This is a genomic window from Pseudomonas sp. ARP3, assembly GCF_001029595.1.
Classification (GTDB): Bacteria; Pseudomonadota; Gammaproteobacteria; order Pseudomonadales; family Pseudomonadaceae; genus Aquipseudomonas; species Aquipseudomonas rhodesiae.
The window spans coordinates 341535-399205 of the sequence record NZ_LEKF01000001.1; the positions used below are offsets into that span (position 1 = coordinate 341535).

At 62.4% G+C, this 57671-nt stretch carries 48 protein-coding genes (1 of these 48 only partly in view); 26 read left to right on the plus strand and 22 right to left on the minus strand.

All coding sequences use genetic code 11. The features are described from left to right. On the plus strand, positions 1-1233 hold the 3' end of the coding sequence (locus ABX75_RS01530; protein ID WP_047881337.1) for a dermonecrotic toxin domain-containing protein. The gene continues 4044 nt to the left of window position 1, outside the view; the window shows 1233 of its 5277 coding nt (coding positions 4045-5277); the start codon falls outside the window, past its left edge; it ends in the stop codon at positions 1231-1233. Here ABX75_RS01530 and ABX75_RS01535 read toward each other — a convergent pair. The 3 genes from ABX75_RS01535 to ABX75_RS01545 form a co-directional block, all read right to left on the minus strand. Further along, positions 1223-1849, minus strand: coding sequence for a LysE family translocator (locus ABX75_RS01535; RefSeq protein WP_034138799.1), 627 nt, complete (start codon positions 1847-1849; stop codon positions 1223-1225). The two genes, ABX75_RS01530 and ABX75_RS01535, sit on opposite strands and share 11 nt — an antisense overlap. A gap of 64 nt (positions 1850-1913) precedes the next feature. After that, a complete protein-coding gene (locus ABX75_RS01540; protein ID WP_371263967.1) occupies positions 1914-3176 on the minus strand; it encodes an NCS2 family permease in 1263 nt (420 codons plus the stop codon). A gap of 263 nt (positions 3177-3439) precedes the next feature. Further along, positions 3440-3874, minus strand: coding sequence for a MarR family winged helix-turn-helix transcriptional regulator (locus ABX75_RS01545; protein WP_047881338.1), 435 nt, complete (start codon positions 3872-3874; stop codon positions 3440-3442). 81 nt (positions 3875-3955) lie between these two features. On the opposite strand from ABX75_RS01545, the gene ABX75_RS01550 reads away from it, so the two are divergent. Beyond that, the gene (locus ABX75_RS01550) at positions 3956-5122 is read left to right on the plus strand and encodes a PLP-dependent aminotransferase family protein (RefSeq protein WP_047881339.1); all 1167 of its coding nucleotides are present in this window, start codon (positions 3956-3958) and stop codon (positions 5120-5122) included. Positions 5123-5132: 10 nt separating this feature from the next. After that, positions 5133-5735: a glutathione S-transferase family protein gene (locus tag ABX75_RS01555; protein WP_034099363.1), complete on the plus strand. Its 603-nt coding sequence runs from the start codon at positions 5133-5135 to the stop codon at positions 5733-5735. 9 nt (positions 5736-5744) lie between these two features. Here the strand turns inward: ABX75_RS01555 and ABX75_RS01560 are convergent, their stop codons facing one another. Continuing rightward, positions 5745-6641, minus strand: coding sequence for a LysR family transcriptional regulator (locus ABX75_RS01560; protein WP_047881340.1), 897 nt, complete (start codon positions 6639-6641; stop codon positions 5745-5747). Positions 6642-6755: 114 nt separating this feature from the next. On the opposite strand from ABX75_RS01560, the gene ABX75_RS01565 reads away from it, so the two are divergent. From ABX75_RS01565 to ABX75_RS01575, 3 genes are read left to right on the plus strand one after another with little or no spacing between them, the layout of a single operon-like run. Next, positions 6756-8048, plus strand: coding sequence for a CitMHS family transporter (locus tag ABX75_RS01565; protein WP_034099360.1), 1293 nt, complete (start codon positions 6756-6758; stop codon positions 8046-8048). A 1-nt stretch (position 8049) separates the two neighbouring features. Then, positions 8050-9375, plus strand: a complete 1326-nt coding sequence (locus ABX75_RS01570) for an acyclic terpene utilization AtuA family protein (protein WP_047881341.1) — start codon at positions 8050-8052, stop codon at positions 9373-9375. After that, positions 9372-9698, plus strand: a complete 327-nt coding sequence (locus tag ABX75_RS01575; protein WP_034099357.1) for a hypothetical protein — start codon at positions 9372-9374, stop codon at positions 9696-9698. Before ABX75_RS01570 ends, ABX75_RS01575 begins: the two co-directional genes overlap by 4 nt. Positions 9699-9703: 5 nt before the next feature. On the opposite strand, the gene ABX75_RS01580 is transcribed toward ABX75_RS01575, so the two are convergent. Both ABX75_RS01580 and folE read right to left on the minus strand, forming a co-directional pair. Beyond that, positions 9704-10075, minus strand: coding sequence for a glutathione S-transferase N-terminal domain-containing protein (locus ABX75_RS01580; RefSeq protein ID WP_034114659.1), 372 nt, complete (start codon positions 10073-10075; stop codon positions 9704-9706). Positions 10076-10177: 102 nt separating this feature from the next. Beyond that, complete coding sequence (folE, locus tag ABX75_RS01585) at positions 10178-10723, minus strand: GTP cyclohydrolase I FolE (RefSeq protein ID WP_003175229.1); 546 nt, start codon at positions 10721-10723, stop codon at positions 10178-10180. Positions 10724-10988: 265 nt separating this feature from the next. Here folE and ABX75_RS01590 point away from each other — a divergent pair, with 265 nt between their 5' ends. After that, positions 10989-11633, plus strand: a complete 645-nt coding sequence (locus ABX75_RS01590; RefSeq protein ID WP_232925125.1) for a zeta toxin family protein — start codon at positions 10989-10991, stop codon at positions 11631-11633. Then, complete coding sequence (locus ABX75_RS01595; RefSeq protein WP_040268968.1) at positions 11630-11815, plus strand: hypothetical protein; 186 nt, start codon at positions 11630-11632, stop codon at positions 11813-11815. Before ABX75_RS01590 ends, ABX75_RS01595 begins: the two co-directional genes overlap by 4 nt. Before the next feature lie 57 nt (positions 11816-11872). Here ABX75_RS01595 and ABX75_RS01600 read toward each other — a convergent pair whose 3' ends face one another. The 3 genes from ABX75_RS01600 to ABX75_RS01610 form a co-directional block, all read right to left on the minus strand. Continuing rightward, entirely contained in the window at positions 11873-12430 is a 558-nt protein-coding gene (locus tag ABX75_RS01600; protein ID WP_034114655.1) for a Smr/MutS family protein, read from the minus strand. Positions 12431-12504: 74 nt separating this feature from the next. Next, positions 12505-12825, minus strand: coding sequence for a hypothetical protein (locus ABX75_RS01605; protein ID WP_034099345.1), 321 nt, complete (start codon positions 12823-12825; stop codon positions 12505-12507). A gap of 136 nt (positions 12826-12961) precedes the next feature. Next, positions 12962-13552, minus strand: a complete 591-nt coding sequence (locus tag ABX75_RS01610) for a cysteine hydrolase family protein (protein WP_034099343.1) — start codon at positions 13550-13552, stop codon at positions 12962-12964. A 239-nt stretch (positions 13553-13791) separates the two neighbouring features. Between ABX75_RS01610 and prmB the strand changes: the two genes are divergently transcribed. Then, positions 13792-14700 (plus strand): 50S ribosomal protein L3 N(5)-glutamine methyltransferase, encoded by a 909-nt coding sequence (gene prmB / locus ABX75_RS01615; protein WP_047881342.1) that lies wholly within the window; start codon positions 13792-13794, stop codon positions 14698-14700. A 64-nt stretch (positions 14701-14764) separates the two neighbouring features. Here the strand turns inward: prmB and ABX75_RS01620 are convergent, their stop codons facing one another. Both ABX75_RS01620 and ABX75_RS01625 read right to left on the minus strand, forming a co-directional pair. Beyond that, positions 14765-15571, minus strand: coding sequence for a hypothetical protein (locus ABX75_RS01620; RefSeq protein ID WP_034099339.1), 807 nt, complete (start codon positions 15569-15571; stop codon positions 14765-14767). A 99-nt stretch (positions 15572-15670) separates the two neighbouring features. Then, a complete protein-coding gene (locus tag ABX75_RS01625; protein WP_047881343.1) occupies positions 15671-16633 on the minus strand; it encodes an alpha/beta hydrolase in 963 nt (320 codons plus the stop codon). A gap of 142 nt (positions 16634-16775) precedes the next feature. Between ABX75_RS01625 and aroC the strand changes: the two genes are divergently transcribed. The 4 genes from aroC (at position 16776) to ABX75_RS01645 (ending at position 20093) form a co-directional block, all read left to right on the plus strand. Continuing rightward, positions 16776-17867 carry a chorismate synthase gene (aroC, locus tag ABX75_RS01630; RefSeq protein ID WP_047881344.1) on the plus strand — a complete coding sequence of 364 codons (1092 nt, stop codon included), beginning with the start codon at positions 16776-16778 and terminating at the stop codon, positions 17865-17867. A gap of 85 nt (positions 17868-17952) precedes the next feature. After that, complete coding sequence (locus tag ABX75_RS01635) at positions 17953-19110, plus strand: MFS transporter (protein ID WP_034099335.1); 1158 nt, start codon at positions 17953-17955, stop codon at positions 19108-19110. Then, positions 19107-19613, plus strand: coding sequence for an acireductone dioxygenase (locus ABX75_RS01640; protein WP_047881345.1), 507 nt, complete (start codon positions 19107-19109; stop codon positions 19611-19613). Before ABX75_RS01635 ends, ABX75_RS01640 begins: the two co-directional genes overlap by 4 nt. 210 nt (positions 19614-19823) lie before the next feature. Then, the gene (locus tag ABX75_RS01645) at positions 19824-20093 is read left to right on the plus strand and encodes a response regulator transcription factor (protein ID WP_034099331.1); all 270 of its coding nucleotides are present in this window, start codon (positions 19824-19826) and stop codon (positions 20091-20093) included. A 60-nt stretch (positions 20094-20153) separates the two neighbouring features. Here ABX75_RS01645 and ABX75_RS01650 read toward each other — a convergent pair whose 3' ends face one another. Then, positions 20154-20432 (minus strand): DUF3509 domain-containing protein, encoded by a 279-nt coding sequence (locus tag ABX75_RS01650; protein ID WP_003172952.1) that lies wholly within the window; start codon positions 20430-20432, stop codon positions 20154-20156. 395 nt (positions 20433-20827) lie between these two features. On the opposite strand from ABX75_RS01650, the gene ABX75_RS01655 reads away from it, so the two are divergent. The 5 genes from ABX75_RS01655 to ABX75_RS01675 all read left to right on the plus strand — a co-directional run bounded on the left by ABX75_RS01655 (position 20828) and on the right by ABX75_RS01675 (position 26467). Then, complete coding sequence (locus tag ABX75_RS01655; protein ID WP_047881346.1) at positions 20828-22654, plus strand: long-chain-acyl-CoA synthetase; 1827 nt, start codon at positions 20828-20830, stop codon at positions 22652-22654. 111 nt (positions 22655-22765) lie between these two features. Beyond that, a complete protein-coding gene (locus tag ABX75_RS01660; RefSeq protein WP_034099327.1) occupies positions 22766-23278 on the plus strand; it encodes an ankyrin repeat domain-containing protein in 513 nt (170 codons plus the stop codon). Between the two features lie 41 nt (positions 23279-23319). Next, positions 23320-23850, plus strand: a complete 531-nt coding sequence (locus ABX75_RS01665; protein ID WP_034099325.1) for a hypothetical protein — start codon at positions 23320-23322, stop codon at positions 23848-23850. Positions 23851-23917: 67 nt separating this feature from the next. Continuing rightward, positions 23918-24109, plus strand: a complete 192-nt coding sequence (locus tag ABX75_RS01670) for a PLDc N-terminal domain-containing protein (protein ID WP_003172956.1) — start codon at positions 23918-23920, stop codon at positions 24107-24109. A 270-nt stretch (positions 24110-24379) separates the two neighbouring features. Further along, on the plus strand, positions 24380-26467 hold the full coding sequence (locus tag ABX75_RS01675; RefSeq protein WP_040268962.1) for an LTA synthase family protein: 2088 nt from the start codon (positions 24380-24382) through the stop codon (positions 26465-26467). A 55-nt stretch (positions 26468-26522) separates the two neighbouring features. Here ABX75_RS01675 and ABX75_RS28170 read toward each other — a convergent pair whose 3' ends face one another. Continuing rightward, entirely contained in the window at positions 26523-26675 is a 153-nt protein-coding gene (locus ABX75_RS28170; protein ID WP_003192767.1) for a DUF3309 family protein, read from the minus strand. 329 nt (positions 26676-27004) lie between these two features. Here ABX75_RS28170 and ABX75_RS01685 point away from each other — a divergent pair, with 329 nt between their 5' ends. Together ABX75_RS01685 and csrA are read left to right on the plus strand one after the other, a co-directional pair. Continuing rightward, the gene (locus ABX75_RS01685) at positions 27005-27820 is read left to right on the plus strand and encodes an SDR family oxidoreductase (protein ID WP_034138785.1); all 816 of its coding nucleotides are present in this window, start codon (positions 27005-27007) and stop codon (positions 27818-27820) included. A gap of 318 nt (positions 27821-28138) precedes the next feature. Further along, on the plus strand, positions 28139-28342 hold the full coding sequence (csrA, locus tag ABX75_RS01690) for a carbon storage regulator CsrA (RefSeq protein ID WP_034099321.1): 204 nt from the start codon (positions 28139-28141) through the stop codon (positions 28340-28342). Between the two features lie 10 nt (positions 28343-28352). On the opposite strand, the gene ABX75_RS01695 is transcribed toward csrA, so the two are convergent. From ABX75_RS01695 to mnmC, 5 genes are all read right to left on the minus strand, one after another. Then, positions 28353-28580 carry a YheU family protein gene (locus tag ABX75_RS01695; RefSeq protein ID WP_003192759.1) on the minus strand — a complete coding sequence of 76 codons (228 nt, stop codon included), beginning with the start codon at positions 28578-28580 and terminating at the stop codon, positions 28353-28355. A 59-nt stretch (positions 28581-28639) separates the two neighbouring features. Beyond that, the gene (locus ABX75_RS01700; protein WP_034099320.1) at positions 28640-29824 is read right to left on the minus strand and encodes an osmoprotectant NAGGN system M42 family peptidase; all 1185 of its coding nucleotides are present in this window, start codon (positions 29822-29824) and stop codon (positions 28640-28642) included. 103 nt (positions 29825-29927) lie between these two features. Beyond that, complete coding sequence (ngg, locus tag ABX75_RS01705; protein WP_047881347.1) at positions 29928-31676, minus strand: N-acetylglutaminylglutamine synthetase; 1749 nt, start codon at positions 31674-31676, stop codon at positions 29928-29930. A 3-nt stretch (positions 31677-31679) separates the two neighbouring features. Next, on the minus strand, positions 31680-33452 hold the full coding sequence (locus ABX75_RS01710) for an N-acetylglutaminylglutamine amidotransferase (RefSeq protein WP_034099317.1): 1773 nt from the start codon (positions 33450-33452) through the stop codon (positions 31680-31682). A 188-nt stretch (positions 33453-33640) separates the two neighbouring features. Beyond that, positions 33641-35629 carry a bifunctional tRNA (5-methylaminomethyl-2-thiouridine)(34)-methyltransferase MnmD/FAD-dependent 5-carboxymethylaminomethyl-2-thiouridine(34) oxidoreductase MnmC gene (gene mnmC / locus ABX75_RS01715; protein ID WP_034099315.1) on the minus strand — a complete coding sequence of 663 codons (1989 nt, stop codon included), beginning with the start codon at positions 35627-35629 and terminating at the stop codon, positions 33641-33643. A 152-nt stretch (positions 35630-35781) separates the two neighbouring features. Between mnmC and pap the strand changes: the two genes are divergently transcribed. From pap to ABX75_RS01730, 3 genes are all read left to right on the plus strand, one after another. Next, positions 35782-37296, plus strand: coding sequence for a polyphosphate:AMP phosphotransferase (pap, locus tag ABX75_RS01720; protein WP_034099313.1), 1515 nt, complete (start codon positions 35782-35784; stop codon positions 37294-37296). Positions 37297-37766: 470 nt separating this feature from the next. Further along, on the plus strand, positions 37767-38951 hold the full coding sequence (locus ABX75_RS01725) for a thiolase family protein (RefSeq protein WP_034114632.1): 1185 nt from the start codon (positions 37767-37769) through the stop codon (positions 38949-38951). Between the two features lie 111 nt (positions 38952-39062). Further along, the gene (locus tag ABX75_RS01730; protein WP_047881348.1) at positions 39063-40019 is read left to right on the plus strand and encodes a DMT family transporter; all 957 of its coding nucleotides are present in this window, start codon (positions 39063-39065) and stop codon (positions 40017-40019) included. Here ABX75_RS01730 and ABX75_RS01735 read toward each other — a convergent pair. Continuing rightward, on the minus strand, positions 40016-41404 hold the full coding sequence (locus tag ABX75_RS01735; RefSeq protein ID WP_047881349.1) for a class II fumarate hydratase: 1389 nt from the start codon (positions 41402-41404) through the stop codon (positions 40016-40018). The genes ABX75_RS01730 and ABX75_RS01735 overlap by 4 nt on opposite strands. A 194-nt stretch (positions 41405-41598) precedes the next feature. Here ABX75_RS01735 and ABX75_RS01740 point away from each other — a divergent pair, with 194 nt between their 5' ends. The 3 genes from ABX75_RS01740 to ABX75_RS01750 all read left to right on the plus strand — a co-directional run bounded on the left by ABX75_RS01740 (position 41599) and on the right by ABX75_RS01750 (position 45406). Continuing rightward, entirely contained in the window at positions 41599-42114 is a 516-nt protein-coding gene (locus tag ABX75_RS01740) for a DUF2059 domain-containing protein (protein WP_032885944.1), read from the plus strand. 6 nt (positions 42115-42120) lie between these two features. Beyond that, complete coding sequence (locus ABX75_RS01745; protein WP_034099304.1) at positions 42121-42417, plus strand: BolA family transcriptional regulator; 297 nt, start codon at positions 42121-42123, stop codon at positions 42415-42417. Positions 42418-42532: 115 nt separating this feature from the next. After that, complete coding sequence (locus ABX75_RS01750) at positions 42533-45406, plus strand: RHS repeat-associated core domain-containing protein (RefSeq protein ID WP_047881350.1); 2874 nt, start codon at positions 42533-42535, stop codon at positions 45404-45406. A gap of 51 nt (positions 45407-45457) precedes the next feature. Here the strand turns inward: ABX75_RS01750 and ABX75_RS01755 are convergent, their stop codons facing one another. The 3 genes from ABX75_RS01755 to ABX75_RS01765 are packed head-to-tail and all read right to left on the minus strand — an operon-like array spanning position 45458 to position 57516. Next, on the minus strand, positions 45458-49942 hold the full coding sequence (locus tag ABX75_RS01755) for a SpvB/TcaC N-terminal domain-containing protein (protein WP_047881351.1): 4485 nt from the start codon (positions 49940-49942) through the stop codon (positions 45458-45460). Then, positions 49939-54780, minus strand: a complete 4842-nt coding sequence (locus ABX75_RS01760; protein WP_047881352.1) for a neuraminidase-like domain-containing protein — start codon at positions 54778-54780, stop codon at positions 49939-49941. The genes ABX75_RS01755 and ABX75_RS01760 overlap by 4 nt, the downstream gene beginning before the upstream one ends. A gap of 33 nt (positions 54781-54813) precedes the next feature. After that, on the minus strand, positions 54814-57516 hold the full coding sequence (locus ABX75_RS01765) for a Tc toxin subunit A (protein WP_047881353.1): 2703 nt from the start codon (positions 57514-57516) through the stop codon (positions 54814-54816). Between the last annotated feature and the right edge of the window lie 155 nt (positions 57517-57671).

Here is a 57671-nt window from a genome sequence, read left to right on the forward strand (position 1 = left end):
GGCCCCAGCTCTGGGGTGCTCAGTCCATGGCGGTCTGACACGCCGGTCGCCTGGTCGCCACCTGCGCGCGGCGCTACCGAAACCGCCGTGCGTCAATCGCCGGGCTCTCAGGTGGAGTGGCGCGATTGGCATGCCAATATCGTTGCGCAGTTGCCGGAAGCGCCGTCCGGGCATGGGGTGTTTCTGGTGCCGATGCAGCCTGAAGTCGCGTTGCCCCATCTGCCGTTCAGGTCGGTTTCTTCTTCACCGTCGTTGCAGGAGCGTAACTACTACGTAGTCAGGATCGACGGCCACTACTACCGGTTGCTGCCCCAGGGCAGCAACGCGCCCCTCGACCAGATTATTTTCCTGACGAAAGACAACCCACTTTTCTCTCGGGCTGTCGACGATATCGAGCGTTGGCTCAACAGCCAGCTCCACGAGCAACCGATTCCGGCGACCCTGAACGCCGAAAAGCGTTGGCAACTACATCGCCCGTTGTTCGACCGCCCGCTGGAGCAATCCGTGGCCCAGGTGTTTCCCGGCATGACCCTGGCCAGCCGACGTTTCGCCGGCCAGCGCTTGATCGAACTGGCGGACACCGGCCGCACGGCGTCGGCCACGCACCTGTTGAACGTGCGCGCAACCCTGGACGGCTGGATTGCGGCCGGGGGCCAGACCGACGACCTGTTCAAACTCCTACGCCCGGCCGAACCCTCGGGCAAACACGCCTTTTTCATTGGGTTCGAAGGCAAGGCGCCTGGCTTCTCGCGCGTGGATTTCCAGCCGCCCACCCCCTTGGCGGCGTCACTCAAGGCGCCTGTTTCCGCGTCGCTCGGTGTGTTGCAGAAGAAGCAGGCAAAGGATGTGCTCTTGCGGGAGCGAGGCCAGGCGCAGCAGGCCGCAATCAGACAAGTGTTGGAGGCACAAGGCTTTGTGCTCAGGTCGATGAAGAAAACCCATGGCGGGCGGGAGCATTTCGTGTGGGTGTGTACCCATGAGCGCTCCGACAACGTGTATTACCTGTCGACCCAATGGCTTGAATCAGGCAGCGTTGCAGCCGTTCCCAGGTTGTCGAAGGAATCGGTCGCCAAACAGCTGACCCTTCATCCGACGTCAGAGGCGCATCGTCTGGTCAACGATGCAATGGGCAGCGAGCGCTTGGTGACGATGGTGGGGGGCATTCAGTGGCCGGTCAAAGGCAACCTTCCCCCCACCGTGTATTTCATCAAGCCTCAGCTTACTAGCCCTTGAGCAGGGAGACCGCGCCGGCACCGCCAAACAGCCCGGCGCTGAAGCGGTTGAACCAGCTCTGGCCCTTGCCGGTGCGCAGGTAGCGCGCCGCGCCATGGGCGCCGAGGCCGTAGGCCAGCTTGCAGAGCAAGTCGAGCACGGTCCAGGTGGCGATCATGATCAGCAATTGCGGCAGGAACGCCTGCTGGCTGCTAAGAAACTGCGGCAGGAAGGCGGCGAAAAACAGGATGTCCTTGGGGTTGCTGGCGCCCAGCACAAAGGCTCGCCCGAACAACGCGCGAAAACGCGGCACCGGCACCGCGTCCGGCACCACCGCGCCTTGGGACGGCAGGCGCGATTGCTGCCAGCTTTGCCAGGCCAGGTAGAACAGGTACAGCGCGCCGACGATTTTCAATGCGCTGAACAATTGCTCGGACGCCAGCAGCAGCGCCCCCAGACCCAGCGCCGAGGCACTGAGCAGGCAGATCGAGGCGAACACCCCGCCCAGAAACGCCGGATACGAGCGGCGCAGGCCGTAGTTGAGGCTGTTGCTGATCATCAGCAGTGACAGCGGGCCTGGAATCAGGATCACGATCAAGGCAGCGCCGCTGAACAGCAGCCAGGTTTCCACGCTCATTACATTCCTCCCTTCATGCAAAAGCCCCACCCGAAGGTGAGGCGGTTATCGCCGTTTGCCTGGGTCACAGGAAAACGAATTTGGCGATGAAAATCGCGCACAGCACCCACAGGCTGATGGATATCTCACGGTATTTGCCGGTGCCGGCCTTGAGTGCCACATACGTGATAAAACCCAGGGCGATGCCGTCAGCCACAGAAAACGTCAGCGGCATCATGATCGCCGTGACAATCGCCGGGATGCTGTCGGTGGCTTCGTCCCAGTTGATATGGGCCATGCTTGCCATCATCAGCATCGCGACATAGATCAGCGCGCCGGCCGTGGCGTAGGCCGGAATCATGCCGGCCAGTGGCGCAAAAAACATCGCCGCCACAAACAGCACGCCCACGGTCACGGCGGTCAATCCGGTGCGCCCACCGGCGGCCACGCCGGCAGCGCTTTCCACGTAACTGGTCACCGGCGGCACACCGACCATGGCCCCAAACACGCTGGAGGCGCTGTCGGCCTTGAGGGCGCGGGACAGGTTATCGATCTTGCCGTCGGCATTCACCAGCCCGGCCCGTTGCGCGACGCCCATCAAGGTGCCCGCGGTGTCGAACATGTGCACAAACAGAAAGGCGAACACCACGCTGATCATGCTGACGTTGAATACGCCTTTGACGTCCATCGCCATCCAGGTCGGCGCCAGGCTCGGCGGGGTGGACAGGATGCCGTTGTAATGCACCAGGCCCAGGCCCCAGCCGGCCAGGGTCACGGCAATGATGCTGATCAGAATCGCGCCGAACACGCGGTGGTAGCTGAGGATCGCAATCAGCAAAAAGCACACCGCCGCCAGCAGCGGTGCCGGCTCGTGCAGCGACCCGAGCTTGATCAGGGTGGCCGGGCTGTCGACGATGATGCCGGCGGTTTTCAGGCCGATCACCCCAAGAAACAGACCGACACCGGCGCCCATGGCATGCCGCAGGCTGACCGGGATGCTGTTGAGCAGCCACTCGCGGATGCGCGACAGCGTCAGTAGCATAAACAGCACCCCGGAGATAAACACCGCACCCAGGGCGGTTTCCCAGTGATAGCCCATGGTGCCGACCACGGTGTAGGTGAAAAACGCATTCAGGCCCATGCCCGGCGCCAGGCCCACCGGCCAGTTGGCGTACAGGCCCATCAGCAGGCAACCGAGGGCGGCGGCGATGCAGGTGGCGACAAAGGCCGCACCGTGATCGATGCCGGCATCGGCCATGATGTTGGGGTTAACGAAAATGATGTAGGCCATGGTGATAAAGGTGGTGAGGCCGGCGATCAGCTCGGTCTTCACTGTGGTGCCATGCATGCGCAGTTTGAACAGGCGTTCCAGCCAACCGCCTTGGGAGGAGGGTGACAGGTCCAGCGTAGGGGCTTCGGATTTGCGGCTATCCACAGCGAGTACTCCTCAAGCATTTTATTGTTATGGCCAGCGCAGGGCGCTGTGAGGTTACCGGCGGGTTTTGTTGACTAGTAGGTCAGGAACTCGCACGAAGCGAATTATGCTTTTGTATACAAAGAAAGCAAATAATGTTTTCCATTTTGTGTGCGAAAGGGATGAAAGGCAAACCTCTAGTTTTTCGCGCTCAGCGCCATATTCACCGCCAGCCAGCCTTTCACCGCCTCTTCACCGGCTTCACTGAAGGCGCGCTGCAGCAACTTCACCTGCTCGCGGCGCAGGGATTGTTCGAACCGCCGACCTTCTTCGCTGAGCTCCAGCAAGCGTTTGCGCTTATCGGTCTGCGACGCCACGCTGTTCACCAAGTGCATCTCCTGCAATTGGCGCAACGGCATGTTCAGCGCCTGCTTGCTCACCCCCAGCAATGCCAGCAACTGCGTCACGCTCAGGGCCGGGTAGCGGGCGATAAAAAACACAATGCGCTGATGGACCCGGCTCAGGCCGCGACGTTCGAGCATTTCATCGGCCTTGGCGGTGAACGCCTGGTAGCCGAAGAAAAATGCTTCCATGGCTTGCTGCTGGCTGTTTGGGTTTTTAAGGTCAATCATGTTGACGTATCCAGGTGAGCTGTCGTAATTTCGGTCAACCAGTTTGACGTATTTCCCACAGTCTTCGCCAGCGGTGACCTTATGGCCTTCTCCGAACGTGTTACGCGCCTTAAAAGCTCCTTGATCCGTGAAATCCTCGCCGCGGCGCAGCGCCCGGAAGTGATGTCGTTCGCCGGCGGGCTGCCGGCCGAAAGCATGCTGCCGGCGTTGAACTGGGATGACATGCCATTGAACATCGGCCAATACGGCATGAGCGAAGGCGAGCCGCAGTTGCGGGAATTGCTGGCGGCCGAGGCGCGCTCCCTGGGCGTGCCGTGCCAGGCCAGCCAGGTGCTGGTGGTCAGCGGGTCCCAGCAGACCCTGGACCTGGCGGCCAAGCTGTATATCGATCAAGGCACGCCCATCCTGCTCGAAGGCCCGACCTACCTGGCCGCGTTGCAGATCTTCCAGCTGTTCGGCGCCGATTGCCTCACTGTGCCCCTGGAGGACGACGGCCCCGACCTGGCTGCGTTGCGCGCCAAGCTCGAGCGTCATCGCCCGGCGTTCATCTACTTGATCCCCACCTTCCAGAACCCGTCGGCGGTGCGCTATAGCGAGGCCAAGCGCGATGCTGTCGCCGCGTTGCTCGACGAATTCGGCGTGACCCTGATCGAAGACGAACCCTACCGCGAACTGACCTTCGACGGCGCCAGCGCGCGGCCCATCGTCAGCCGCCTGCACAAGGCCAGTTGGATCTACACCGGCACCGTGTCCAAAACCCTGCTGCCGGGCCTGCGCGTCGGTTACCTGATTGCCAGCCCCGACCTGTTCCCGCACCTGCTCAAGCTTAAGCAATCGGCGGATCTGCACACCAATCGCGTGGGCCAGTGGCAGGCGATGCAGTGGATCGGCACGCCGAATTATCAGCAGCACCTGGCTGAACTGCGCCGTTTTTACCGCGAGCGCCGCGATGGGTTTCAGGCCGCACTGGAACGGCATTTCAGCGAACTCGCTGACTGGCAGGTGCCCCAGGGCGGATTATTCTTCTGGCTGACCTTGAAACAGCCGCTCGATACCCGCACTTTGTTGGCGCCCGCGCTCGCTCAGAACGTCGCCTTTATGCCCGGCGAACCGTTCTTTTCCGAGCCGGACCAGCACCTGGGCTCACTGCGGCTCAATTTCAGCCATATCGACCCGTCCCGCCTGGACGAAGGTCTGATGCGTCTGGCCGCCGTGATCCGTCAAGCACAGCACGCGCAAGCGGCATAAGGGGAACCCCATGTACAAGGTTTATGGCGATTACCGCTCGGGCAACTGCTACAAAGTCAAACTGATGCTCAACCTGCTGGGTATCCCGTATGAATGGGTGAATGTCGACATCCTCAACGGCGACACCCAGACCGCCGAATTCCTGGCCAAGAACCCCAACGGCAAAATCCCGGTGCTGGAACTGGAAGACGGCACCTGCCTGTGGGAATCCAACGCGATCCTCAACTTCCTCGCCGACGGCAGTGAGTTTCTGCCCACCGAGCCGCGCTTGCGCACCCAGGTGCTGCAATGGCAGTTCTTCGAGCAGTACAGCCACGAGCCTTACATCGCCGTGGCGCGGTTTATCCAGTACTACCTGAACATGCCGGAAGATCGCTTGGAGGAATACAAAACCACCCATAAGGGCGGCTACAAGGCGCTGCGGGTGATGGAACGCCAACTGCAAGCCACGCCATATCTGGTGGGCGAGCAGTATTCGATTGCCGATATCGCGCTGTATGCCTACACCCATGTGGCCCACGAAGGCGGCTTCGATCTGGCGCCGTACCCGGCGGTGCAGGCCTGGCTGGCACGGGTAGCCAGTCATCCCAAGCATGTGGCGATGCTGGACTGATCACTCCATTCAGTTCGATGAAGTGTCAGATAACTCATCGCTCAGCAGGTCGAAACAGCGCTGCGCCGCCGGGCTCAGCGTTGTGCCGCTGCGACTGATCAGGCCGATCTCCCGGCTTACCCCGGGATGATCGATGGCGATCCGCTGTAACCCCTCCAAACTGTCCGCCGCCGATTCCGGCAACACACTGATCCCCAACCCTTGACGCACCAAGGCCAGCACCGTCGACATGTAGTTAGCCTCCATGCCGGCCGTCATGCTCAGCCGCGTCTGGTCGAACAGCGCGTCCACCTGCTCGCGCACACTGCTGTCGCGGCCGGTGAGGATGATCGGCTGGTCCGCCAGTTGCTCCAGGGACAAGCGTGGCAAAGCCGCGAAGGGATGAGCCAGCGGCACAAACGCACACAGGCGGTCATTGAGCACCGGCACGAAATCCAGGCCATGGCTTAAGCGCGCCCGCACGCCGATGCCAAAGTCCACGTCGCCGGCGCGCACCTGGGCATGAATGCGATGGGCCACCACGTCGTGCAGGCGCACATCGATCCCGGCAAAGCGTTCGCGGAACAGACGCAGTGCCGGGGGCAGGCTACCGGCGCACACCGAGGGCAGGGCGGCAATGGTGACCACGCCCCGGCGCAACGCGGCGAGGTCGCGCGAGCCGGTGACAATGTTATCCAGGTCCAGCAGCAGTTTTTCCATAGGGCCGTGCGCTTCCTGGCCGGCTGGGGTGAGGCTGACGTGGCGCGGGCTGCGGTCGAGCAGGGCGATGCCCAGCCACTCTTCCAATTGCTGCACTTGCACAGTGAGCGCCGACGGCGAGAGGTTCAATTCGCTGGCGGCCTTGGTAAAGCTGCCGGTGCGCGCGACGGTGAGAAACGCTTGGATATGCTGGATCGAATTTTTCATCGTTTTGTTTTTCCGAACATGCCGGGCTGAATATTCCAATTTACAAAGACTACCGCGCTTCCAATACTCCGTGGAAAACAATAACCGGCCAGCAAAGGCCGCTCTGGAGTCCCCATGCTCGCTACCCTGGGTGTCATTACCATCCTGTGCCTGCTCATTGCCGTCATGAGCAAACGCCTCTCGCCACTGGTGGCCCTGATCGCCTTGCCGATCATCGCCGCGCTGCTCGGCGGGTTCGGCCTGCAAACCAGTGCCTTCATCATCACCGGAATCAAGAACGTCGCGCCTGTTGTGGGGATGTTTGTGTTTGCCATCCTGTTTTTCGGGATCATGACCGACGCAGGCATGCTCGACCCCATCATTGACCGCATCCTGCGCACGGTGGGCACGCGCCCTACACGGATTGTCGTCGGCACCGCGACCCTGGCGCTGCTGGTGCACCTGGACGGCTCCGGTGCGGTGACCTTCCTGGTGACGGTGCCGGCGATGTTGCCGCTCTACACGCGGCTGGGCATCGACAAACGCATCCTCGCGTGTGTGTGCGCCATGGCCGCCGGGGTCAACTTTTTGCCGTGGACCGGCCCGGTACTGCGCTCTTCGGCCGCGCTGCATGTGCCGGTGGCGGACCTGTTCCAACCGCTGATTCCCGTGCAGATCGTGGGGCTGATCTTTGTGTTCGCCTGCGCCTGGTGGCTGGGCCGGCGCGAAGAAAAACGTCTGGGCCTGGGCGCCGGTTCTACGGTAGACGCCGTGCCGCAACGCGTACTCAGCGAGGACGACCTCAAGCTGCGGCGCCCACGGCTGTTCTGGCTCAACCTGATCCTGACCGTGCTGGTGATGGTGGTGATGATTGCCGGTTGGGTCGACCCGGTGGTGATGTTCATGCTCGGCACCGTCGTGGCGCTGTGCATCAATTACCCGAACGTGGACGCCCAGCGTGCGCGCATCGACGCCCATGCGAAAACCGCCTTGACCATGGCCAGTATCCTGCTCGCCGCCGGGGTGTTCACCGGCATCATGCAGGGCACCGGCATGCTCAAGGCCATCGCCGAAGTGGCGGTGGCGCAGATTCCGGCGGGCCACGGCAAGCTAATCCCGGCGGTGGTGGGCTTTATATCCATGCCCCTGAGCATGCTGTTCGACCCCGATTCCTACTATTTCGGCGTGATGCCGGTGATCGCCGAAGTCGGCAAGGCCCTCGGCGTGGACCCCCTGCAAGTGGCCCAGGCCTCGCTGCTGGGCGTGCACACCACCGGTTTCCCGGTCAGCCCGCTGACCCCGGCGACCTTCCTATTGGTGGGCCTGTGCAAGATCGAACTGGCCGATCACCAGCGCTTCACCATTCCGTTTCTGTTTGCCGCGTCAGTGTTGATGACCCTGACCGCGTTGCTTTTGGGAGTGATCTGACATGAACACCTTGCGCATCGGTTCCGGCGCCGGCTATTCCGGCGACCGCATCGAACCGGCCGTGGAATTGGCCGAGCACGGCGACTTGGATTACCTGGTTTTCGAATGCCTGGCCGAACGCACCATCGCCCTGGCCCAACAAGCGCGCATCAGCGATCCCAAGGGTGGCTACGACCCGCTGCTGGGCGAGCGCATGCGCCGTGTGCTGCCGTTTGTCGGCGCGCAGCCGGGGCGCCGGCGTTTGCGGGTGATCACCAATATGGGCGCGGCCAACCCGCTGTCGGCGGCCGAACACGTACGGTGCATCGCCGATGAACTGGGCCTGGACCTCAAGGTCGTGGCGGTGGTCGGCGATGACGTATTGCCGCTGCTACGCCCCGAGCAGGTGCTGGACAACGGCCAAACCCTTGCCTCACTCGGGGCGCGAGTGATCTCGGCGAACGCCTATCTGGGCGTCGACGGCATCCTTGAGGCCCTGCGCGCCGAGGCCGATGTGGTGATCACCGGGCGCGTGGCCGACCCGTCGTTGTTCCTTGCGCCGCAGATGTTTGAATTCGGCTGGGCCGCGGACGATTGGCCGCGCCTGGGCCGGGGCACCCTGGTGGGGCACTTGCTCGAATGTGCAGGACAGGTCAGCGGCGGCTATTTCGCCGATCCGGGGTTCAAGGACGTGGAGGATTTGGCGCGGCTCGGCTTCCCTTTGGCCGAGATCGATGCCGAGGGCAGCGCGGTGATCACCAAGGTTGCGGGTTCCGGTGGGCGGGTCAGCCGCGCCACTTGCACCGAGCAATTGATCTATGAGGTGCATGACCCGGCGGCCTATCTCACCCCCGACGTGACCGCGGACTTTTCCCAGGTGAGCTTTGTCGACGAGGGTGTGGATCGCGTTCGGGCCCAAGGCGCCGATGGCCGTGGGCGCCCGTCGCAGTTGAAGGTCAGCGTGGGCTATCTGGATGGCTGGATCGGGGAAGGGCAGATGTCCTACGGCGGCCCCGGCGCTGTCGCACGGGCGCAGTTGGCGCGGGATGTGGTGCTCAAGCGTCTTGAATTGATGGGAGTGAAGATGCAGGACGTACGCGCCGAACTGATCGGTATCGACTCGCTGCACGGTCCGCGCAATAGCGTGGAGCCCTGGGAAGTGCGCCTGCGCGTCGCCGCCCGCTGTGAAGAGCGTAGCGACGCGGTGCGCATCGGCAACGAGGTGGAAACCCTGTACACCAACGGCCCGTCCGGCGGCGGCGGTGCCAGCAAAAGCCTACGCCAGGTGGTGGCGGTAGCGTCGTTGCTGCTGCCCCGTGATGCGGTCAACCCGAGGATTCAGGCATGAAACTGCACACACTGGCCCATTCCCGTACTGGCGATAAGGGCGATACGTCGAATATCTCGATCATTGCTTACCGCGCCGAGGATTACCCAAGGCTGTGCGAACAGCTCACCGCCGAACGGGTCGCCGAGTTTTTCGCCGGGTTGCTCGGCCCGGGCGCGGCACCGGTGCGGCGCTATGAACTGCCCCATGTGCACGCGCTGAACTTCGTGCTGCCGGGGATACTGCGCGGCGGCGTAACCCGCTCGCTGGCCCTGGATGCCCATGGCAAGTGTCTAGGCTCGGCGCTGCTGGATCTGGAGCTCACCCCGGCAAAAGGGCGATAAGTCTGTCAGACGGCGGCGAAGCGTTTATCCAGGTAATCGATGATCACCTTGGAGTCGTACATCCAGGTGGTCTGGCCGTTTTCTTCGATGCGCAGGCACGGCACCTTGATCTTGCCGCCTTGCTCCAGCAGGGTCTGACGGTCCTGCTCATTGTTCTTCGCGTCCTTCAGCGCTACCGGCACATTCAGGCGATGCAGAGTGCGGCGGGTCTTCACGCAGAACGGGCAGGCGTGGAACTGATACAGGGTCAGGCCCTTGGCCGCTTCGTTGACCTGTGCCTGTTGCTCGGCGGGGCGCTGCTTTTTACGGGGACGGGTCAGTAAATCGCCCGCGATGATGACGTGGCCGAGGCCCACTCGAAGTGCTTTGACGAACATGGCTGAAACCTCTTGCCCAACACAGAAGGGGCCGCAGCTTACCTGATTTGTGCAGGCGAAAAAAAACCGGCGATGAACGCCGGTCTTTTCCTACGCAGCCGCTTACTTGATCAGGCTGAGAAATTCGCTGCGGGTGGCTGCGTTTTCGCGGAATTCACCGAGCATCACCGAAGTGATCATCGACGAATTCTGCTTCTCCACGCCGCGCATCATCATGCACATGTGCTTGGCCTCGATCACCACCGCCACGCCCAGTGCGCCGGTCACCTGCAGCACGGCATCGGCAATCTGGCGGCTGAGGTTTTCCTGGATCTGCAGACGACGCGCATACATATCGACGATCCGCGCCACTTTGGACAGGCCCAACACCTTGCCGCTCGGGATATAGGCCACATGGGCCTTGCCGATGAACGGCAGCAGGTGGTGTTCGCACAGCGAGTACAACTCGATGTCCTTGACCAGCACCATTTCGCTGTTGTCGGAACTGAACAAGGCACCATTGGTGACTTCTTCGAGCGTCTGTTCATAACCGCGGCAAAGGTATTGCATCGCCTTGGCGGCACGCTTGGGCGTGTCGAGCAGGCCCTCGCGGGAAACGTCCTCGCCGAGTTGGCCGAGGATCGCGGTGTAATTCTGTTCCAATGTCACAGGACTGTTTCCGTATGGGTTTCAGGACGGTACGGTGTATGCCTGTACCAAGATGGAGCGCTGCGCCGTATGCAGCGGCAGCAGTTAATGTGGCGCACATAGTAGCCTAGGTACGCGGACAGTTGTATTCCTGGGCGATGTCAGTGCTAGAGTCGACCTCCGTTCAGAGGGAGGATCTGATGACCTTGCAGGATCGCAGTGTTTCCGAGCGTGCGCTGATCTTGCCAAGGCAAATCGCACGCGTATCGCGCGTGAGTTGGCCTGCTTGACTAAATATCCGGGTGAACGCTGCCCAGTGTCGGTATTTATGGCCGGCTCTCCGGGGGCGGGGAAGACAGAAGTCTCTAAATCCTTTATTCGCCTAATGGAGGATGGCGGGACTAGCGCATTGCGAATAGACCCCGATGATTTTCGGGTTTATTTTCCTGAATACAACGGAGCGAACTCCAGCCTGTTTCAACGTGGCGTAACTTTGATGGTCGAACGGACCATAGACTTGGTTTATCAGCAGAACCAATCCTTCTTGTTGGACGGGACGTTGGCGAATTTCGCAGTGGCTCGTAAGAACATTCAGCGCGCGCTGGATAAGGAAAACAGGTCTGCACAAATCATTTATGTTTATCAAAAACCTGAGCTTGCCTGGGAGTTTGTGCTGGCACGGGAGGCGGTAGAAGGTCGAAACATTCCGTGTAAGGAGTTCATCCGTCAATTTTATGCCTCAAAGACGACAGTGTGCGGATTGAAGCGAGAGTTTCTGGGACATCTGCAAGTCGATGTTCTTATTAAAGATACCGATGGAGGCGAGGCGGAAATTGGCATCGATCTATCGGCCGAGGAAATTGACGAACTGGTCAGGCAGCCCTACCATCCAGACCAACTTGAGCAAATTTTGACCGGAGTAGCCTTATGAAAGGTGAAGTCACAGAAGTCATAGGGACGTCTTCAACCACGATGTCGGATTTTTTTCGAAGTGGTTCGGTGGAGGAAAGGCGTGCGGTATACCGTTGTGTCGCCAATGCTGCGATAACTCTGCAAAAAGAAATGATCTTGCAGGCGAGGGAGAAGAAAGCAAGAGAGCTTTTCGACAGTTGAACCTCTGAGAGGCTCCTTTAAAGCCCAGCTAATCCGCTGGGCTTTTTGTTGAATTACCTACTCGTCACGCCCTTCCATCATGGTCCGCTTGAGCATCACATACACCGCCCCCGCGCCGCCGTGGCGGGCCTGGCAGGAGGTGAAGCCGAGTACTTGTGTGTGCTGACGCAGCCAGGTATTGACGTGGCTCTTGATCATTGGCCGCTTGCCGTCGAGCCGCACGGCTTTGCCATGGGTAACGCGCACGCAGCGGATTTCGAACTTGGTGGCTTCGGCGAGAAAGGCCCATAAGGTTTCCCGGGCTTTTTCCACGGTCATGCCGTGCAGGTCGAGGCTGCCTTCGAAAGGGATCTGGCCGGCCTTGAGCTTGCGCATCTGGCTTTCCTGCACGCCGTCGCGGGCCCACATCAGCTCGTCTTCGGGGCCGACGTCGATGACGAACTGGTCCGACAGGCCATCCACGGTGGTGGCGTCGGTGCGCACGGTCGCGGCCTGACGCAGTTTGGCGATCTGCGCGCGATCGGTCTTGGGTTTACCGGTGTCGGCACGGTCATGCTTGATCGGCTTGACGCCGCGCAGCTCGTTTTTGAACAGGGAAAAATCGTCGTCTTGCATGTCAGCCTCCGCGAAGGGCGGGCAGTTTACCTAAATCGCGGCGGCCGGGCGCAGGAAACGCTATCCAAGCGCCACTAGTCGTGCTTCTTCATCAGGTGTGAGGCAATGTTCAACGACAGCGGCTGCCGCATGCGGCGTCGGCTGCGGCGCCACAACCACACACCCAACCACAGCACCAGCAGGCCAATGCCCAACAGCAAGGCAGAACCGCCCGGGCTGGCATTCAGTTCGCCCAGGGCCGGCGAATGGCCAAACAGACCAGCGCCACCGGCGCCCGCCAACAGCACACCTACAATCGCCAGCAGCGCGGCAATGCCGGCCACCAAGCGCAGACGCCAATTGCTCGGGCCCTTGGGGCGCAAGCGACGAGCGTCAAAACCATCGGATATCTTCATCCCGACCTTTCCTCCAGGGTATCGGCCCTTCGACCGGAAGATACCCGGCTTGTTCCGGGGGCAGGGGTAATTGCGCCAAATGAAAGGGCTTAGCGGATGAGCGGGGCAATAAACCCGCCGCTCATCCCGGCGGCGATCAGATCAGATCTTTGGTCAAAGCGAGGGTGGCGAAGTTGTCGGCCATGATGGCCATTTCGGTTTGCTGCACCTGCTCGGCGCTCAGCACGCCGCCTTTGTACGGCAGGTCGCGGGTGGCGCAGGCGTCTTCCACCAGGGTGCAGCGAAAGCCCAGGTTCTTGGCGGCGCGCACAGTGGTGCTGACGCTGGAGTGGCTCATGAACCCGCAGACGATCAGATCCAGGGAACCCAGGTTCTGCAGGCAGTCGAGCAGTTCGGTGCCGTGGAACGCGCTGGGCAGCAGCTTGCCAATAATGGTTTCGTCAGCGCTGGGTTCCAGGCCGGGGATGAATTCACCGCGCTCACCTTGTGGGTCGAACAGGCCGCCGACGGTACCCAGGTGACGTACATGCACGATAGGGCGCCCGGCTTCCCGCGCCGCGGCGACCAATTGCTTGATATTGGCCACGGCCGCGTCCATGCCCGAGAGGGCGAGCGGGCCGCTGAGGTATTCCTTCTGGGCGTCGATGATCACAAGGGTCGCATGGCTGAGATTGGCAGCTGCGTAACCACGACCGCTGAGTTGAAACATCGTCTTTGGAACGGACATTCTGGGGCTCCTGTGAGGGGGGCGTTTGCGACATTGTCCACTGGCTGAGCGCTTCTGTGAATCGCTACGATCGTAAGGTACGCCGTTGCTGGCGTGCAGCGATGTCAAGAGGTGGGCGTGTGGGGCGCAATACTGGCAATTTGGATGAAAACCGACGTACGGCGCCAGGTTTTTCGTACATCGTCGGTACAGGCGAAGGCTGTTAGAATCGCCAGTCGTTTTTTCCAGGAGTCTGCCCCGTGATCACTTCCCGCCTGCGCACCTTGCGCGACCATATCCGTTGGGCTGTCAGCCGTTTCCATGGGGAAGACCTGTTTTTCGGGCATGGCACCGACAATGCCTGGGACGAAGCCCGCCAGTTGGTACTCGGCGCCTTGCACCTGCCTTGGGAAATGGCCGACAGCTACCTGGACTGCAACCTCGAAGAAGAGGAAATCTCCCACGTACAGCGCCTGCTGCATCGTCGCATTCATGAACGCGTGCCCACCGCTTACCTGCTGGGGGAGGCGTGGTTCTGCGGCATGTCGTTTATCGTCGATGAACGCGTGCTGATCCCTCGCTCACCGATTGGCGAACTGATCGAAAACCGCTTTGAACCCTGGCTGGCCCAACCGCCGGCGCGCATTCTCGACCTGTGCACCGGCTCCGGGTGCATCGGCATCGCCTGCGCTTACGAATTCCAGGACGCCGAAGTGGTGTTGGGGGATCTGTCCTTTGAAGCCCTGGAAGTGGCCAACCAGAACATCGAGCGTCATGGCGTCGACGAGCGCGTGTACACCGTGCAGGGCGACGGCTTCGACGGCCTGCCGGGCCAGCGGTTCGACCTGATCGTCTCCAACCCGCCGTATGTGGACGCCGAGGATTTTGCCGACATGCCGGACGAGTACCAGCACGAACCGGAGTTGGGCCTGGCCTGTGGCGACGACGGCCTGAACCTGGTGCGACGCATGTTGGCCGAGGCGGCGGACCACCTTACGGAGAAAGGCCTGTTGATTGTCGAGGTCGGTAACAGCCAGGTTCACGTCGAAACGTTGTACCCGGAGGTGGATTTCGCCTGGCTGGAGTTCCAGCGTGGCGGGCACGGTGTGTTTATGTTGACCGCCGAACAGTGCCGCGCCCATCAAGCGGTGTTTGCGGCCAAGGTGTAACGGCGGGACCACCGTTAAAGATGTGGGAGGGGGCCTCCTCCCACATCGATCGCCTTTCAAACGGCTATCGGTGCGTCGCAATCCAGATCAACAACCCCGCCTGAAACACTGTAAACGCCACCAGGCAGGTAATCGTAAAGCGCAAGCCGCTGTCTTCGCGCTTGAACTTGGTGACCTTTTCTTCTTCCTTTCGCAGCTTCACTTCCTGTTCCAGCAGATTCTGCTCGGCCTGCTGCAGCATTTGTGCGGCTTCGAGGATTTCCACGAACTGCACCTTCTCGGTGTTCCAACTGTCCAGCACCGCGCTGACCTTACCGGGCTGTACGTTGCCTTTGAGGTGCTGCACATCGGCGTAAGCCACATCGAAACCCTGGATGCGCAAAAAGTGATCGCGGCGCAGGCGCGTCGATTCGTTGAGGGCGTCCTTGTTGGACAGGTCGACGCCATCGACGCGGTAATGGGACCAGTGCTTTTTCGCCCAAGCCGCGGCCTGGGCCACCAGGAATCGACCGATGCCACGGTTGGGCGGCTCGATTTCCAGGCTGTTGCCGGGGCCAAAATGCACGCGATGTTTATCGTGGTCGACCCACACATCCAAATGGTTCTGCTCGCGGCGCACGCGCTGACCGGGCAATTGGATGACCATGCGCAACAAGCTGTGGTGTTTGTCGTTGCGCTCGGCATAGCCGAACTGCACAAACCGCAATGGCCGCGCACCGGTAGCGCGGTCGGTGGCCAGGGGAGCCAGGCGCAGCATCTTGAAATGTTCGGCTTGAACGTCCGCCCATGGCAAAGGCGCCGTGTCGGCGGCCTCGGGTGTTGCGGCCGAGGTGTCGGCGGTCGGTTCGGGTAGTGCTTCTGTGGTTGTCATGCGGTGCGATCCTGTCCAGGCCCTGCGAGTCGACGGTCTTTTTACTGTCGACCCTGGGCTTATCGGCCGGATTTGCCAGGACTGGAGGCCATTTGTTGCTTAACGGGGTTGAAGTCCGTCGATAAAGCTCACGATGCGCTTGCCCAATTCAGCGGCAAGGGGCAATTGCGGGTCGTTGTAGGACGCCAGTTGCTGTTTCACTTCCTTGGGCACGATGCGCATCACATGATTCATGCCGTCGATCACCACCAGTTGCGCGTCGGGCTTGGCTTGCTTGAGTTGCCGTGCATCGCCCACGCCCACTTGGATATCGTGGGTGCCCTGGATAATCAGCGCCGGCATGTTCAGCTTGGCGAACGCGGCCGATGGATCGGCGCGGAATAGGCTGATCAGATACGGCTGCACACTGGGTCGGAAAATGCCTTGCAGCGGGCCAGGCACATCGGCGTCCACCTGACCGGCCTTGAGGTGATCGAGGATTTCATTGCTGCGTAACAACAGGGCAGGGGGCAGGTGATCGGCCAGTTGCTGGCGGATCACTTGATCCACCGGGCGCGCGCTGCCGGACAGGGAAATCACCCCGGCAGGCTGCAACTGCGGCGCGGCCAGCGCGGCCACCAGTGCACCTTCACTATGGCCCAGTACGATCAATGGGCCCATGCGCTTATCGGCCTTGAGCAGGTTGCCCCACGCCACCGCGTCGGCGACGTAGGCATCCAGGGTCAGGTTGCGTTCGTCCGGGGTAGCGGCCAGGCTGGCGGCCACGCCGCGCTTGTCGTAGCGCACGCTGGCGATATTGTGCCGGGCCAACACCCAGGCCAAGCGCTTGAGGCTGTCGTTGCGCGCGCCGTCGGCGCTGTTGCCGTTGCGGTCGGTGGGGCCGGAACCGGCGATGATCAATACCACTGGCACGGGGCTGTCGGACGGCGGCAGCAACAACGAGCCGAATAGCTTGCCACTGCCGGTGTCGAGGCTGATGGGCCGTTGTAGGACAACAGGGGACGCGGCGTGGGCCAGGGTGGTCAAGAGGGTGAGGGTGAACAGCAAAACTCGCAGCATCATCGCGCCATCATCAGGGAAGTGCCGGTTGGACCCATGCCGACCGGTAAGGTTTCGAGGATGAACTAGTCGGTGTGCCCGCGTATACTGGCGCGCTTGGTTATCACCCCTGAGTGATTACAACTGATTTCACGGAGCGCCCTGCATGTCCGGCAATACCTTCGGCAAGCTGTTCACTGTCACCACCGCGGGCGAAAGCCATGGCCCGGCGTTGGTCGCCATTGTCGACGGCTGTCCGCCCGGCCTTGAGTTGACCCTGGACGACCTGCAGCGTGACCTCGACCGCCGCAAACCCGGCACCAGCCGCCACACCACCCAGCGCCAGGAACCCGATGAAGTCGAGATCCTCTCCGGCGTGTTCGAAGGTCGCACCACTGGCTGCGCCATCGGCCTGCTGATTCGCAATACCGACCAGAAGTCCAAGGACTACTCGGCGATCAAAGACCTGTTCCGCCCGGCCCACGCCGACTACACCTACCACCACAAATATGGTGAGCGCGACTACCGTGGCGGCGGCCGCAGCTCGGCCCGGGAAACCGCGATGCGCGTGGCCGCCGGGGCCATTGCCAAGAAATACCTGGCGACCCAGGGCATTCTGATCCGTGGCTACATGAGCCAGTTGGGCCCGATTGAAATCCCGTTCAAGTCCTGGGACAGCGTGGAAGACAACGCATTCTTCTGCCCTGACCCGGACAAAGTCCCGGAACTGGAGGCGTATATGGACCAACTGCGCCGTGACCAGGATTCGGTCGGCGCCAAGATCACCGTGGTCGCCGAAGGCGTCAAGCCGGGCTTGGGCGAGCCGATTTTCGACCGCCTAGACGCTGAACTGGCCCACGCGCTGATGAGCATCAACGCGGTCAAAGGCGTGGAAATCGGCGCCGGTTTCGCCTGTGTCGCCCAGCGCGGCACCGAGCATCGCGATGAGCTGACGCCCCAAGGCTTTCTCAGCAATAACGCGGGCGGCATTCTCGGGGGTATTTCGTCTGGTCAGCCCATCGTCGCGCACCTGGCCCTCAAGGCCACCTCCAGCATCACCACCCCGGGCCGTTCGATCGACGTGCACGGCAACCCGGTGGACGTGATCACCAAAGGCCGTCATGACCCCTGCGTCGGCATCCGCGCCACGCCGATCGCCGAAGCGATGATGGCCATCGTGCTGATGGACCACCTGCTGCGCAATCGCGGGCAGAACGCCGACGTGCAGGTGACGACCCCGGTACTGGGCCAGCTGTGACCGTCCGCAATATTGGCTGTGGTAAGCGAAATTGTTGTGGTGAGCGAGCTTGCTCGCGCCGGGCTGCGAAGCAGCCCCCCACACCATGCTGATCCCGTACTGGCGCCTTTCCAGCTTCTACCTGTTCTACTTCGCCCTGCTGGGCGCCACTGCGCCGTTCCTGGCGCTGTACTTCGATCACCTGGGGTTCTCCAGCGCGCGCATCGGCGAGTTGGTGGCCATCCCCATGTTGATGCGCTGCGTGGCCCCGAACCTGTGGGGCTGGCTGGGGGATTACACCGGCCGCCGCCTGGCCATCGTGCGTTTTGGCGCGGTGTGCACGTTGCTGAGCTTCTCGCTGATTTTCGTCAGCCACACCTATGCCTGGCTGGCGCTGGTGATGGCGCTGCATGCGTTCTTCTGGCACGCAGTGCTGCCGCAGTTTGAAGTGATCACCCTGGCCCATCTGCAAAAACACACCTCGCGCTACAGCCAGATCCGCCTTTGGGGCTCCATCGGTTTCATTCTTACCGTGGTCATCATGGGCCGCCTGTTCGACTGGCTAAGCCTGGACATCTACCCGGTGGTGGTTGTGGTGATCATGGCCGGCATCATCGGTGCCAGCCTGTGGGTGCCGAATGCACAGCCGGCCAACCACGGCAATCGCCTGGCCGGGGACGGATTCCTCAAGCAACTGCGCAGCCCCGGCGTGCTGGCGTTCTACGCCTGTGTGGCGCTGATGCAGATGAGCCATGGCCCGTATTACACGTTCCTGACCTTGCACCTCGAACACTTGGGTTACAGCCGGGGCGTGATCGGACTGCTGTGGGCGCTGGGGGTGGTGGCCGAAGTGCTGATGTTCCTGGGCATGAGCCGTATCCTTACGCGCTTTTCGCTGCGCCGGGTGCTGCTGGCGAGTTTTCTGCTGGCGGCGCTGCGCTGGGTATTGTTAGGCACATTGGCCGAATTCTTTTGGGTGCTGCTGCTGGCGCAGGTGCTGCATGCGGCTACCTTCGGCAGTTTCCATGCGGCGGCGATTGCCTTTGTGCAGCGCAGCTTCGGGGCTAAACAACAGGGCCAGGGCCAGGCGCTGTACGCCGCATTGTCCGGCACCGGCGGAGCCTTGGGCGCGCTGTATGCCGGCTACAGCTGGAACCTGCTGGGCCCGACCTTCACCTTTAGTCTTGCCAGCGTCGCCGCCCTGGCCGCGGCCGTTATCATCGGCTTTCGATTGCACGAGCAGAACCAAGGAACCCTTCAATGAGTTATGTCGCCGTCTACCATGTCGCTACACCGGATACGCCGAACAAGGTGCTGACCCATCTCGACGATATCGCCAGCACCCTGGCCGAGCACGGCGCGCGCTTCGAGCGCTGGCAACCGGCCGCGATCGAGAAGGGCGCCACCGATAGTGCGATGATGGAGGCGTATAAGGCGCCGATCAATGATCTGGGGTATGCCAACGTCGAGGTGCTCACGGTCATCGACCCGCGCCCGCCGCTTGCCGAGCAACGTTGCCGCGAAGCCCACGCCCACTTCTTTATCGCGGGGCAGGGGCTGTTCAGCCTGCATGTTGGCGATTACGTCTACAGCGTACGCTGCGAAAAGAACGATCTGTTGGTGATTCCGGCTGGCATGGCGCATTGGTTTGATCAGGGCGAGCATGGGCATTTTGTCATGCTGCGGTTGTTCAACAGTGCCGAGGGCACCAAGCCTGCGTTGACGGGCGATACCCTCGCCGAACGCTTCCCGGGTTTGGACGACTAACCTCAACGAATAGGATCTTCAACCCCGGCAAATTTGAAATTGCTGTGGGAAGTGGCTTAGTTATCTGTAGGGCTCTGCTGTTTATGCGGACCCCTGCCCACGACGTGCATGGGTTGTGTAACTCTTCTGCGGCCTCAGTGTTTATGTCACCTGTCAATAGGAGGAATCCGAAGGGTGATCGGGCATTAGCCAATAAAAAGGAGAGACGCAATGAATCGCCCAGAGGAGTCGTTTGAGTCGTCGTATACCGTGCCCAATGCCGTCAGAAGACGCCTTAACTTATGGGGGAAGCCGCTGACGCCGTCGGAGTTGGAAATCCTGCGATGGGCTTCCGAAGGCAAGACCGTCTGGGAGATCAGCCAGATTCGCTGCACCTCCGAGGCCACGGTGAAGTTCCACTTGCGCAACATCTACGGCAAGTTGCAGGTCAACAACCGCGTACAGGCCATGAACGAAGCCGCGCGCCAGGGCCTGTGTTAAGCCCATAAAAAAGGGCTGCGACGCTCAACGGCGTCGCGGCCCTTTTTGTGCGCGGCTGACTTACGCGGAGTGGTAGGTCGGCAGGGCGAAGCGATTCTGGCTTTGCAGCATGGAGATCTGCGGCAGCTCACTGGCTTGCTCAGCCAGGTCACGACGGATGGCGCTGATCACCCAGGTCAGTTGGTCGGCAGTGTGCAATTGCTGATAAGAGATCGAGCGTTTGACCTGCTTGCCTTCACTGTTACGCAAGGTCAACAGGATGCCCCCGTCCGGACGAGGCTGAGTGGTGACGTCGTAGTTGGAAAAAACCGAAGCGAATTTATCTTGGATCAGGCTCATGTTTATCAGCTCCATTGGCTCAAGTGGGCAAGCATGGAGTGATAGGTGCAGCGATTGTGCCAGCTTAACGAATACTAAAAATTCCTTATAAATCAGGGCCTTATAAAAAATAGAAGTTTTCGTTTTCGTGCAATTTGCATGAATGGCCATCATGCATCCTGCATTTTGCGTTACCCGGCGCGGTGCCACTGGTGCCTCATTACGTTTAAAGACTGTTTAAGCGCGGCTAAATTCCCTTTTTCCCGAGCGCATCCGTCGGGATACAAAACTTTTCAAATCCTGCGTGTACAGCTGAAGAAGGGCTGACGTATTTTCCTGCAAGGCATTTAGCAGCTTCCTACGGTGATGCTGCTGTGTGCGGATCATACGAAGAATAAGAAAAAGGACGTTCCGCCATGAACCCTCCGCATGACGACATGATCACCTGGGGCAAGATGCTACGTAAGGTGCCCGCCATTGTTCGCGCTTTGCCGCGCGTGGTGCGTGGCATGCGCGCGGCGAATGTCACCGACCCCGGCCAACCTTGCGGGCTGGGTTGGGAGTTTGAACAAGCCACCTTGCGCAACCCCGACGGCAACGCGGTGCTGTACGGCGACCGCGTGCTCAGTTACGCCAATGTCAACCGACAGGCCAATCGGATCGCCCACCACTTACACGCCCAAGGCATTGGCAAGGGCGATGTGGTGGCGCTGTTTATCGAAAACCGCCCGGAATTATTGCTGTGCGTACTGGCCGTGGCCAAGTTGGGCGGCATCTGCGCGATGGTCAACACCGCGCAAACCCAGGCCACGTTGGTGCACAGCCTTAACCTGGTCAGCCCGGTGGCGATCGTGGTCGGCGCGGAGTTGGTCGGTGTTTATGACGCGGTGCGCGATCAGGTGCCGATCCAGGCCGAACGGACATGGTTCGTGCCTGATCAGTCGTCAGCGTCGCTGCCCGAGGGCTATGTCGACCTGATCGCAGCCAGCGCCGACTGCGCGCAGGCTAACCCTGCCAGCACCGCCCAGGTGTTCTTCAACGACCCCTGCTTCTATATCTACACCTCCGGCACTACTGGCCTGCCCAAGGCCGGCATCATGAAACATGGACGCTGGACCAAGACCGCCGTGAGTTTCGGCCGCATTGCCCTGGACATGGGCCCCGACGACGTCCTGTATTGCACCTTGCCGCTGTACCACGCCACCGGCCTATGTGTGTGCTGGGGCTCGGCGATTGTCGGCGCGTCTGGGTTCGCCATCCGTCGCAAGTTCAGCGCCAGTCAGTTCTGGGACGATGCGCGCAAGTTCAACGCCACCACCCTGGGCTACGTGGGCGAGTTGTGCCGGTACCTGCTCGACCAGCCGTCCAGCGAAAACGACCGCGACAACCGCGTCACCAAGATGGTCGGCAATGGCCTACGCCCCGGCGTGTGGGCGCAGTTCAAGGCGCGCTATGGCGTGGCTCATATCTGCGAGCTGTACGCCGCCAGCGACGGCAACATCGGCTTCACCAATGTGTTGAATTTCGACAACACCATCGGTTTTTGCCTGCAGCACTGGGCGCTGGTGGACTACGCCCACGACAGCGGCGAACCGATCCGTGGCGGCGATGGCTTCATGCGCAAGGTCCAGACGGGCGGGCAGGGGCTGCTGCTGGCCAGGATCGATGACAAGTCGCCCTTCGACGGCTACACCGACCCAGAAAAAAACCGCAAGGTCATCCTCACCGACGTCTTCGAACCGGGCGACCGTTATTTCAACACCGGCGATCTATTACGCAGCATCGGTTTCGGCCACGCGCAGTTCGTCGATCGCCTGGGGGACACCTATCGCTGGAAAGGGGAAAACGTCTCCACCACCGAAGTCGAAAACGTCCTGCTGCAACACCCGCAGATTGCCGAAGTTGTGGCCTACGGAGTGGAAATCGACAACACCAATGGCCGCGCCGGCATGGTCGCCATCACCCCCAGCGAGTCCCTGGCCGCGCTGGACATGCGTGAACTGCTGCAATTCGCCCACGGCCAGTTGCCCCCTTACGCAGTGCCGCTGTTCCTGCGGATCAAGGTGCAGATGGAAACCACCGGCACATTCAAGTACCAGAAGGTGCGGCTCAAGGAAGAGGCTTTCGACCCGGCCAAGGCGGGCAACGACCCGGTGTATGCCTGGCTGCCGGGGTCGGATGGTTACGTGCCGATCACTGGCGAGCTATTGGCGCAGATTCAGGGTGGCCATTTCCGCTATTGATTGAGTGTGTCTATGGACACTTTTGACAAAAAAGCCATGACAGTGGGGAACTCCATCGCGACACTGGGCGCCATATTCAGTACTTGAATTCGCACCCGCCAAGGAGCCCCCATGTCTGCCCCCAAACAAATGACCGAAGACGAAGCCGCCGAATTTGCCGAACAGGTTTTCGATGTGGCTCGCAAAGGCGATGCCGCCATGCTCGCCGCGCTGCTGGCTAAGGGCTTGCCGGCCAACTTTCGCAATCACAATGGCGACACCTTGCTGATGCTGGCGGCGTACCACGGTCACGCCGAGGCGGTCAAAGTGCTGCTGGAGTTCAAGGCCGACCCGTTGATCGCTAACGATAAGAACCAATTGCCGATTGCCGGCGCGGCGTTCAAAGGCAACCTGCCCGTAGTTAAGGCCTTGATCGAAGGCGGCACGCCGGTGGAAGCCGCGTCGTCGGACGGTCGCACCGCATTGATGATGGCGGCGATGTTCAATCGCGTCGAAATGCTCGACTACCTGCTCGCCCAGGGCGCCAACCCCAAGGCCACCGACGCCCAGGGCGCCACCGCGTTGGCAGCGGCGCAGACCATGGGCGCGATGGATACAGCGGCGCGCTTGCAGAATCTGGTGTAGGCTTTGCGCCCTCGAAAATCAGCCCGCAACAGGAACGCCCCATGAAAACCGCCCTCGTCGAACTCATCAGCCACATCAGCGCCGGCGTCATGGGCGAGGATGAGGTGGCGCGCATCGCCGAGGAGGCCGCTCAGGCCTACGCCGATCCGGCGGCGTTTCTGGCCGCCAACCCGGATATCAACTACGACGACACTTTCCCGATCCCCCTGGGGGAGTGGGTGGTGGTCGGCAGCCTGCCGGACACGGTGCTGTTCCAGGCTGACACTTATGGCGACCTGTTTGCCCAGATCGTCGCGTCGTTCGGCCCGGGTGTGGCGTTCAACCTTAAGGCCAAACAACTGGCCAAGACCGAAGCGCTGACCGCGCTCAATCGCATCCAGGTGCAGATGAGCGCCCTGAGCCAGGAAGACGGTGGCTATGTGCTGGTGAACTTCAGCCAGTTGCTGGACGATGAGATTCAAGTGGTGCTGGTCCATGGCAACGTCCTGCCACGGGTGCTGGAATTGTGCGCCGAGGTCGGGATCAAGGCCGAGCCGTCCCTGGAAGCCCTGAAAATCGCCGTACATGTCTGAAATAAAACGGAACCCTGGCAGGGGCTGACTATCCTACAAGGGCATGCCCTCACTTAGGAGCGACACCATGGGTTCCACGTTCAATGGCCTGATCGGCCTGATCATCCTCGCGCTGGATATCTGGGCGATCATCAACGTCTTCAAAAGCGGCGCCAGCACCGGGGCCAAGGTGTTGTGGATCCTGCTGATCCTGCTGCTGCCGGTACTGGGCCTGATTATCTGGGCGATCGCCGGGCCGCGCGGTAACGTGCGGATCTGACTATAGCGTTCAGGTGTTACGTGTGGGAGGGAGCCATTCCCTCCCACACGGGCTTGCCGTCCTGTCTGGAAATTTGTGTATCGAAATATGCGTTGCACGGAATTTTCACATCCCCTCCAAGACAATTCCCCCCGGTTCCAGCTGCGCGCCAATCAAGGCGCGGTAAAGCTCCCCGTTCAGTAATTTAATAGCCTTGCCGGCCTTGATCGGGCACCATTCGCGCCACTGCAATACTTCGTCACTTCAACTTCCAATGGGTCCTGAAACGACATGGCAAACCCGGACGCCCTGAGCCAGCAGCGAGCCTCGACTCGTCTGCTGCAACCGACCGTCAAATCCCATCTGGCATACACGCTGCTCTGCGCACTGGTCATGATGGTGATGTTCTCCCTGCTGCGCCTGGCGCTGCTGGTATACAACCGCGAGATGATCCTCGACACACCGGCCTCGACCTTCCTTGAAGCGTTCGGCAACGGCCTGCGCCTGGACTTGCGCTTGGTGGTGTACCTGAGCATTCCGCTATTGCTGGCGCTGTTCAGCGTGCGCGCGATGGCCGCGCGTGGGTTCTTCCGTTTGTGGTTGACCGTCGCGTCCAGCATCGCCCTGTTCCTGGGCCTGATGGAAATGGACTTCTATCGCGAGTTCCACCAGCGCCTCAACGGCCTGGTCTTCCAATATGTGAAGGAAGATCCGAAAACCGTGATGAGCATGCTCTGGTACGGTTTCCCGGTGGTGCGTTACCTGCTGGCGTGGGCCGTGGGTACGTTGATTCTGAGCATGGCCTTCAAAGGCGCCGACCGCGCCACGCGCCCGCGCGGCCCGTTCAGCGGCGGCAGCATCGGCACGCGCCAAGTGGCGCCGTGGTATTCGCGCATCGCCGTGTTCGTGGTGTGCCTGCTGGTGGCCGTGGTCGCCGCCCGTGGCACCCTGCGCCAGGGCCCGCCGCTGCGCTGGGGCGACGTGTACACCACTGACTCCAACTTCGCCAACCAGTTGGGCCTTAATGGCACGCTGTCGCTGATTGCGGCGGCCAAGTCGCGCTTCTCCGAAGACCGCTCCAACATCTGGAAGGCCACTTTGGAGCAGCCGCTGGCGACCCAGACCGTGCGCGACATGCTGGTACTGCCGACGGAAAAATTGGTGGATACCGACACCGCCGCCGTGCGCCGTAACTTCCTGCCGCCGGCCGAGAAAACCCTGCCGATCAAGAACGTCGTGGTGATCCTGATGGAAAGCTTCGCCGGCCACTCGGTGGGCGCGCTGGGCCGTCCGGGCAACATCACGCCGTACTTCGACAAATTGTCCAAGGAAGGCCTGCTGTTCGATCGCTTCTTCTCCAACGGCACCCATACCCACCAGGGCATGTTTGCCACCATGGCCTGCTTCCCGAACCTGCCGGGTTTCGAATACCTGATGCAGACCCCCGAAGGCAGCCACAAACTGTCGGGCCTGCCGCAGTTGCTCAGCGCTCGCAAGTTTGACGACGTGTATGTCTACAACGGCGACTTCGCCTGGGACAACCAGTCTGGCTTCTTCAGCAACCAGGGCATGACCAACTTCATTGGCCGCAATGACTTCGTCGACCCGGTATTCTCCGACCCGACGTGGGGCGTGTCCGACCAGGATATGTTCAACCGAGGCCTGCAAGAGTTGAAGGCCCGTGAAGGCGGCAAGCCGTTCTACGCGCTGCTGCAAACCCTGTCCAACCACACGCCGTACGCGTTGCCGACGCCGTTGCCGGTGGAGAAAGTCACTGACCGTGGCAGCCTCAACGAGCACTTGACCGCGATGCGTTACTCCGACTGGGCCCTGGGCCAGTTCTTCGAGCAGGCGCGCAAGGAACCGTACTTCAAGGAAACCTTATTTGTGGTCGTCGGCGACCACGGCTTCGGCAACGAACAGCAAATCACTGAGATGGACCTGGGCCGCTTCAACGTACCGATGCTGATGATTGCGCCGGGCATGCAGGAAAAGTTCGGCGAGCGCGACCACACCGTGGGTACGCAGATCGACATCGTGCCAACCATCATGGGCCGCCTGGGTGGGGAAACTCTGCACCAGTGCTGGGGCCGCGACCTGCTCAACCTGCCGGAAGGGGACAAGGGCTTCGGCGTGATCAAGCCTTCGGGCAGCGATCAGACCGTGGCGTTGGTCACTGCGGACCGCATCCTGGTACTGCCCAAGGAAATGCCACCGAAGTTGTGGCAGTACGAGTTGGGTGCCAACCCGACCGGCAAACTGATTCCGGAGTCTTCGGATGAGGCGGCCCTCAAGCAGAAACTTGAGTCGTTCCTGCAAACGGCGACCAAGAGCCTGTTGGATAACACCGCCGGTGTGGTGGACGGCAAGCCGGACTGATTAACCGGCAATAAAAAAGAGGCCCTCTTGAGGGCCTCTTTTTTTTACCGCGGTTTTATATCTTGCCGAGCAACAACAGCACCAGCAGTACGACCAGTACCACGCCGAGAATACCCGACGGGCCATAACCCCAGTTACGTGAGTGCGGGAACACCGGCAGACCGCCGACCAGCAACAGAATTAGGATGATGATGAGAATGAGGCTCATGGTTTTATTTCCTTATAGGCCTTATGCAAGGACAGGTTATTTAACGGTAGGACCGTACTCTTAGTTACGGGCGCCTTAACAACTCCGACTGTAGTGCTTCACAGAAAATTCCCTGTTTTTTTAAAGCATTTCGATAACCTGGTTATTTCTTTTAAATACGTGGCTAAAACCCTGCTTAGTTGAAAAAGATTGAACTTAGAGAGAGCTGAGGCATCTGACCCGGCCGCGGGTTTGCCTGGGGCATTCATCACTCTGATGGTGCGTGGGGCGCGTGGAAACCTTCGCTACACTGCCGATCACTTCTACTGTGAACCACAAGGCTACTTCTTATGCAAAATCGCATGATGATCACTGGTGCCGGCTCCGGCCTGGGTCGCGAAATCGCGCTGCGCTGGGCACGCGAGGGCTGGCAGTTGGCCTTGTCGGATGTCAGCGAGCCCGGCCTGCAGGAAACCCTCAAGCAGGTACGCGAAGCCGGCGGCGATGGTTTCGTGCAGCGTTGCGATGTGCGCGACTACAGCCAGCTCACCGCGTTTGCCCAGGCTTGCGAGGTCAAGCTGGGAGGCATCGATGTGATCGTCAACAACGCCGGGGTGGCTTCCGGTGGGTTCTTCGCCGAGTTGTCGCTGGAAGACTGGGACTGGCAGATCGCAATCAACCTGATGGGGGTGGTCAAGGGCTGCAAGGCGTTCCTGCCGCTGTTGGAGAAGAGCAAGGGGCGCATCATCAACATCGCTTCCATGGCGGCACTGATGCAGGGCCCGGCCATGAGCAACTACAACGTGGCCAAGGCCGGTGTGGTGGCGCTGTCCGAGAGTCTGCTGGTGGAACTCAAGCAGCAGGAGGTCGGTGTGCATGTGGTCTGCCCATCGTTCTTCCAGACCAACCTGTTGGACTCGTTCCGAGGCCCGACGCCGGCCATGAAAGCGCAGGTCGGTAAGTTGCTGGAGAGCTCGCCGATTTCGGCGGCGGATATTGCCGACTACATCTACCAGCGTGTGGCCGAGGGAGAATTCATGATTCTGCCCCACGAGCAAGGGCGGATGGCGTGGGCGTTGAAGCAGAAGAATCCGCAGCTGCTCTACGATGAAATGGCCAGTATGGCCGACAAAATGCGCGCCAAAGCGCAGGCAACCAAAAGCTGAACTCAGCACAAGAACCTCAATTCTCAGGGTAAGTTTTCACCGAAGATGTGCAGCTACCTGTAGCCATAGCGGGGGCAAGCCCCCTCCCACCTTTTGAACTGTGAACACGTCCAACTGTGGGAGGGGGCTTGCCCCCGATGGGTTATGCGTCAGCGTTTGGATTTATGAAAGCGGGGAAAACCCTCTGCATCTTTCACTTAGTCTGTCAGCTAAATTACCAGTTGATGTAGGTCCTGCCTGTTTTAGTGGCAGGGCATTGATGCTTCTACATCGGGCGAGCATGGTCGGGATCCTGTCATTCTAAAAAGGACAACCGCCATGCTGGTTTTAAGCCGCGCTGTAGGCGAAAGCATTGCCATCGGCGATGAAATCGCCCTGCACATCGTCGAATTGAACGGTAACCAAGTGAAGTTCGGCATCCACGCACCGGCCGGGGTGAATGTTCATCGCGCCGAGGTGCATCAGAAAATCCGCAAACGCCAAGCTGCCGCCACACACCCGGCGGCAGTCCCCAACCCCTGAAGATCCTCCGTCAATCGAACAGATGCTTGGGCACGTCGTGCTTGAGCATCAGTTGGCACTGTTCGCTCTCAGGGTCGAACACGATCAGGGCCTGGCCCTTGGTCAGCGCCTGGCGCACACGTAGCACGCGGGTTTCCAGGGGCGTGTCGTCACCGTTGTCGGTGCCATCGCGGGTGACGAAGTCTTCGATAAGGCGCGTCAGGGTATCGACTTCAAGTGCATCGTAGGGAATCAGCATACAAGCCTCAGGTGTTGGACCCCGGCGATCCTACTGCGCCGGGACCCCAGTTGCCAGTGTCAGGACTTTTGACCCACCAGGCTGTCCACCGACGGCACTCGCGTGTCGCTCTCCATCTGCGTTTCGTGCTCGATCTGATGACTGAAGCGGTCCAGTGAGCCCTGGGCCGGTTGCGCATCGCTGGCGAATACCGGCGGGCTGAGGATATACGCGCCCAGCAAACGACTCAGGGCAGCAAGGCTGTCGATATGGGTGCGTTCGTAGCCGTGGGTCGCATCGCAGCCGAATGCCAGCAACGCGGTGCGGATATCGTGGCCGGCGGTCACTGCCGAATGGGCATCGCTGAAGTAATAGCGGAACAGGTCGCGGCGCACCGGCAGTTCGTTATCCGCCGCCAGACGCAGCAGGTGCCGGGACAGGTGGTAGTCGTAGGGCCCGCCGGAATCCTGCATGGCCACGCTCACCGCATGTTCGCTGGAGTGCTGACCGGGGGCGACCGGCGCGATGTCGATACCCACGAATTCACTCACATCCCACGGCAGCGCCGCCGCCGCACCACTGCCGGTTTCCTCAGTGATGGTGAACAGCGGGTGACAGTCGATCAGCAACGGTTCGCCGCTATCGACAATCGCCTTGAGGGCGGCGAGGAGGGCGGCGACGCCGGCTTTGTCATCCAAATGACGGGCGCTGATATGTCCGCTCTCGGTGAACTCGGGCAACGGGTCGAATGCCACGTAGTCACCTACGCTGATGCCCAGGGAATCGCAGTCGGCACGGGTCGCACAGTAGGCGTCCAGGCGCAGTTCGACGTGGTCCCAGCTCACTGGCATCTCATCCACGGCGGTATTGAATGCGTGCCCGGAGGCCATCAGGGGCAACACGCTGCCGCGGATCACGCCGTTGTCGGTGAACAGGCTGACGCGGCTGCCTTCGGCAAAGCGGCTCGACCAGCAGCCCACCGGCGCCAGGGTCAGGCGGCCGTTGTCCTTGATCGCGCGCACGGCGGCGCCGATGGTGTCCAAGTGCGCCGACACTGCGCGGTCCGGGCTGTTTTTCTGACCTTTGAGGGTGGCGCGAATGGTGCCGCGCCGGGTCATTTCAAACGGAATGCCCAGTTCTTCCAGACGCTCGGCCACATACCGCACGATGGTGTCGGTAAAACCGGTAGGGCTGGGAATGGCGAGCATTTCCAGCAGGACTTTTTGCAGGTAGTTGAGATCCGGTTCGGGAATGGTTCGGGTCATAAGAACTCCTGATGATTTAACACGGTGGTGGAGTGGGCTGACTTGCCCGACACGCCTGCTCAACCGAGCAGGCCGTCACCACAGAAAGCCAGTGCGCCAGCGGCTATAGAGCGCTGGGCTGGCTATGGGGAAATAACAGATCCACGAATTTTTCCGCCGTTGGCTGCGGCTCGTGGTTGGCCAGGCCGGCCCGTTCGTTGGCTTCGATAAACACGTACTCGGGTTGATCGGCGGCGTGCACCATCAGGTCCAGGCCGACCATGGGGATGTCCAGGGCCCGGGCGGCGCGCACGGCGGCGTCCACCAGCGTGGGGTGCAGGATCGCGGTGACGTCCTCCAGGCAACCGCCGGTGTGCAGGTTGGCGGTGCGACGCACAGCCAGGGTTTTGCCGCGTGGCAAGATGCTGCTGTAGTCATAACCGGCAGCGGCCAGGGTACGCTCGGTTTCGGCGTCCAATGGGATCTTGCTTTCGCCGTCGGTGGCGGCTTGGCGGCGTCGGCTCTGGGCTTCGATCAGCGCGCCGATGGAATGCTGACCATCGCCGGTGACTTCAGCGGGGCGCCGGATCGCAGCGGCGACCACTTCGAAGCCGATCACCAGAATGCGCAGGTCCAAGCCCTCGTGGAAGCTCTCCAACAGCACACGACTGTCGAACTTCCGCGCCGCTTCGATGGCCTGCTGCACCTCTTCGATGGTTTGCAGATCCACGGCCACGCCCTGGCCTTGCTCGCCGTCGAGGGGCTTGACCACGACGCGCTGATGTTCGTCGAGAAATTCCAGATTGTCGTCGGCGCTACCCGCCAACTGCTGGGACGGCACGTTCAACCCGGCCGCCTTGAAGGCTTTGTGGGTCAGACTCTTGTCCTGGCACAGGGTCATGCTGATGGCGCTGGTCAGGTCGCTCAGCGACTCGCGGCAGCGCACGCGGCGCCCGCCGTGGCTGAGGGTGAAGAGGCCCGCGTCGGCATCGTCCACCTGCACATCGATGCCGCGGCGATGGGCCTCTTCGACGATGATCCGCGCATAGGGGTTGAACTCCGCTTGCGGACCGGGGCCGAGAAACAGCGGCTGGTTGATGCCGTTCTTGCGCTTGATCGCAAACGTGGTCAGCGCGCGAAAACCCAGCTTGGCGTAGAGGTTCTTGGCCTGGCGGTTATCGTGCAGCACCGACAGGTCAAGGTAGCTCAGGCCACGGCTCATAAAGTGTTCGACCAAGTGGCGCACCAGCACTTCGCCCACGCCGGGGCGGGTGCACTGCGGGTCGACCGCCAGGCACCAGAGGCTGCAACCGTTTTCAGGGTCGTGGAAGGCTTTTTGATGATTCAGGCCCATCACACTGCCGATCACCGCGCCGCTGTCTTCATCTTCAGCCAGCCAGTAGACCGGGCCGCCCTGATGACGCGGGGTGAGGCGTTCAGCGTCCACCGGCAACATGCCGCGGCCTTGATACAAACGGTTGACCGCCTGCCAATCGGCCTCGCTCTGTACGCGACGAATACGAAACCCGCGAAACACACGAGTGGCCGGGCGGTAATCGCTGAACCACAGACGCAAGGTGTCGGACGGGTCGAGGAATAATTGCTGCGGGTCGATCCCCAGAATCTGCTGGGGCGCGGCCACATACAGCGCGATATCGCGCTCGCCCGGCTGCTCCTTGAGCAGTTCCTGGGCCAGGCTGGACGGGTCTGGGAAGGTGTGACCGATCAACAAGCGGCCCCAGCCGCAGTGCACGGCAATCGGCTCGGCGGCCAGGGGGCTGCCATCTTCGGCCAGGCGGGCTTGCAGGCGCTCATAGGTCGGCGTCTGGCCCTTCAGCAAACGTTGGCTGTAAGCCGCGGCGTGAGGTTTCATCAATCAGATTCCTTGTTCGCTGAGCCACAGGTTCAGCGCCGCCAGTTGCCACAGTTTGGAGCCGCGCAGCGGGGTCAATTGGCCTTGAGGGTCGGTCAGCAGACGATCGAGCATGGCCGGGTTGAACAGGCCGCGGTCTTGACTCGGGTCCAGCAGCAGTTCGCGGACCCAATTCAAGGTGTCGCCCTGCAAGTGCTTGAGGCCGGGCACGGGGAAGTAGCCCTTCTTGCGGTCGATGACTTCGCTGGGGATCACTCGGCGCGCGGCTTCTTTCAGCACTTGCTTGCCGCCATCGGGCAGTTTGAACTTACCTGGCACACGGGCCGAGAGTTCCACCAGGCGGTAGTCGAGGAAGGGCGTGCGCGCTTCCAGGCCCCAGGCCATGGTCATGTTGTCGACGCGTTTGACCGGGTCGTCCACCAGCATCACCGTGCTGTCCAGGCGCAGGGCCTTGTCCACTGCGGCATCGGCGCCCGGCATCGCAAAATGCTCGCGCACAAAATCGCCGGCAGCGTCGTTGACGGTCAGCCACTTGGGCGCGACGGTGGCCGCATAGTCGTCGTAGCTGCGGTCGAAAAAGGCTTCGCGATAGGCTGCGTACGGATCGCTGGCGCCATCGACCTGCGGATACCAGTGGTAACCGGCGAACAATTCGTCGGCGCCCTGGCCGCTCTGCACCACCTTGCAGTGCTTGGCAACTTCTCGCGACAGCAGGTAGAACGCGATGCAGTCGTGGCTGACCATCGGCTCGCTCATGGCGCGGAACGCCGCAGGCAATTGCTCAATGATTTCGCTTTCGGCAATGCGCAATTGGTGATGGCGCGTGCCGTAATGCTTGGCGATCAGGTCCGAGTACTGGAACTCGTCGCCGCGCTCGCCGCCGGCATCTTCAAAACCGATGGAAAATGTCGACAGGTCCTGCACGCCGACTTCACGCAACAGCCCCACGAGCATGCTCGAATCCACACCACCGGACAGCAGCACGCCCACATCCACCGCGGCACGTTGGCGGATCGCCACGGCTTCGCGGGTGCTGTCGAGCACACGGTCGGTCCAGTCTTGCAGGGTCAGGTGTTGCTCATCGTCATGGGGACCGTAGGGCAGGGTCCACCAGGTTTTCTGCTCGATGTTGCCCTGGGCGTCGATGCGCATCCAACTGGCCGGAGGCAGCTTCTCGATGCCCGCCAGCAAGGTGCGCGGCGCTGGCACCACCGCGTGGAAATTCAGGTAGTGATTGAGCGCCACCGGATCGAGGATCGGGTTGATATCGCCGCCCTTGAGCAGTGCCGGCAATGCAGAGGCAAAGCGCAGGCGCTGGCCGGTGCGCGACAGGTACAACGGCTTCACGCCAAGGCGGTCGCGGGCGATAAACAGCCGCTGCGCGTCGCGCTCCCAGATGGCGAAGGCAAACATGCCATTGAGCTTGGGCAGTAGCGCTTCGCCCCAGGCGTGATAGCCCTTGAGCAGCACTTCGGTGTCGCCGCCGGAATAGAACGCGTAGCCGAGGGCTTCAAGTTCCTCGCGCAGCTCCGGAAAGTTATAGATCGCGCCGTTGAATGCCAGGGACAGCCCGAGTTGAGCGTCGACCATCGGCTGGGCGGAGCCATCCGACAGGTCCATGATTTTCAGGCGGCGATGGCCCAGGGCAATCGGCCCTTGGGCATGGAAGCCCCACGCGTCAGGGCCGCGTGGCGCCAAATGATGGGTGATGCGCTCAACCGCAGCCAGGTCGGCAGGTTGGGCATCGAAACGTAACTCACCAGCTAATCCGCACATAAATTCCTTACCGGTTTTTCCGTTGGGGAGGGATAGAAGTACCGCGCGCCAAAACGGCGGGTACCCAGAGACTGACCCGAGCAGATTGTGGGAGTTTTAGAACAATACGTTATAAGGCAATGGGCCTTGTCGGCCCACGCGGCCTTGATTGGCCGCGCGGTGGGGGTGGCAGCTCAGGGTGGCTGGGGTTATGACGCGCCGCTGCCGCGAATCAGCGTGCGCAAGGCGAAACGGTTCGGATGGCAGGCTTCGGCCACGCTGCGCGGCAGTGGCAACGGTTCGTTATCCAGCCAGGCCGCCAGCAGTTCCGCGCACAGCGGCGCCGTGACCAAACCGCGCGAGCCATGGCCGCTGTTGATGTACAGACCGTCGAGCCACGGGCAGGCAGTGGCGGGGATCTGGCGTGCATCCTTGCGCAGGGCGGCGTAGGCCTGGTCGAACGCGTCGCGCTCGGCCAGTGGCCCGACGATCGGCAGGTAGTCGGGGCTGGTGCAACGGAACGCGGCGCGGCCTTGCAGCTGTTCGACGGGCAGTTGGTCGGCGTTCAGGCGCTGCGTGAGGTCTTCGGAGATCTCCCGCAGCATGTCCAGGTTGCCCAGGTGTTCGGCGTGCGTCGGCGCCAGGTCGTCGCTCTTGAAATCGAAGCTGGCTCCCAGGGTGTGCTCGCCCAAACGCGGTGGAGCCACGTAGCCCTCGGCGCAGACCACGGTGGCCAGGGCTTGGCTGGCGACGGTCTGCGGCAAGCGGGTGATTTGCCCGCGAATGCGTTTGAGCGGCAGTTCGGCGCTGGCCGGGAAGCGCTTGATTTCGGCGGCGCCGGCCAGCACCACCACGCTGGCGCTGGCCAATACGGTATCGCCGTCGAGGGCCTGCCACTGGCCTTGGACCTGTTGCAGCGCCAGCACGTCACGGTGTTGTAACACCTCGATCAACGGGTGCCGCGCCTGCCATTCGCACAGCGCCGGCGGGTGGACCCAGCCGCCTTCGGGGAAGAACAACCCCCCGTGTTCCAATGCCACCCCGGCCCGGGCCTGGGCCTGGGCCGGGTCCAATACATGCAGCAGCGTCGGGCTGAACGCCGCTGCCAGTTGGGCCTGGCGTTCGGCTTCCTTGGCGTTGAAGGCCAGTTGCAGTACGCCGCAGCCGTCCCAGTCGACGCCACGGTGCAGGTGTTCGAGCAGGCGCCGGGTGTGGCCGAACCCGCTGAGGATCAACTGCGACAACGCGGTGCCGTGGGCCGATAACTTGAGGTACAGCACACCCTGAGGATTGCCCGAGGCTTCCTCGGCCAGGCCCGCGTGGCGCTCCAGCAATTGCACGCGCCAACCGCGCGCGGCGAGGCTGGCGGCGGTGGTGCAACCGGCCAGGCCGCCGCCGATCACCAACGCGCTGCGTTCGCCGTGGACCGGCGCGGGGCGCGCGAACCAGGGTTTGATCGGTGCTGGCGCCGCTGTGTCGGCCGGCCAGCCGAGAAACTCGCCGCGCAGGATCTCCCATTTATGCCCGATACCTGGCGTGCGTTTCATCTTGAACCCGGCGGCATTGATCAAGCGTCGCACCCAGCCGGTGCTGGTGAAGGTGCTGATGGTAGAGCCAGGGGCCGCCAGCCGCGCCAGTTCGGCGAACAACTCGGCGGTCCACATGTCGGGGTTCTTGGCCGGGGCGAACCCGTCGAGAAACCAGGCGTCGACCTGGGCGTCCAGTTGCGGCAATTGCTCCATGGCATCGCCGATCAGCAGGGTCAAGGTCACGCGGCCGCTGTCCAGCAGCAGTCGTTGAAAACCGGGATGGATGGCGTGGTACTGCGCCAGCAAACGCGCGGCGAACGGTTGCAGCTGCGGCCAGAGGGCGAGGGCGCGTTGCAGGTCGGCGTGGGTGAGGGGGTATTTTTCCACGCTGATAAAGTGCAGGCGCGCGTCGGCACAGGCGTGCTGCTCGAACAACTGCCAGGCGCAGAGAAAATTCAAGCCGGTGCCGAAGCCGGTTTCACCGATGACCAGGCGCTCCCCAGGTTTGAGGGCGGCGAAGCGTTCGCGCAGGCGGTTCTGTTCCAGAAACACGTAGCGGGTTTCTTCCAGGCCCGATTGGTCGGAGAAATACACGTCGTCGAACACCCGCGAATGCGGGCGACCTTCTGCGTCCCAGTCGAGCTGGGCGTTGGGCGATACGGGGGTCATGGGCGGCTCGTAACTAAGCAGGCGAAAGCAAGGCGGCCATTCTAGCCGATCAACCTCATTTGAATTGACCCACGGCAAGGGCGCGTTGAATTTCCTTCCGCACGGCGTTGCCCAATCCGCTAGTCTTGCTCACTTCTGGAACGGAGCCGCCCATGTTCGAATCTGCCGAAATCGGTCACGCCATCGACAAAGCCACCTACGACGCCGAAGTCCCGGCCCTGCGCGAAGCCTTGCTGGAGGTGCAGTACGAACTGCATCAGCAAAAACGCTTCCCGGTAATCGTGCTGATCAACGGTATAGAAGGGGCGGGCAAGGGTGAAACGGTCAAATTGCTCAACGAGTGGATGGACCCGCGCCTGATTGAGGTGCGCACCTTCGATCAGCAGACCGACGAAGAACTGGCGCGCCCACCGGCCTGGCGCTACTGGCGCCAACTGCCTGCCAAGGGCCGCATGGGCGTGTTTTTCGGCAACTGGTACAGCCAGATGCTGCAAGGCCGCGTACACGGCCAGATCAAGAATGCCCGGCTCGACCAGGCCATCGCCGGCGCCGAACGTTTGGAAAAAATGCTCTGCGACGAAGGCGCGCTGATCTTCAAGTTCTGGTTCCACCTCTCCAAGAAGCAAATGAAGGCGCGGCTCAAGGCCCTGGCCGACGACCCGCTGCACAGCTGGCGCATCAGCCCGCTGGACTGGCAACAGTCCCAAACCTACGACAAGTTCGTGCATTTCGGTGAGCGCGTGCTGCGCCGCACCAGCCGCGACTATGCGCCCTGGCATGTGATCGAAGGGGTCGACCCGTATTACCGTGGCCTGACCGTGGGCAAGATCCTCCTCGAAGGCTTGCAAAACGCTCTGAAAATGGCCAAGGCCAGGAGCAGCGGCATGAACCCCGCGCCGCTGGTGGCCTCGGTGGACCGCAAGAGCCTGCTCGACAGCCTCGACATGACATTGCGCCTGGACAAAGACGATTACGAAGAACAGCTGATCACCGAGCAGGCGCGCCTCTCCGGTTTGATGCGCGACAAACGCATGCGCAAGCACGCGCTGGTCACGGTGTTCGAAGGCAACGATGCGGCGGGCAAGGGCGGCGCCATCCGTCGCGTGGCGGCGGCGCTGGACCCGCGCCAGTACCACATCGTGCCGATTGCCGCGCCGAGCGAAGACGAACGAGCCCAGCCGTACCTGTGGCGCTTCTGGCAGAAAATCCCGGCGCGCGGCATGTTCACCGTGTTCGACCGCTCATGGTACGGCCGCGTGCTGGTGGAGCGTATCGAAGGCTTCTGCACCTCGGCGGACTGGATGCGCGCCTATGGCGAGATCAACGATTTCGAAGAGCAACTGCGCGATGCCGGGGTGATCGTGGTCAAGTTCTGGCTGGCCATCGACAAGGACACCCAACTGGAGCGCTTCCAGGCGCGTGAGTCGATCCCATTCAAACGCTTCAAAATCACCGAAGACGACTGGCGCAACCGCGACAAGTGGGACGACTACCGCACCGCCGTGGGCGATATGGTCGACCGCACCAGCACCGAAGTGTCGGCGTGGACATTGGTGGAGGCCAATGACAAGCGCTGGGCGCGGGTCAAGGTGCTGCGCACCATCAACCGCGCGTTGGAGGAAGCGTTCGCCCAGTCCGAAAAGCACGATAAAAAGACCAAAAAATAATCCCCTTGTATGACAGACCGGACTGTCGTGGTGAAGGGACCTGCCGTGGTGAGGGGCCCTGTATGGTGAGGGGCTTGCTGTGGAGAAGGGGGCTGTTGTTGTGAGGAGCCAGTTATGGTGAGCAGGTTTTTTGTGGTGAGCAGGCTTGCCCTGCGCTGGGCTGCGCAGCGGCCCCAATCCTTGGAATACGGTGTCAGCTGATCCTCCGAGGTGCCTGGTTTTGGGGCTGCTTCGCAGCCCAGCGCGGGCGGTGCGACGATTCGACAAGCCCGCTCACCACAACTGGCCCCCTCACCACAATAAGTCTATCCACGCCAAAATTCCCTTCACCATAAAACCTGGCTCATCACCTCCCCAGTGCCCCCACCGAGCCATGCTTTTGCATACGCCGGATGAATGATCATCGCGGTCGGGCAGGTGCGGATCTATCCTCGATCCATCTCCCAACAATGACAAGATCGAGGTAGCCCATGCGTGAAGTAGTGATCGTTGACAGCGTGCGAACCGGCCTGGCCAAGTCTTTTCGCGGCAAGTTCAACCAGACCCGTCCCGATGACATGGCGGCCCATTGCGTCAACGCGCTGCTGAGCCGCAACGGCCTCGACCCGGCCAGTGTGGAAGACTGCATCGTCGGTGCCGGTTCCAACGAGGGCGCCCAGGGCTACAACATCGGGCGCAATGTGGCGGTGCTCTCGCAATTGGGCACCGGCACGGCAGGCATGACCCTCAACCGCTTCTGTTCCTCGGGGTTGCAGGCGATCGCGATCGCGGCCAACCAGATCGCTTCCGGCTGCAGCGACATCATCGTTGCCGGCGGCGTGGAGTCCATCAGCCTGACCATGAAAAGCGTCAACACCGATAACCTGATCAACCCGCTGCTCAAGGAGCAAGTGCCGGGCATCTACTTCCCCATGGGCCAGACCGCCGAGATCGTCGCGCGGCGCTACCACGTCAGCCGCGAAGCCCAGGACCTCTACGCCCTGCAAAGCCAGCAACGTACGGCCCAGGCCCAGGCGGACGGCTTGTTCGACGATGAAATCGTGGCCATGGCGGTCAAGTACAAAGTCGAAGACAAAAACACCGGCGCGGTGCAGATCCTTGACGGCGTGGTCGACCGTGACGACTGCAACCGTCCCGACACCACCCTGGAGAGCCTGGCCGGGTTGAAACCGGTATTTGCCGAAGACGGATCGGTGACGGCGGGCAACTCCTCGCAACTCTCCGACGGTGCCTCGATGACCCTGGTGATGAGCCTGGACAAGGCCCTGGAGCTGGGGCTCAAGCCCAAGGCGTTTTTCCGCGGCTTCGCCGTTGCCGGTTGCGAGCCGGACGAAATGGGCATCGGCCCGGTGTTCTCGGTGCCCAAGTTGCTCAAGGCCAAGGGCCTGCAAGTGGCGGACATCGACCTGTGGGAACTCAATGAGGCGTTCGCTTCGCAGTGCCTGTACGCACGGGATCGCCTGGAAATCGATAACGCCAAATACAACGTCAACGGTGGATCGATCTCCATCGGTCATCCGTTCGGCATGACAGGCTCGCGGCAAGTGGGGCATCTGGTGCGTGAGCTGCAACGGCGCAACCTGCGTTACGGCATCGTCACCATGTGCGTGGGCGGCGGCATGGGCGCCACCGGCTTGTTCGAAGCCGTGCGCTAAGCCACAGTTGGGGGGGAGACCTCTCCCACCGTTAAACAGCACCGTATCCCTATGCGTGCGCTTGCCCCTAGAATGGCCGCTCCTCCACCTCTGGCATTTTTTGGGGCACTCATGCATATCTCTTCCGGCCGCTGGGTCTACGGTTTCCTCCTGACCCTGCTGACCGCGCTGCTCTGGGGCATTTTGCCGATCAAACTCAAGCAAGTATTGCAAGTGATGGACCCGATCACGGTGACCTGGTTTCGCCTGACGGTGGCCGGCAGTTGCCTGTTTGTTTACCTGGCCGCCACCAAGCGCTTGCCCAGTCGCAAGGTGTTGGGCCCCAAGGGCGGTTGGCTGGTGGCCATGGCGGTGTGCGGCCTGGTGGGCAACTACGTGTTGTATTTGGTGGGCCTCAAGCTGCTCAGCCCCGGCACGGCGCAATTAGTGGTGCAGATGGGTCCGATCTTTCTGATGATCGCCAGTGTGTTTGTGTTCAAAGAACGCTTCAGCCTGGGCCAGGTAATTGGCCTGGTGGTGCTGATCGTCGGGTTCGGGCTGTTCTTCAACCAGCGGCTGACGGAGTTGCTTACCTCCCTCGGCGCCTATACCGCCGGTGTACTGACGGTGCTGCTCGCCACCTCCATCTGGGTGTTCTACGCACTGGGCCAAAAGCAGTTGCTCACGGTGTGGAACTCGTTGCAGGTGATGATGGTGATTTACCTCTGCTGCGCCGTGCTGCTGACCCCCTGGGCGCATCCGCTGGAAGCCCTGCAACTGAGCCCGCTGCAAGGCTGGCTGCTGCTGGCGTGCTGCATGAACACCCTGGTGGCATATGGCGCGTTCGCAGAAGCCCTGGCCCATTGGGAGGCGTCGCGGGTCAGCGCGACCCTGGCGCTCACGCCCTTGGTGACCTTCGTCGCGGTGGCGCTGGCGGCGTGGCTGTGGCCCGACTATGTGCAGGCCGAAGAGATCAACGCCCTCGGCTATTTCGGCGCGGTGGTGGTGGTATTGGGCTCGGCGGCGGTTGCCCTGGCGCCGTCGTTGTTCGCCGGGCTCAAGGCCCGGCGATTGCGCATGGCGCCTTAATGCCCCGCCTCCAGCATGTTTTCCGGGCGCACCCACTGGTCGAACTCAGCGTCGGTGAGGTAGCCCAGGTCCAGCGCCGCTTGCCGTAGCGTCAGGCCCTCGGCGTACGCTTTCTTGGCGATCTGCGCCGACTTGTCGTAGCCGATATGCGGGTTGAGCGCAGTAACCAGCATCAAACCGCGTTCCAGGTGCTCGGCCATCTGCCCAGCATCCGGTTCAAGCCCGGCGATGCAATGCTCCTGGAAGTTGTTGCTGCCATCGGCCAGCAGGCGGATCGATTCGAGCAGGTTGTGGATGATCACCGGCTTGTACACGTTCAACTGCAAGTGCCCTTGGCTTGCCGCAATGCCGATGGTCACGTCGTTGCCCAGCACCTGGCAGGCCAGCATCGACAGCGCTTCGCACTGAGTGGGGTTGACCTTGCCCGGCATGATCGAGCTGCCCGGTTCGTTGGCCGGCAGTTTCACCTCGGCCAGCCCGGCGCGCGGGCCGGAGCCCAGCAGGCGCAGGTCGTTGGCAATTTTCATCAGCGCCACGGCCAGGGTTTTCAGCGCACCGTGCAAGGTCACCAGCGGCTCGTGGCCGGACAGCGCGGCAAACTTGTTGGGCGCGGTAACGAATGGCAACCCGGACAGCGCCGCCAGCTCGGAAGCCATTGCCTCGCCGAAACCCTGAGGGGAATTGAGCCCGGTGCCCACCGCCGTACCGCCCTGGGCCAGCTCGCACACGGCGGGCAGGGCGCTGCGGATAGCTCTTTCGGCATAGTCGAGCTGGGCGATGAACGCCGAGATCTCCTGACCGAAGGTGATCGGCGTGGCGTCCATCATATGGGTGCGGCCGGTCTTCACCAGGTTCATATGCCGCGCCGAGAGTTCCGCCAAGCCGCCGGACAGGTAGGTGATCGCCGGTAACAGTTGTTGATGCACCGCCTGCACGGTGGCGATGCTCATGGCTGTGGGGAAGCAGTCGTTGGAGCTTTGCGAGCGGTTCACATGGTCGTTGGGGTGGACCGGGCTCTTGCCGCCACGGGTCTTGCCGGACAGCTCGTTAGCGCGGCCGGCGATGACTTCGTTAGCGTTCATGTTGCTCTGGGTGCCGCTGCCGGTCTGCCACACCACCAGGGGGAATTGATCGTCGTGTTGACCGTCGAGCACCTCATCGGCGGCCTGTTCGATCAGGCGCGCGATGTCGGCGGGCAAGTCGCCATTGCGGTCGTTGACCCGCGCCGCGGCTTTCTTGATCAGGGCCAGGGCATGTAGAACCGCCAGGGGCATGCGTTGCTCGCCAATCGCGAAATTGACCAGCGAGCGCTGGGTCTGCGCACCCCAGTAGGCGTCATCAGGCACCTCTACGTCGCCCAGGCTGTCGGTTTCGATACGGCTCATCGTGCATCCTCCTTATCCAGTCGAGAGAGGTCAGTTTAGGCCCTGGGCACGCAGATGGGTTCCACAAACTTTCTTCACTGCGTCTGCGCCCCGCAAAACCAGGGCTGACAAGGGGTGGGGTTGAGCCGCGAGGTTTTTTAGGCGCAGAATGGTCGCCCTTGGGGTTTTACCTCGCCAGCTAGAAAGGAAACTCGATGACTCGTCTTCGTGCCATCTGTACCGCGGTTGCTCTGGTTTGCGCCAGCGGCCAGGTTTTTGCCGATACCGCCAGCCACAACGCCAGTGCCGAAGCCTTCCTGACCCTGGCCCATGCCGACAAGCTGGGTACCCCGGTGTACATGCAAGTGCAGCAAATGTTCGCCCAGCGTTTCGAGCAGACCAAGGCGCCCGCCGCCAAGCAATCGGTGCTCGACAGCTACCAGGCCAAGGCCAATGCCGCCCTGGACCAGGCCATCGGTTGGCCGAAGCTGAAACCGGACATGGTCAAGCTTTACACCACCAACTTCAGCGAATCCGAACTCAAGGACCTGGTCGCGTTCTACCAGTCGCCGCTGGGTAAGAAAGTCCTGGAAAAAATGCCGCAACTGACCCAGCAATCGGCTCAGATGACCCAGGCCAAACTGGAAAGCGCCGTACCGGTGGTCAACAAGCTGTTGGAAGACATGACCAACGAGCTGACCCCAAAAGCCGCACCGGCCAAGAAGAAGTAAGCAGCAATGACTATGCAACAGCGTATCGAAACGGCGCTTGCCGCCCTGGCCCCGGATCACCTGAGCGTGCTGGACGAAAGCCATATGCACAGCCGTGGGTTGCAGACCCACTTCAAGGCAGTGTTGGTCAGCCAGCAGTTCGCCGGGCTTAATCGCGTCAAGCGCCATCAAAAGGTCTACGCCACATTGGGTGACCTGATGAGCGAGTTTCATGCGCTGGCGCTGCACACCTACACGCCCGAAGAATGGGCGACCATCGACGCAGCGCCGGCCTCGCCGACCTGCGCTGGCGGGCACGCGTAATGTGGCGGGCTTCAACCGGTGTTGACCGGTTGAAGCCCACATACCCGGCTACCGCCGCTCCCCGTTCAGGCTCCTTAGGCTCAGGTGACCATTGTGTCCTTGGAGTCATGAGTCCATGCCTGCTTCACTTCATCGCAATACCCCCTCGCTGACGGCGTTCGACCCCCGTGGTCTGCCAGTGCGCAACGTCGCTTACCACCGTGCCAGTGCCGAGGATGCGCCCACGCCCCGCGTGCGACGTGCTGTCCACAGTGCTAACGGTTTTGTGCTGGAGCAGTGGGACCCGCGCCTGCAAACCCAACCCAACCAACGTTATCTCTACAGCCTGTCCGGCGCGGTAGTGCGGCGTCAGGACGTGGACGCCGGCCTGCGCCTGCTGCTGGCCGCGCCGTCCGGGCAGGTGGTGCAGGCGTGGGATGGGCGCGGCGCCCATCAGCGGCATGAGTACGATGCGCTGCTGCGTCCGGTGGCGGTGTTCGAGCAAGCCGCCACGGATGCGCAACCGCGTTGTGTCGAGCGGCTGGTCTACGCCGCGCCTACCGAAGAACATCGCGCCTTGAACCGCAATGGCCGCCTGCTGCGGCATGCCGACCCGGCGGGCACCCAGGTGTTTGACGCGTACGGGATGGGGGGCCAGGTGCTCAGCCAGACCCGGCGGTTTTGCCAGCTCGGCGCTGACGTCGACTGGCCCCAGGCCGCCGCCGCCCAGGATGGGCTCCTGCAAAACCAGGCCTACACCACGCGCTGGCGCTTCGATGCATTGGGCGCCACGCTGGAGCAGATCGACGCCAGGGGCAATAGCCGGCAGTTCCTGTATGGCGCCGACGGGCAATTGCAAACAAGCAGTCTCAGTTTCAAGGACGGCACGCGCAAAGCCTTGATCAAGCGCTGCGTTTATAACGCCGCCGGCCAAGTGGAATCGGCGCTGCTGGGCAACGGGGTGAGCCGCCAGGCGCACTACGGCGTCGAGGATGGCCGCTTGCAACGCTTGACCGCGCAGCGCGCGGGGGAGACTTCGGCGCTTTTGCAGGACCTGCGCTACGCCTACGACCCGGTCGGTAACGTGGTCAGCCTGCTGGATCAGGCGCAACCGACGCAGTGGCACAGCAATACTCAAATCGAGGCCTCCAGTCACTATGCCTACGATTCGCTGTACCAGTTGATCCAGGCCACGGGGCGTGAAAGCGCGGTGGCGAGCATCGGCCCGGGTTTGCCGGCGCAAGTGTCTTTCGGCGCGACCGACATCGGCCTGTGGCGCAATTACACCCAGCGCTATGAGTACGACGCCGCCGGCAATCTGACCCAGTTGCGCCATGCGCCGTCGACGGGCAGCGGTTACACACGCACCCTGCAGGTGGCGGATAACAGCAACCGCGGGCTGCGCGACGAAAGTTCGGCCCAGGGTTTTGATGCCAACGGCAATCAGCAATGGTTGGCGCGGGGCCAGCCGATGCATTGGAACGTGCGTAACCAATTGGCCAAGGTCACCCTCGTGCAACGCGAGGCCGAGCCCGACGATGAAGAAACCTACGTCTATGCCAGCGATGGTCAGCGCGCCCTCAAGCTTATCCATCGCCAAGTCGCCGGGCAGCGGCAAACGGCGCGAGTCTATTACTTGCCGGGCCTGGAGGTCCGCCACAGCCCGTCCCGTGAGCTGAATGTGCTGCGCGTCGAGGCGGGGCCGTGCGCGGTCGAGGTGCTGCAATGGGAGCAGGGGCCGGAGGCGGGCGCCGGCCACGAAGCGTTGCGCTTTTGCCTGACGGACCATCAGTCCAGCCATACGCTGGAGCTGGACGAACAGGCGCAGTTGCTCAGCCAGGATAGCTATTTTCCGTTTGGCGGCACGGCGTGGTGGGCGTCGCGCAATGCCTTGGAGGGGCACGGGAAAAGCCGGCGTTATTGCGGCAAAGAGCGCGATGCCAGCGGTTTGTACTATTACGGTTTTCGCTACTACGCGCCGTGGTTGCAGCGCTGGATCAACCCCGACCCGGCGGGCGCTGGCGACGGCTCGAACCCCTACCTGATGGCCAATAACAACCCCGTTACGTTCGTCGATGTGATGGGCCTTCAGCCGGCCGCCGCGGAAACCACACGCATAGCGGGCGGGCTGATCATCCTGTTGCTGTTTGCCTTGATGGGGCTGAGTGCCGGGACGTTGCACGGCGACGCGGCCAGCGGCGCGGCCGTGGGCGCGCTGATCGGAGGGCTGTTGTTCGGCGCCAGTCGTCTGCGCGGTTACCGTGAAATGCAACCCCAGGCCATGGCCAGGGCAGATGAGGAGGCCGAGCAACAGTTCGCCCGGTCGGTCACGGAACTGGCCCTCGACTTGGCCCAGCAGGCGGGTTTGAGCCACCAAGAAACAGAGCGGCTGGTCAACTTCGCGTATGAGCGCCGCCATGGTGAAGAGGGCGTTTCGATTTATTTGTCGGTGAAGGAAGACCGCGTATTGGGTTATGTGGGGCCGGTGGATAGAACCGGACGGGTCGATACCTTGCTGACGGATACGCGTAACCCCGGCGCCGAGATGAGACGCATGGGGTTCAGCACCCTCGTGTTGCGTGGCCCCGCTCGGGCGTTGTCCTCCACCGGCGCTGCGCAAGGGGGGGCCGGCACCTTCGAGGTCGTCGCGACGACGCAGGCGGCGAGCGGCGGACGTGCGCGCCGAGGCCGGCAGTCCAGCGCCGCAGTGCCGGGCATGACGCCTTCGGCCAGCTCTGCCGCGCTGCCGGTGATGCGCATCGACAGCGCATCCGTGGCCGATATCGACCCCCGTAGCCGTGCCGGACGCAGTATTGCCCTGACCCTCAGCCACCTGCGTGAACGTCGGTTTGGCGCGATTCACTGGCATCAGCACGACGATCGCCTGTGGTCGGCAGACCTGCACGGTTATGCCGCGACGCGCGGGCGTGGCGCCTACCGTTTGATGTTCAGGCACTTGGGCGGCAGCCACTATCGCGTGGAAGGCGTGCGTCAGCCGCACCGGCGCTGACGCCAGGCGTGGCTGCCAAGGACTTGTTCGGTCCCCTGGCAGCCGCGCGGCTCACGGCTCGGCGGTGTCGTTTTCATCCTCGCTGACCGTGTACCAGGCCCAATAGCTGCTGCGCGTGAGCGAACCGTTGGCGTTGAGCGTGCGCACCAGGCGGCCTGTTGCATCGTAGACGAGCTGGTCGCATACGCCGAAGTTGCGCAGTGACGCGTCGTCGATAAAACCAGGCCGGTCGGCGAAATACGGCCGGTATACGCGGATGGGCAAACCTTGCGGGTTGTATTCCACCCGTTCACTCACGCGCCAGCGCGGATCGGCGCTGACCTGCTGGAGGCGCTGGTTTTCCACGATTAATGTGCCGTCCGCCGCCACGGCGTAGGCAAGGCCGGGCTCGGTCTTCTGCTTGCTTTGTAATGCGCGACCCCAGCCGTCCCAATGGGTCAGCCGTTGGTGAATCTGCCTGGCTTGGTCGTCGGGGTAACGATCGGCCTGCAGCATCAGGCAATGCACCGGCTCGCGCTGCGCCTGGTTGATCAAGCGGTACAGGGCCTGCAGTTCCTGGCTGGCGGCCGCGCCGATCTTTTTCAGACGCAGCCGGGCGGTGGCGCGGATCTGCCCGCCCGGTAGCAGGTAGTTCTGGCTCACCCATGATGGGCGCACGTCGGCCTGGGCAACGGTGCCCATCCAACTGAATGGCGCATACACCCAGGCACTGGCGGCGCCGCCGAGTAAGGTCTCGGGCTTTTGGATCACCTGGGTCATCGGCAGCGCCTGCGTATGGCCGAGGGAGGACAACGACGCAAAGCCCACAGCTTTGCCAGCCTCCTGTCCGTGAATACTGCTGACCATTACCCGCCCGAAGCCGTCATAGCGCACCTCCTGCTGTGTGCCGTTGGGGTCCACCACCTTGACCGGCAGCAGCAGGCGGTAGTCGTAAGTGGCCTGGGTCACGCAACCGTCTGCTTGGGTGATCTGGCTGACGTGACACCAATAGGGGTCGTAATCCAGCGTGGTTTCGCCCGCATCCTCGGTCAGGCGCCAACTGCGCAGGCGGTAAAAGCGTTTGGCACTCAGGTAGCGGGGGAACTGCCGGCGTACCGACCACAGGCGCGGTGGCGCACTTCGTTCCGCCGCGTTGGCGAAAAAAAACACCGCCATGGGCTGGTAGCCCAGGTACTGCAATTGGCGGTCGGTGTCCCAAGTCGGCTGGCCCGGCAGGCTGGGGATCTGCGTGTAGGCCGCCAACGCTTGGGGATCGAGTTCGGCGGTTTCCAGGTAGTCGCTGAGGGCTTGGAACGTGGCGCCCCCCGGCGCGAGGGTTTTGCCCTTGCCGCCCGGCTCGCGGTAGTGCTGTACCGACAAGCCACTGAGTTCACGCGGTGCTTGCGGCCCCAGCGGCCCGCTGTGGCGGTCGATAAAGCGTTCATAGCGCACGGCCGCATCCGTGAGGCCGTGCGCCGCTTCGCCCTTGGGCAAAGTCCAGGTATTGGTGCGATGGCGATAGGGCAGGGCCAGGCGCCATTGATCCGGTTGATCGTGATGAATCCACTGGCTCAGGGTTTCGCTCAGGTAATAACGCTGTTGCGCGCTGTCGTGGGTGTCCCGCCACCATTGTTGGGCGTGGGGATCGGTGAGGTGTGCCGGCGGCGTGTCGTCGGCGGTTTTTCGCCGCGCGTGGTGCACCGTGACGCTGTGCACCGGGCAACCATAGGCGTCCCAGCGCAGGTTGAGTTGGTGTTGGCACACCGGATCGTCGCGCACCCGTTCGTAGCGGCACTCCACGCTCTCCAGCCTCAGCGGCAGCAGCCGTGCCCAGGGCTGTGCGCCGTGTGCGGGGGCCAGGCGGCGCACCAGATAGCGATGCTGCTGCACGGAAAACGGCACGCCGTCGGCGGCATCCAGCGCAAACAGTTCCTCCCGCAGTGGCAGGCCCCTGAGTGCATAGGCGGCCTCGCGCCGTTCCTGGAGCGTGGGGGCCGTGATCAGGCGGTCTTGGTGGTCGGTGGGCTGCGCCGTGTTGGGCGTGGTGGGCTGCCCGAGTAAGGTCGGGCCCAGGGTGATTTCGTCAGGGGCGTGGGTGCTGTAGCCGTCGCGGGGCATGTCGAGCGCCTGGCCGGTGTGGAACCAGCGCTTGCTCAGCAAACCGCCGACGGGGAGGTCGCTGTCCCGCTGCAGTACCAGGCCGAAGCCGTGGAATGCACGTTCGTCGGCGGCGTAATACGCCTGTCGATAGCTCAAGTGCTGTGTCAGCGTGTTACCGGTGATCTCGTCGTGCTGCATGTGCTGTTTGACCAGGTCCAAAGTGAACGGCAACCGACTGACGGCACGCGTTCCGGCGTCCTCAAGCTCCTTTTTCTCGTCCAGCCATTCCTGGGCGCTGCTGCGGTATCTCACCTGGGCCACCGTGCCCAGGTTATTGCACGTATAACGCAGCAGTCCCGGTTTGGCGTCGAAAAAGTCGTAGATCCAGTGACGCGGACGCGGGTGCATGACGCTGATGACCAGGCTGACAAAACCCTGCCCGCGTACATCCGCCAGGCTGACCTGACAGCGTTCGTCGTGCTGCACCCCGGCAGGCCAGGGCAACAGCAACGGCGTGGCGGCGAACCCATTGCCGCTTCGGTTAAGGTAAATGCGCACGGCATCGGGGGTCAGGTACAGCAGGTCGCTGGCGCCGCAGCCGTCCAAGTCGGCGAGCAACACATTGGCCGGGTTGAACGCGCTATGCCGGAACGGCAGCGTGGCCAGCACCCGGCCCTTGCCGAAGCGGCCACGGCCCAGGTTCGGCCAGCACTTGATCTCGTCGTGGCGGATGCGCACCAGGTGCGGCTGACCGCTGCCGAGCACATCGCTGAAGCCCACCCAATCGCTGGGTGATGGGCTCAATGAAGGCAAGTCATCGTCCTCGACCACATGCGCCACCTCAATGCCGGCGGCAAAGCCCTTGGCTTGTTGATGGGCATACAGGCGCACGCTGCGCGGACCCACCAACGCCAGGTCGGCCAAGCCGCTGCCCATCAAGTCGGCGAACACCGCATCGCGGTGCAGCAACTCCACGGGCAATGCCTCGAAAGGGATAAAACGCGCTTCGTCCGGGTGTGGGTCAAGTCGGAAAAAACCGCGCATGCCCGGTTGCGCCGTAACCCACTCCGGGCGGCCGTCGCCATCCACATCCAGCAACGCCTGGACGCGCGGGCGCGACGGCCCGACTTCCGGTTTGACCGGCAACGTCTGGGCCGGGCCGTAACCGACGGCATCGGCGTCGGCGGCGTCCACGGCCCGCACGAGCGCGCGGTAATACCAGGCGTGGTCAGTGCGGTATACCAACCCCGGCACGCCTTCGCCGTAGAGGTCGAGCAACTGGTATCCATGGCCGGGGAGCGCCTCAAACGGTCGATAACGTGTGCTGTCCAGCTTCAATGCGACGCTCTGGTACAGGTATTCCTGGGGCGGTTGATAGCTGAGCGTGCCGTGGGCATCCACCGCCTGCTCGTGGGTGGCCATCAGCTGGGTCAAGCCATTGCGGCCGACGTGATGTTCGAGCAGCAGGCGTTTGACCAACACTGGGTCTGGCCCCATGCCTGGCTCGTCGGGGAACGCGTGAAACATCAGGATTTGTCGACACAGGCGCAACGTGCGCTGTTCAAAACCGTAGGCGTAGCGGGAAAACGGGTCCTGGCGCACGGCCCAGTCAGTGGTCGGCGCATAGGTAGGCACCTGGTCGAAAGCGGCGCTGCGCTGCCCATAGTCGAATACCAGATGAAAGTGCCAGGCTTGGCGCGAGAGGTCGTCGGTCTTGAACAGGTACGGCGTGGCTTTTTCCCGGGCGTTGACGTTGCCGTAATACACACTGTGCAGATAGCGCTGGGCTCGGCTGTCATGGGGGAATGTGCGGGTATCGGTTTCGGCCTGATAGCGATAGCCGATATGTTCGCCGTGCGCATTGAGGCTTTCCTCCAGCAGCCATTGCGCCACATGCGTGGGGTGTTCGGGGTCGGCAATGCGCGCCGCGAGGCTTTTGCCGTACAAGTGCTGAGTGCCGTCGCTGGCCTGCACCCGCCAAAAGCCGGCGGGGTCGAGGGCCGAGTGCCAATGTTCGATGCGCGCGAAGTCGCTCTCCACCCTGGGGAAGTGGCGGGTAACGGTGTAAGTCGTGCCCAGCGCCTGTTGATTGAAGGTGTCGCGCTGGGTCTGCACCGGCGTGCCGTTGGCGTCGCACTCGGGCATCCATGCCTGGGCGTCCGGCCCCAGCAGGGTGTCGGCCTCGGTATAACTCGGCACGGCACGCCGGGTGCAACGGGTCACGGCCGCGACGTTGACGTCCCAACCGAAGCCGAACGCACTGTTGCCGGCGTTGCTACGGTAGGTGAGGGCGAGTGCCGGTGCGTAGCCGCGACCGGGGCTGATCGGCAGCGCGATCTCCAGACGCGCGACACCGTCGGCGCCGACAGGCGCCCAGCCCTTGGCGGCGCCTGGTGGCGTGCCGCTGTTGGGCAGCGCCGGCAGTTGGATAGGTGATGAATTAGCGGGGGTACTCATGCGTCGCTCCTGGCCGGTCGGGCGGTGTAGCGCACATGCACAATGATGTCGGTGATCGATTCCAGCAGGTCTTTTTGGCGTTGCGGATGGGGAAAATCCAGGCGCCAGGAGGACACGGCACCGGTGTATTCGAACGGCAGGTAGCGCGGGTCGTTATCGAAGTCGAGGCTGAACTGGCCGTTGTCGTCCAGCCCCCGCGACAACGCGATCTGCTGGCGCGCGCGCCATTCGGTACGCGGGCCGCCACCGGCGCTATCCACTTCGTTGCGGGTTTGGGTCAGGGTGGCCTTGATGTCCTCGTAGGGCCCCAGGGTGCCGGGCAATGACAGGCTGACCTGCTTGATGCGGCGCAAGGTGTGGCCGGGGTAATCCTCATCGAACAACGCTCTGGTCAGCTCGAAACACAAGGTGCCGTGCTGCACCAGCGCGGCTTTGTGATCGGCCCAGGTCTTGGTGGGCAAGGTGTTCGGGCTTATCTGCGGGACCATCACCCCGCACTCGATCAGGCGATGGCGCAGCGACACGGTTTTGCTGATCTCCAGCTCCCGTGGCGTGTGTTGCAGGTACGCCGCATTCATGCGCAGCAGGTTCAACTTCAAGGCTTCGGCGCTCAGCAAACCGTGGTGGGCCTGGCGCCAACTGTCAGTGGAAAAGAACGTGCGCTGTTCGGCGGTTTCGTACTGCCAGCACGCCTCGGCGGCCAGGCACAGTGATTGGGCGCTGTCATGCAGGGCGTAATAGAAAGTGCCCAACTGTGTATTGAGCCACTCATACAGCTGGGCCCGGGCGGTGCGGGTGCTCAGCAGTTGATAGGTCGACTGGGCCTGGGCCAGGGCCGTCTGGGCACTGCGCAGGTGCAGGCGGGTGGCTTTTTCCTGTTCGGCCTGGGTATGCAGCAGGGCGTCGACCTGCGCCAGTTCCAGGCGCGCTTGTTGCTCGGCATGGGCCCAGTCCTGGGCGCGCCGGTTGAACTGCTCGGTGCGCTCCAGCTCGTTGGCGTTGGCGCGGGCTGCGTTGGCCTCGCCCTGGGCGAACGCCTGATAGCCTTGAAACAACCCCTCAAAACGCATGCCGCCAAAGGCGGTGCCGAAAATGTTCGGCGCCAGCATGGCGGCACCGGCGCCCATGCCGGCGATGGCCACTTTGCGCTCCCAGGCGGCGCTTTCGAGGTACTGCTGGCCGGCGGCGATTTCACCGGCGCTGATGCCTTCGTTGAGCCGTTGGGTCAGGAAGTCCAGGCGCCCCTTGATCACCGCACGGCTGTGCAGCAAGGCTTGGCGGTTTTTTTCGTCGATCGCCAGCGCCTGGGTATGCTGGGTCACCACCAGGCTGGCCAGCTCCCAAGCCTGCTGTTGTTGCACGTCGAGCAGGTGCGCCTGCTCTTTGCGTTCGATCAGCGCCAGCAGCGTGGCGCCGAACTGCGCCAGGCTGTCGACCGCATTCATGGCGTGCCCGGCGATGACTTGGAAGCGGTAGTGGCCGACTTCCGGGCGCGTCGTCAAAGGCGCTTCGGCGCCACCCATGGCACTGTGCGCCGCCCGCGCGAGCAGCGCGGCAGGCGCTAAAGGCGCGGCGAACAACGACGGGCGCAACGGCTTGCCGGTGATGTCCAAGTGGGTGCGCAAGCCGTGCAGGCGAGCTTCCAGAGTGTCCCAACGCGCCACCTGTTGCGGGCTTAAAGGACGATGCAGGTTGGGGCTGTCCATAAGCCAGGCGCGTTGGCCGAAGGTGACACACTGGCGCGACAACGAGCGCAAGTACTCCGGTTGGTGCTCCAGCGCGCGTATGGCCAGCGCTGCGGTACTGGCCAGGTCACCGAGGGCGCGCGGGGTCCAAGTATCGGCGCGGGTCAGCGTCGGGCGCGTGCCCAGCAGGTGCTGCGCCTGGCGGTACCAGAGCTTGGCTTCGGCCAGGCTGTCGGGGCTTAACTGACGATAGGCCGCGTCGCCGCGGTTGATCAGGATATCCACATTGAGCAAATGCAATGCCTTACGCAGGTAACGCGGAAAACTCAGGGCCAGCTCATGGGGCTGCTCGGGCTGCATGCAGGCGTAACTCAGCTCCACAGGGGCGGCTGTCAGCGCGCTCAGTGTGCCGGTATGCGGCTGGCGAGGGTTGTATAGACCGTGCAGCCAACGTTCTGCTTCGGCGTATTGCTGTTGCCGGTTGAGCTGATGGGCGATGGTCCACGGCACGTAGATCAACAGCTCCCGCAGGTACTGGCCGTGCGCTCCGTGGAAGTCCGCCGATTGCGCTGCAACCCCGTCAACCGCTGTGAAACCACAGGCAAGCGGCGGATCAAGCGCGGCCGTGGCGGTCTTGAACAGTTGGCTGGCGAGGCGGCTGTTCAGTGGGATCGCCGGCAGCGACGGTTTGAGGCTCGCGGAAAAGTCGAGGACTTCGAGGCGCTCCCCGCTTTCCTGGCGTAGGGAGCTGATCCGCGGGGAACGGGCCGGTTGGGTAACGCTCAGGGAGTGGCTGAGGGTGCAGGTGACGGCCTTGAGCGCATACCCCAGCACCCGTGCGCCATCCTCTTGGCTCTCCAGGGTAATCACGCCGTGGATCACCGTGACCGCCGAGGACGGTTGCCCACTGGGCAGTTTGATCCGTGTGGTCGTGACGTGCCCGACCGGCAACTCCGGTGCCGAGCCGGCCAGGCTTTCGTGTTCGCTGTCGGTGAAGTTAAGTATCTGCGCAGTGTTGTTGCTGATCGCGTGCGGGGTGGGCCGGTCCTTGAGCCGGGACTGCATGATGACGTGGCGATAAAGCCGGATGGGCATCGACGCGCTGCTGTACACCAATCGCAAGTCATTCACGAAGTGCAGTTTTTTGCTGGAGGATTGATCGCCCGGCAGGCCGTAGTCACTGTAGCGGTCGAGGATTGCCAGCACGTTGTCCTGCGCATGGGCATATAAATGCAGGAAGGCATTCTTGGCGATGAATTTGCCTTCCAGCGAATACTCGGTGACGTTCTTGGTCCCGTCTTGCCCGGCGCGCCAATCCTGAGCGGCCTTCGCTTGGCCCGTCAGGGTGAGCAACAGGCTGCCTTTGTCATAGATGGCATTGGCGAAGGTCTTGCCGGTCTTGGGGTTTTTGAAAAACATCGCGTAGTGCGTGACGTCGACGTCCGACACAATCGTGCTGTCCAGGATGATGGCCGAGCCCTCGCTCAACTCGACATCGGCCATGGCCGAATCGTGCATGGCTGATTCGGTGACCAAGGTAATGCTCGCTTCGGCATGCCGGGTTTTGAGGGTGACTTTGTAGGTCTGCAAAAAGCGCTTGGCGGTTTTCGAGGTGAATACTACTTCGTTGGTGATCGGGTCGAACGTGGTGCTGATGCTGTCGGCGTCGAGGATGTCTTGGCTTCTGGCTTCGAAATCCCAGGTTTTCAAGGGGGCCTGGGGCGAGCCTTCAGGTGTCAGGGTCAGCACGGGCTCGGTTGAGTCATCCGTTAGGCTGGCCTTGAATTGCAGGCTGTCCTTGTTGATGTCGAAGAACAACCCGAAGTAACGGTGGGCGAATGGCGGCAGCAAGGCGCTGGAAAATACATTGGCTTCGTCGAGCCCTCCGAGCAGGGCGGTCTGCAACGGTGTGTTCTGCGTGGACTCGTAAGCTTCCAGCAGACGGATGGTTTCCAGCGCAACGGCCGAGCCCGGCACGATCTTGTAACGCCCCGGGCTGCCGGCGGACGCCACCACCTTGACGTCCAGTGCCTGATCGACACTGATGGCTTGAAAGAACTCCCCCGGCTGTTCGCCGCCATGGTTCAACGTGTTGGCGCGTATACCCAGGAACAGACTTTGGGGGCTGCGACTGTCGACCACCGCAATGGTCTGGGTGATGCGCTTGAGTTGTTCGGGGGCTAGCGCATTGATCCCGCGTGTGACGCAATGTTCCTCCAGGCCCACCTGGGGAAGGCTCCAACTGCCATCGCGTTTTTGATAGGAAAAACACAGGCGCAACTTCACGAAGCGGCTGTTGAGCCATTCGGCGTGGCGCTGTTTATCATCGTCGTCCTCGTCTTCGCCATTGTCGTTTACCGGGCCGTGCACGGCGTGATACGGCGCCGGTTTGATGCACTCGGCCCATACGATAAACAGGCGCTGATTGAACAGCACCGGCCGCACACTGTGGGCCGGAATGTCGGCGGAAAACGTCAGGTTGATCGGCTTCCAATCGCTCCATGCCCGAGGCGCGGGTGCCCTGGGGTTGGCGCTGGAGCGTTTGGACAGGTCCAGCGAGCGCCAGTAATAGAGGTCGTCGCTGACCGACTTGCCGACAAAGTAATAGGTGCTGGTGTCCAGTTGTCGCACGTCGCCATCGATGTAGCCGTTGAGGGTCTGTAAGCGCGCGATGTGTTCGAACCGTGCCAGGTAACCTTGCACGGCGCTTTGCACCGTGGCCGGTTGCAGCCGGTGCTGGTTGAGGTCGTTTTCCAGTTGCTCGAAGCTGGCGCTCTTGTCCTCGCGCAGCGTGGGGTCGAGGAAGTGGTGGGGCTGGTAACGCAGTTGCTGACTGGCGCTCCACAGCGGGTAGGTGCGCAGGCTGTCTTGCCAGGCGCGCGCTTCGTCAGGCAACGGGCCCTGTGTTTCGTAGCCCGGTTCCAGCCCGCCCAGGATGCGGTTGATGTAGTGCTGCAGGCTGGTGATCGCACTGGCCACCGGGCTGCTCGGCACGGCCTGGCTGACCTGCACATCCAGCAGCCAATAGTCGTACAGATCCTCTGGGGTACGCAGGGTGGTTTTCAACGGGGCGCTGATGCAATGCGCCAGGTAGAAGCCGAGCATGGCATCGCGGCAGGCTTCGTTGAGACGGTGTTCGAGGGGCTCAGACATAGTCGTTCCTTGAGTCCGGGTGGGAGGCGGCCCTTAGTGGCGCGCGGCAATGACCGCTTCGCCGAGGGCCTTCCATTGGCTGAAGTCGCTGGAGAGGCTCAGGTGGCTTGCGTCCAGCAGGGCCTGGCAGGGCAGGCGCGTGGCGGCGCATGCTTGGTGGCAGCGCAGGATCCAATCCAACTGATCCATGGCCGTGACACGCCTGGTGGGCAAGGTATCGGTGAGCACCCGCAGTTCTGTTTCGCTCCAGCCCAGCCAGTGGCTCAGTTGTGTGTCGAGTGGCTGCGCGCCGTTGCCGTTGGCGCGCCGAAAGAAGTCCAGAAGCTCGTCCTGGGTCAGGCCCCAGGTGTCGCAGCACGCCTTGAAGCGCTGCAACAAATACAGAGTGCCCAGGTTCAGTTCGAGCAGGGTCGACGGCGCCAGCGCGCGGTCCAGCCAATGGGGGTTGAGCAGCAGTTGACGCAATGACGTGTCGTTCACCGGCAAGGCCAGCAGTGTGGTGACATCCGGCGCCAGCAGGATCAGGTGCTTGAGCGCGGGCGGGGTTTTTGCGCTGTTGAGGAACTGGTTGTAGTAAAGCGTGAGCTCCTTGCTGTAGGGCGTCGGCACCGGGGTATCCAGGAACTGCTGGATGCACACGCGTTGGCCTTTGTCCGCGATGCGTTGCAGCCAGGGCGTCAGTCGATCCTTGGCTTGCTGTTTGAGGACTGCGTCCTGGGCGGGCACCGGGCTCAGGCTCAAGGCCGCAATCGCCTGGTCCAGGGCAAGCGAGGGTTGTCGAGGTTGGGACAGGTCCGCTGACGCTCCGAACGCCTGGGCGAGCACGCCGGCCCATTCGATGGGGGGCAGGTTGTCGGCGGTAGCCGGCTGCGGCAACGGCGCCAGTTGCCAGGCCGACGGCAGTTCATAGGGGGGGTGACGCAGCAAATCGACCCAGCGCGCCAGGGCCGGGTTCTCGCTGACCGGCTCCAGCAACAGACGCTGGCGCAATTGGGGGACGCTGGTGTGGCTGTCCTTGAGCCAAGTGACGGCCCAATCCAGTTGCATAAGCCCGTCGAGAAAGTCTGCGGCAACACTTTCCCCGCTGCGCAAGGTCGGGGCGGTCAAGTGGCTCCACGTCGCAGGGCCGAGCAGGTCGGCCAACTGTCGGCAGTGCTGCACCGACAGGCCGAAGGTGCGCGCGATGTGTGCCTGCCGATACAGCGCCGAGTAGGTCGCCAGGTTACGCAGCACCGGGGTGGGGCAGGCGTCGATCAGCAGGTGCAACGAGTTCGGCGTGTCGGTGAGTTCGAGCGCGGCGCACAGGCGCTGGCGGGTCGGCCTATCCAACACCTGGTCGTCCAGCGGCAGGGGTTGGCTGCCTACCGGTGTGGGATTGAACACCTGGTCGAACAACGGCTGCGCAGTGGCGCTGGCCTGCAACGGCACGCGATCAAGCCAGGCGCTGAATGCCAGGGGCGTCAGTGCATAGCGGCGATTGAGGTAGCGAAACACTCCCAGCGCACGCAGGGTGCCGTGGCTGATACGCAGGTCGGCGTTGATCGGCCGTTCACAGGCCATGGCGCTGACGATCAAGGTATCCAGTTCGGCAAATGGCAAATCGACCCCGTGTTGCAGGCGAATCATGCGCTGCAGGCGGTCGAAGCGCTCATCCGTGATATTGAGCAACTGCGCGTTATTACTCGCCACTGTCATCGGCGACTCATCGGTGCCGTTGACATAGCGAGCCCCGTAAAGGGGCAACGGCATATCTTTGACCGAGGGGGAGGCATGGGGGGCGAAACGTTCCTCTGCCAGCAACGCGTGCAACTGGGCGGTATTCAGGGCAGTGGCGTCGAGCAGCGCTTGCAGGGTCTGCGGTGCGCCAGCCAGGCCGAAGCAGGTTTGAAACAACGTGCCGGCTTCAAGGGGCGGTTGCAGCAGGAGCGTTTGTAGCCCGGGGTTCAGGTCGCTTAACAGGCATTGCACATCGGGGTTGTGCGTCTGCACCCAGCCATATTGCGCGCTGCCGGCGGCATCGAACGGTAGCCGTTTGCTGATGCGGTAATTCAATTCGCCCACGCGGTGCCGGGTGCCGGCCAGCCCGAGGCGGCATTGATAGTGGTGATGGTGATACGGCAGCGTCAGGGGGTAGTGCTGGGTACTGAGCAGGCGATACAGCTTCTGGCGCGGATGGTGGTATTTGATGTGTTTGCGCAGCATGTCATCGACCAGCGTCAGCAGGGGGCGCTGGGTGAAGGTGCTGTCGTGGTCGATCACCAGTGCTTCCAGATCCGGGCGACGTTGGCTCAGCAGGACTTTATCGCAGGTGCCCACGCCGTTCTGTTCCAGCTGCCGCGCGAACAGGTACAGCGTGCGCAGATAAGCCACCGGCGAATCGAGCGCGGCGAGCGCATCGGGCGCGCAGGCATTGGCCCAGTCTTCAGCCAGCAGGGATGACCCGCTCGCGTCCAGCTCGCGCTTGCTGCGTGCGGGCGGCGTGTCGGTCGGCTGCAGCTCGTACAGCCATTGCAGCTGGGTGGCGTAGGCCAGCGCGGTGTCGTAGGCCTGGGCGCCATCGTCATCGTTGACGCGGCCCAGTTGCCGGATGAAGTCGGCGCGGGGCAGGCGCACAATGTCAAAGACGCTGGTAACGCCGAGTTGATGCAGGGCCGTGCTGAAGTCGACCTTCCCCTCGCCTGGAGGGGCGGGCCGTTCCAGCAGTCTGGCCAACAGAGGACTGCTTAGAGTGTGCATGACAACGATCTTCCAGTGAGCCCACCGGTGGATCCAATGGGCAACGCCTGACGCTATCACGCAGGTTTTGCGGCCGAGGTCGGCCAATGCCGCGCGGGTGTCGAGGAAATATCGGCGACTGAGTGTCGATGCGGCGCCGCCGGGGTTTTGCTAGA

Bases quoted from the DNA above. Each gene is read 5' to 3' on its own strand.
- ABX75_RS01540 (WP_371263967.1), bottom strand. From the start codon at position 3,176: ATGCATGGCACCACAGTGAAGACCGAGCTGATCGCCGGCCTCACCACC.
- ABX75_RS01655 (WP_047881346.1), top strand. From the start codon at position 20,828: ATGAACCCTCCGCATGACGACATGATCACCTGGGGCAAGATGCTACGT.
- ABX75_RS01550 (WP_047881339.1), top strand. From the start codon at position 3,956: ATGGCCTTCTCCGAACGTGTTACGCGCCTTAAAAGCTCCTTGATCCGT.
- ABX75_RS01650 (WP_003172952.1), bottom strand. From the start codon at position 20,432: ATGAGCCTGATCCAAGATAAATTCGCTTCGGTTTTTTCCAACTACGAC.
- ABX75_RS01570 (WP_047881341.1), top strand. From the start codon at position 8,050: ATGAACACCTTGCGCATCGGTTCCGGCGCCGGCTATTCCGGCGACCGC.
- ABX75_RS01610 (WP_034099343.1), bottom strand. From the start codon at position 13,552: ATGTCCGTTCCAAAGACGATGTTTCAACTCAGCGGTCGTGGTTACGCA.
- ABX75_RS01565 (WP_034099360.1), top strand. From the start codon at position 6,756: ATGCTCGCTACCCTGGGTGTCATTACCATCCTGTGCCTGCTCATTGCC.
- ABX75_RS01700 (WP_034099320.1), bottom strand. From the start codon at position 29,824: ATGACCCGAACCATTCCCGAACCGGATCTCAACTACCTGCAAAAAGTC.
- ABX75_RS01595 (WP_040268968.1), top strand. From the start codon at position 11,630: ATGAAAGGTGAAGTCACAGAAGTCATAGGGACGTCTTCAACCACGATG.
- ABX75_RS28170 (WP_003192767.1), bottom strand. From the start codon at position 26,675: ATGAGCCTCATTCTCATCATCATCCTAATTCTGTTGCTGGTCGGCGGT.
- ABX75_RS01755 (WP_047881351.1), bottom strand. From the start codon at position 49,942: ATGAGTACCCCCGCTAATTCATCACCTATCCAACTGCCGGCGCTGCCC.
- ABX75_RS01670 (WP_003172956.1), top strand. From the start codon at position 23,918: ATGGGTTCCACGTTCAATGGCCTGATCGGCCTGATCATCCTCGCGCTG.
- ABX75_RS01685 (WP_034138785.1), top strand. From the start codon at position 27,005: ATGCAAAATCGCATGATGATCACTGGTGCCGGCTCCGGCCTGGGTCGC.
- ABX75_RS01580 (WP_034114659.1), bottom strand. From the start codon at position 10,075: ATGTTCGTCAAAGCACTTCGAGTGGGCCTCGGCCACGTCATCATCGCG.
- csrA (WP_034099321.1), top strand. From the start codon at position 28,139: ATGCTGGTTTTAAGCCGCGCTGTAGGCGAAAGCATTGCCATCGGCGAT.
- ABX75_RS01640 (WP_047881345.1), top strand. From the start codon at position 19,107: ATGAGTTATGTCGCCGTCTACCATGTCGCTACACCGGATACGCCGAAC.
- ABX75_RS01545 (WP_047881338.1), bottom strand. From the start codon at position 3,874: ATGATTGACCTTAAAAACCCAAACAGCCAGCAGCAAGCCATGGAAGCA.
- ABX75_RS01575 (WP_034099357.1), top strand. From the start codon at position 9,372: ATGAAACTGCACACACTGGCCCATTCCCGTACTGGCGATAAGGGCGAT.
- ABX75_RS01660 (WP_034099327.1), top strand. From the start codon at position 22,766: ATGTCTGCCCCCAAACAAATGACCGAAGACGAAGCCGCCGAATTTGCC.
- ABX75_RS01740 (WP_032885944.1), top strand. From the start codon at position 41,599: ATGACTCGTCTTCGTGCCATCTGTACCGCGGTTGCTCTGGTTTGCGCC.
- ABX75_RS01620 (WP_034099339.1), bottom strand. From the start codon at position 15,571: ATGACAACCACAGAAGCACTACCCGAACCGACCGCCGACACCTCGGCC.
- ABX75_RS01735 (WP_047881349.1), bottom strand. From the start codon at position 41,404: ATGAGCCGTATCGAAACCGACAGCCTGGGCGACGTAGAGGTGCCTGAT.
- ABX75_RS01665 (WP_034099325.1), top strand. From the start codon at position 23,320: ATGAAAACCGCCCTCGTCGAACTCATCAGCCACATCAGCGCCGGCGTC.
- ABX75_RS01535 (WP_034138799.1), bottom strand. From the start codon at position 1,849: ATGAGCGTGGAAACCTGGCTGCTGTTCAGCGGCGCTGCCTTGATCGTG.
- ABX75_RS01605 (WP_034099345.1), bottom strand. From the start codon at position 12,825: ATGAAGATATCCGATGGTTTTGACGCTCGTCGCTTGCGCCCCAAGGGC.
- ABX75_RS01750 (WP_047881350.1), top strand. From the start codon at position 42,533: ATGCCTGCTTCACTTCATCGCAATACCCCCTCGCTGACGGCGTTCGAC.
- ABX75_RS01725 (WP_034114632.1), top strand. From the start codon at position 37,767: ATGCGTGAAGTAGTGATCGTTGACAGCGTGCGAACCGGCCTGGCCAAG.
- ABX75_RS01695 (WP_003192759.1), bottom strand. From the start codon at position 28,580: ATGCTGATTCCCTACGATGCACTTGAAGTCGATACCCTGACGCGCCTT.
- ABX75_RS01635 (WP_034099335.1), top strand. From the start codon at position 17,953: ATGCTGATCCCGTACTGGCGCCTTTCCAGCTTCTACCTGTTCTACTTC.
- ABX75_RS01745 (WP_034099304.1), top strand. From the start codon at position 42,121: ATGACTATGCAACAGCGTATCGAAACGGCGCTTGCCGCCCTGGCCCCG.
- ABX75_RS01645 (WP_034099331.1), top strand. From the start codon at position 19,824: ATGAATCGCCCAGAGGAGTCGTTTGAGTCGTCGTATACCGTGCCCAAT.
- pap (WP_034099313.1), top strand. From the start codon at position 35,782: ATGTTCGAATCTGCCGAAATCGGTCACGCCATCGACAAAGCCACCTAC.
- mnmC (WP_034099315.1), bottom strand. From the start codon at position 35,629: ATGACCCCCGTATCGCCCAACGCCCAGCTCGACTGGGACGCAGAAGGT.
- ABX75_RS01760 (WP_047881352.1), bottom strand. From the start codon at position 54,780: ATGTCTGAGCCCCTCGAACACCGTCTCAACGAAGCCTGCCGCGATGCC.
- ngg (WP_047881347.1), bottom strand. From the start codon at position 31,676: ATGAAACCTCACGCCGCGGCTTACAGCCAACGTTTGCTGAAGGGCCAG.
- ABX75_RS01765 (WP_047881353.1), bottom strand. From the start codon at position 57,516: ATGCACACTCTAAGCAGTCCTCTGTTGGCCAGACTGCTGGAACGGCCC.
- ABX75_RS01560 (WP_047881340.1), bottom strand. From the start codon at position 6,641: ATGAAAAATTCGATCCAGCATATCCAAGCGTTTCTCACCGTCGCGCGC.
- ABX75_RS01675 (WP_040268962.1), top strand. From the start codon at position 24,380: ATGGCAAACCCGGACGCCCTGAGCCAGCAGCGAGCCTCGACTCGTCTG.
- ABX75_RS01710 (WP_034099317.1), bottom strand. From the start codon at position 33,452: ATGTGCGGATTAGCTGGTGAGTTACGTTTCGATGCCCAACCTGCCGAC.
- ABX75_RS01555 (WP_034099363.1), top strand. From the start codon at position 5,133: ATGTACAAGGTTTATGGCGATTACCGCTCGGGCAACTGCTACAAAGTC.
- aroC (WP_047881344.1), top strand. From the start codon at position 16,776: ATGTCCGGCAATACCTTCGGCAAGCTGTTCACTGTCACCACCGCGGGC.
- ABX75_RS01625 (WP_047881343.1), bottom strand. From the start codon at position 16,633: ATGATGCTGCGAGTTTTGCTGTTCACCCTCACCCTCTTGACCACCCTG.
- ABX75_RS01600 (WP_034114655.1), bottom strand. From the start codon at position 12,430: ATGCAAGACGACGATTTTTCCCTGTTCAAAAACGAGCTGCGCGGCGTC.
- ABX75_RS01730 (WP_047881348.1), top strand. From the start codon at position 39,063: ATGCATATCTCTTCCGGCCGCTGGGTCTACGGTTTCCTCCTGACCCTG.